Origin of the sequence: Noviherbaspirillum sp. UKPF54, assembly GCF_007874125.1 — a bacterium.
GTDB lineage: Bacteria > Pseudomonadota > Gammaproteobacteria > Burkholderiales > Burkholderiaceae_D > Noviherbaspirillum.
Genome location: NZ_CP040128.1, coordinates 1,706,173 through 1,761,884, shown reverse-complemented (window position 1 = coordinate 1,761,884; position 55,712 = coordinate 1,706,173). Strand labels below are relative to the sequence as shown.

The window sequence follows — 55,712 nt, the reverse complement described above, 5'->3', positions numbered from 1 at the left end:
AGGCGTCTGGCCGGCGAGTTCTGTTGATTGCTAGCATTCTCGGCGCGGCATTGCCGCCCATTGGAAGGGAAAACGGGGCAGGCTGTATTGCGCGAAAGCTGAAAACAAGCCAAAAGTTGGCAACGAGACGGGAGTCTGTGTGGCGCGGCTTATTTTTGTTTCTTGTCGGAAGAAAAAGCCTCGGCCAGAGGATCGCCGAGCGCCAGAAGCGCATGCAGTCCTTTCATCTGTTCGGCTGAAATCTTCCTGTTCTTCGATCTTGCTTCGACAAAGAATTCCAATGCGCCGGTGAGGTCGCTGATGCGAATGCGTGCGGCGCCGAGGGCGTGCAGCAGGCGATTGTTTTCGGCCAGCAGCTCCGCGGCGGTGCGCGGTGCGGTGCCGGCGGCTTGCGTGGCCGCGTCTCGCGCGCGCTTTTTGTCTCGGTAGCGCTTGGCCCGTTGCGCCGCAGTCAGGGCGTTCGGCAGGCGAGGGCGGCCTCGGCGCTTCGGTTCGGCCGGGGGCGAGGTTCGGTTTGCGGACATGGGCAGGCAGTCTCCGGTTCTGCCTCTTATTTTACGTGACGCGTCACAAGAATCGGCCGCAAATTCAGTTGCTGTTGAGACAACTCGACACTTTTTTATAAAACTCTTGTATCTTATAGAAGAGTTGCGGGCTCGCAATAGTATAATGCGGGCGTGCCTGTTCCATTTGCCGGCATCATGGATGCAGTGGAATGGCGAATTTTCACCTCTTTCCTAAACCAACCGAGAGCACACACATGCTGGAAGCATACCGTCAACATGTCGCCGAACGCGCCGCGCTTGGCATTCCCCCGCTGCCCTTGTCCGCAAAACAGACTGAAGAGCTGGTGGCATTGCTGAAGAATCCTCCCGCAGGCGAGGAAAAATTCCTGGTCGACCTCATTACCAATCGCGTTCCGGCCGGTGTGGACGATGCGGCAAAGGTCAAGGCGGCCTTCCTGGCGAAAGTCGCCAAGGGCGAAGAAACATGCGCGCTGATTTCGCGCGAGACGGCGACCCAGTTGCTGGGCACGATGCTGGGCGGTTTCAACATCAAGCCGCTGATCGAATTGCTGGGTGATGCAGTCGTTGGCGGCGTCGCTGCCAATGGCCTGAAGAAGACCCTGCTGATGTTCGACTATTTCCACGACGTCAAGGAACTGGCCGACAAGGGCAATGCGAACGCCAAGGCCGTGCTGCAATCGTGGGCCGATGCCGAGTGGTTCACTTCCCGTCCGGAAGTACCGCAAAGCATGACCCTGACCGTGTTCAAGGTCTCCGGCGAAACCAATACCGACGATCTGTCGCCGGCTCCTGACGCAACCACCCGCCCGGATATCCCGATGCACGCGCTGGCGATGCTGAAAAATGCACGCCCGGGCATCAACCCGGACGAGCCGGGCAAGGTTGGCCCGATCAAGCAGATCGAAGCGCTGAAGGCCAAGGGCAACCTGGTCGCCTACGTCGGCGACGTGGTCGGCACCGGTTCCTCCCGCAAGTCCGCGACCAACTCCGTGCTGTGGTTCACCGGCGAAGACATCCCGTTCATTCCGAACAAGCGTTTCGGCGGCGTCTGCCTCGGCTCCAAGATCGCTCCGATTTTCTACAACACGATGGAAGATGCCGGCGCGCTGCCGATCGAACTCGACGTGTCCAAGATGGACATGGGCGACGTGATCGAACTGCGTCCGTATGAAGGCAAGGCGCTGAAGAACGGAGAAGTGATCGCCGAATTCAAGGTCAAATCCGACGTGATCTTTGACGAAGTGCGCGCCGGCGGCCGTATTCCGCTGATCATCGGCCGCGGCCTGACCGCCAAGGCGCGCGAGTCGCTCGGGCTGGCTCCGTCCACGCTGTTCCGCCTGCCGCAAAACCCGGCCGATTCCGGCAAGGGCTTCTCGCTGGCGCAGAAGATGGTCGGTCGCGCCTGCGGCCTGCCGGAAGGCCAGGGCATTCGCCCGGGCACCTACTGCGAGCCGAAGATGACCACCGTGGGTTCGCAAGACACCACCGGCCCGATGACCCGCGACGAGCTGAAGGACCTGGCTTGCCTGGGCTTCTCCGCCGATCTGGTGATGCAGTCGTTCTGCCACACCGCGGCCTACCCGAAGCTGGTCGACGTCAAGATGCATCGCGAACTGCCGACCTTCATCTCGAACCGCGGCGGCGTGGCCCTGCGCCCGGGCGACGGCGTGATCCACTCCTGGCTCAACCGTCTGCTGTTGCCGGACACCGTCGGTACCGGCGGCGACTCGCACACCCGTTTCCCGATCGGCATTTCGTTCCCGGCAGGCTCCGGCCTGGTCGCGTTTGCGGCTGCCACCGGCGTCATGCCGCTGGATATGCCGGAATCGGTGCTGGTGCGCTTCAAGGGTGAAATGCAGCCGGGCGTCACGCTGCGCGACCTGGTCAACGCGATCCCGCTGTACGCGATCCGCCAGGGCATGCTGACCGTCGAGAAGAAGGGCAAGAAGAACATCTTCTCCGGCCGCATCCTCGAAATCGAAGGCTTGCCGCAGCTGAAGGTCGAACAGGCATTCGAGCTGTCCGACGCTTCCGCCGAGCGCTCCGCCGCCGGCTGCACGGTCCACCTCGACAAGGAACCGATCATCGAGTACATGAACTCGAACATCACCCTGATGAAGTGGATGATCGCCAACGGCTATCAGGACAAGCGTACGCTGGAGCGCCGCATCAAGGCGATGGAAGCCTGGATCGCCAAGCCGGAACTGCTCAAGGGCGATGCCGACGCGGAATACGCTGCCGTCATCGAGATCGACCTGGCGGACATCAAGGAACCGATCGTGGCTTGCCCGAACGACCCGGACGACGTGAAGACGCTGTCCGAAGTCGCCGGCGACAAGATCGACGAAGTGTTCGTCGGTTCCTGCATGACCAACATCGGCCACTTCCGCGCAGCGTCCAAGCTGTTGGAAGGCAAGAGCGATATCCCGGTCCGCCTGTGGATCGCTCCGCCGACCAAGATGGACCAGCAGGTGCTGACCGCCGAAGGCCACTACGGCAACCTCGGCCGCACCGGCGCGCGCATGGAAATGCCGGGTTGCTCGCTGTGCATGGGTAACCAGGCGCAGGTGCGCAAGGGCTCCACCGCGATGTCGACCTCGACCCGCAACTTCCCGAACCGCCTGGGTCTGGATACGCGCGTCTACCTCGGCTCGGCTGAACTCGCGGCTGTCTGCGCGATGCTCGGCAAGATCCCGACCAAGGAAGAGTACATGGCGAATATCGGCGTGATCGACAAGAACGCGTCCGATATCTACCGCTACATGAACTTCGACCAGATCGCGGAATTCCGCGAAGTGGCGGATACCGTCCAGCTCTGATGCCTGTCATCCTGCGCATGGCGACATGCGCAGGCGAAGATGGAACGACAACAAGGCCCGCGATGCGGGCCTTGTTTTTTTCCGCGCTAGCGCCGGGGTGACAGGATCAGCGACGTGCCGGCGAGGTCGATCGCCTTGATCGAAATGCTTCCGAAGCTGGCGCCGGGTGCCGCGCCCTTCACGCGGATATTCTCGAAGCTGACTTCACCGATCGTATTGGGCAGGATTTGCGTGATCGATCCGTCTGCGTTGGCAAAGGTGGTCGCGCGCGCCGGATCGTAGCTGACGTCGCGGAGGGTCGTTTCGACGTCGAGGAAGTTCAGGCCCTTGTTCAGGGAAGCGGTAAGCTTGCCGATCACCTTGCTGGTATCCGCTTGCGCGCCGTCGATGGCGTGATGTAGCGATTCGTCCGGCAAGCCGCGCGCCGATACCTTACCCAGTTCCGCCTCTCCCATTGGTCGCAATCCGTCCGTCATTGCCGCGGCATGCAGCGGGACCAGCATGGCTGCTGCAACGAGGGCGGCGAGTTGGTGATGGCAATGCTTGAGCCGGGCTGCCATGGTGTGCTCCAAAAATTATTGTTCGATGGAGCGCAGTCTATCTATTGCCTGTGGCAGGAAAAACAGGGATACGAACGTTGGTCTATTGCGGAAATGGAAATAATCAGGGAGGCAGCAGGTCATGGTCGCGCGCACCGATGCGTAGTTCGGTGACTTGCTCATACGCAGCTAGGCTCGGCAGCCTGATTTTCGGAGTTGCGCTACGCTTTCAAGCGAACCTTGCATTATTCGCCATGTCCTAATTTTCCGTGGCCAGGGGGCCAATGCAGACAAGGAGAATCAGATGTTCGGAAGAATCCTTACAGTGGCAGCGCTCGCCGTCGGTGGCGCCGTTCTATCCAAGCAAATGAAGAAATCCGGGAATCGCGCAGGGATGTCCACAGTGGAAGAATCGATCGAAGTCGATGTGCCGATCAGCACCGCATATAACCAGTGGACACAGTTTGAAGATTTTCCTCAGTTCATGAGCTCGGTGCACGAGGTCAGGCAGCTGGACGATACACGGCTACATTGGAAGGCAACAGTTGCTGGCAAGGAAAAGCAGTGGGATGCGGAAATTACGCATCAGATTCCGGACAAGAAAATTGCATGGAGCAGCACTACCGGCGTACCGAACGCCGGGTCGGTGACGTTCGACAGGATTTCGGATTCGCGCACTCGCATCAATCTGAAGATGAGCTATGCGCCGGAAACGTTTACCGAACAGGTGGGTGACACGCTCGGGGCGGTGAAGCTCCAGGCAAAACAGAATCTCAGCCGCTTCAAGGAAATGCTGGAGAGCCGGGGCAGGGAAGCCGGCGCCTGGAGAGGCACGGTGCAGCCACACCATTGATCCATTGATGTACCCGTGAGCATGGAGAAAAGGCAGGCATGTTCATCTGCCTGCCCGGTAGGCCCCGCGAACGGGGGCGCCGCATCTGCCGATCAGCGACGGCCGAATCGCCCGTAGCGGTCCAGCCTTTCCTGCTCGTTGCGCTGCGCCCTGGTGAGCCGCCGGATGGGAACGCCCGGTGCGCGATTAGCCATGAGGCGCCATGCATCCGCCGAAGAAGAGGGTTGACGGAGGGTGTCAATCGCTGCGGTTTTTTCGGACATGGATAATTCCTTATGAGATCGAAGCCACGTTTACCTTATGCGCCAGCCGGCGCATGAGTGACAGCAATAGTCACACAAGAAGCTTAGGCCTCCCTTAAGCCGCGAAAATTGGTGCTAAGGCACCAGCGGCTGGCCATCTTCCTTCTTTGTCTTGACTTCCCTGACGGCTTGCTCGAGCATCGTCGCGCGTGCATCCGCGCCGGGCGGATTTTCCGGGGCGGTACTGCCGTTCGCGGCGTCCAGCCGGTCCAGGAAAGCCGGGAATCCGTCGATGTCGTAGCCGGCACGCGCGAGCAGGTAGAGCGCCAGACGGTCGGTGCTGTCACCCGAGGCAGAATGACCCTGGGTTGCCGGCGGCGCATCGCCAGACGCCGCAGCTGACCCGATCGTATGCAAGCGGTCGATCAGTTCCGCCATGGCGGGGCGCGCATCCGAGATGACTTCGTTGCGTGCGATCTCGGTGGCTAGCGCATAGGCCAGTTCCTGGTCGGAGCGGGCGAAGCCAAGCATGCCGCGCGTGAGCATCACCCGGCGTCCATCGGAAAAACTGCCGACGTCGTCCGAATTGCCGAGATCCAGCGCCATGGCGCACGCCGGAGTCAGGGGAATATCGAAGGCCATCCGTTCGCCAGCGCGGCTGATCCCCAGATGCAGGCTGTCGCGGCCCTGGGTTTCCTCGCCAATCAGTGCGGCGGCCATGTGTTCTGCTCCCGGTCCCTGCGGCGCCGGTTCGATTTCCACGGCGACCAGAACGTCGCCCTTGCGCAATCCAGCCTGCTCGGCGCCGCTGCCGGGCAATACATCCATTACGCGCAATTCGTCCCCCAGCCCGAGCGAGGCCTGGGCGGCCTCAATGAAGCCGCTCGAAAACGAATACCTGTTTTTGGCGGTGAACCCGAGGATAGGCCTGGCATGCTGCGGGCATAGCTCCGTGTTGTTGATAAGCAATGGCGCCGCCACGCGGTAGAGGCGGCTTTGTTGTTCCACCCACGCGCGCAACGCCGCCCCCCTCTCTTCCGGGGCGGGAGGCACGGGAGCTTGCGTCGTCGGCGGAGGCGCAGGAACCGGTGCGGCAGGGGCCGGAGCGGGCGGCTCGGCGACCCGGGGGAGCGTTGGGGCAGGGGCGGGCGCCGGCGGCGGAACGCTCCTCTGCGGCGGCAGCGCGCACGATGCCAGGACGAGCAGCGGCGCAGCGACCAGCAGACGAATGGCTGGGGGCATATCGCCGAAGTTGCGCGCGCTCCGGATGGGGCGGGTATGTGCGGGACAGGCTTTGCGGAAATGTGCATGTAGCATGCCTCCGGCGACGATGCCGGGATCTTCAAACAAAGTGTTTTCAAGTCTGGAAAAACAGTGCAGAATTCGTTCGCAGTAAAAAAAAATCCATCTCAAAAGAGGGTGGGAGACAAAAGCAAGGCCGTGCCCGAAAGGCACGGCCTTTCCTGTTTCAGGCCGGCCGGCGACGGCTCCGCGCCCATCATGCACCGCCCGGCTTAGGCCAGCCTTAAAAGGCGAGGGCGCGGGGCGGTCCGCCGGTGTTGCCGCCCGCCGCCATGCGCGCCTACAATCGTGAAATCCCTGCACGATCGTTATGCGATCGATTCCCCGCATCGTCAAGTAATCCGATGAAAATACTCCTGGTAGAAGACGACCCCATGATCGGCGAGAACATCCAGATCGCGCTGGACGGCGAAGGCGTGGCCATCGATTGGGTGAAGGATGGCGTGGCCGCCGAGGCGGCGCTCGCCGCCGACGGCTATGACGCGGTGCTGCTCGACCTCGGGATACCGGGCAAGGACGGCACCGAGGTGTTGCGCGGCCTGCGTGCGCGTGGCGACAACACGCCGGTGCTGGTCATCACCGCGCGCGACACGCTGGCCCAGCGCGTGCAGGGCCTGAATATCGGCGCCGACGATTACCTGGTCAAGCCGTTCGACTTGGAAGAACTGATTGCCCGCATGCATGCTCTAGTGCGCCGCGCGCGGGGCTCGGTGCAGCAGGTTTATCGAAAGAACGATATCGTGATCAACCCCATGACGCGACAGGTGCTGGTGGCAGAGCGGCAGGTGGTTCTGTCGTCGCGCGAATGGATGATCCTCGATGCGCTGATTGCGCGGCCGGGAGCGATCCTGTCGCGCGCCCAGCTGGAGGAACGCCTGTATGGCTGGTCCGGCGAAGTCGAAAGCAACGCGATAGAGGTATACGTGCATGGCTTGCGCAAGAAGCTCGGCGCCCAGTTCGTGGTCACCGTGCGCGGGCTGGGCTACATGGTCGAGAAAGTCTGATGCAGTCGCTGCGCATCCGCCTCATCCTGCTGCTGGGCGTGGCCATCGTCGCCGCCGCCGGCCTGCAGTACGCGACCTCGTTTCGCGCCATGCTGCGCGCCTCCAACACGCTGTTCGACTACCACATGGAGCAGATGGCGCTGGCGCTGCAGGACAGCGGCTTCCAGCAGACCGACTGGTACAAGGGACCGTCCGAGATCGACGATTTCAGCTTCGTGGTCCAGATCTGGACCGACGACGGCGTGCGCGTCTACCAGTCCCGCAACTACAAGGCGCTGCCCGAGCAGGGCGCGCTCGGCTATTCGAACGTCACGCTGGACAACGGCGACTGGCGCGTCTACGCGGTGCAACGCGAAACGCGGGTGATCCAGATCGCGCAAAAGATGGATGCGCGGCGCAACCGCGCCATCGAGATGGCGCTGCATTCGCTGTGGCCGGTGCTGGCCGTGTCGCTGCTGCTGTTCGGGGCAGCATGGTGGGTGGTGACCTCGGCCCTGGCGCCGCTCAACCGCATCGGCCACGACCTGGCGCACCGCAACACCGACTCGCTGGCCCCGGTGTCCGACAAGGGTGTGCCGAAGGAAGTGTCGCTGCTGGTGGCCGAACTCAATTCCCTGCTGGACCGCATGTCGCGCGCCTTGCAGTCGCAGCAGCGTTTCGTGGCTGACGCCGCGCACGAGCTGCGCTCGCCCATCACTGCGCTCAAGCTGCAGGTGCAGACGCTGGCGCGCGCCAGGAACGATGCCGCGCGCGAGCAGGCGGTGCAGCGCCTGCTGGGCGGCGTGGACCGCTCTTCGCGCCTGGTCGAACAGCTGCTGGCGCTGGCCCGGCAAGACCCGCTGGCCGACGCCGGCGGCCCGGTGCTGCTGTCGCTCAATGCCTGCGTCGAGCTGGCGGCCAGCGACGTGACGCCGCTGGCGCAGTCGCGGCAGATCCAGCTGCAATACGGCGAATTCGCCGATGTCGATGTGTACGGCGACGCCGACAGCCTGCGGGTGATGGTGCGCAATGTACTCGATAACGCCGTGCGCTATACGCCCGAACATGGCCAGATCCGGATCGACGTTGCCGCGGGGAAGGAGCATGCGACACTCACGATCCAGGACTCGGGCCCCGGCATTCCCGAGGAAAACCGGCTCCGTATCTTCGACCGCTTTTATCGCGTGCCAGGCACGGAGCCGAGCGGCAGCGGACTCGGCATGGCGATCGTGAAGGCGATCGTCGAACGGCACGATGCCGACATCGTGCTCGACCGTTCTGCGCTTGGCGGACTGCTGGTGAAAGTCGTTTTCCCGCTGCCGCGCGAAACCGTGGCGGAAGCCATTCCTGCGGGAGAGACGGCATAAGACGGCACAAGACGGAGTAATGAGTCCGCCGGCTGCGAACCTGAGTCGCGCTTCCTCGCCATCACTTTTTTCCGTTATTTAAGATTCGCCTAAGTATCGTCATGCAAGATGTTAATCATTCCCGGTCGATCCGGGAAACCAGCAGCGTTAGCAGCGTTGTGCGATCGAAAGGGTAATTACCGGCCCTATTTATCCCCCCCGTAATCGGGGGGACTTTTTTTGTCGCGGCCACGCGATTGACACCTGTCGCGAAGCGACATTCCGGTGCAAACAGAGAAGCGTCGAATTCGTAAATGATATTGCCCGCGGGCTCCGGCTGCCGGCCAAGGCCGACACGCCGCCGCCCAGCGCATGCGCGCCGCAGGCACGTCCGCACGTCACGGTCTCATCGGGGATGTGCGGCGCGGGCCGAGCATCGGCTTGCCGCGTCCGGCGCAAGGACTGAAAGATGATGGGGAAGTTATGAATCGGGAAAATATCCCCGATGAAGTCAGGCAGTTCGTGTTGGAGAAGATTCCATCCGTGTCGTTTCTGGAAGCCTTGCTGCAGCTGCGCGCGGCCGAGGCGGAAGAGTGGGGCCGGGAGCAACTGGCAAAGAAGATTTACGTGGACGAGAAAGCGGCGGCCGCCTTGCTTGATGCGCTTTGCGCGGCCGGCTTCGCGGAACGAATGGCCGGCATGCCGACTTACCGTTACCAGCCGCAATCGAACGAGTTGAGGCAAAAAATAGACAAGCTGGCGGCCACGTACTCGCGGCAACTGGTCGGAATAAGCCGCCTGATCCACGCCAACAGCGGCTCGCGTTCCTGAACGACCGCGGAATTCGCAGCTGCGGCAAGGGTCGGAGCGCTAGGGTGTTTCGGCCCATGCGTCGCGGTGCCAGCCTCGCGTACAGCCGTTAAGACCCAATCGAGAAACTCCCGACGCCGCGACTGGACCGAAAGCCGGTTCCGCCGACCATCCATGCACAGCAACAGGAGAACGAATGTCCAACTTCATGATCGAGTCGGCAGGGCTCGTCTGGCCGCTGGCCCTTGCCCTGGCCTGGGTCCTGGGCGAGCTTGCTTTCAAATGGATCGGCTTGCCGCGCGTCGCCACCTACAGCTTGACCGGCTTCGTTCTGTCGTACGCGCAGGCCGGGATTCTTCCGCGGCCCAGCGAGAGCAACATACTGCTGCTGGCCAACATCGCCTTCGGCCTGATCCTGTTCGAGTTCGGCTACCGGATCAACCTGCGCTGGCTGCGCACCAACCGCTGGATCGGCGCGACCGGCCTGCTCGAATCCGTCGCGACCTTCGCGGCCGTCTATGCGGTCGCCACCATGCTCGGCATGCCGGCGGTCAGCGCCATGCTGCTGGCGTCGCTGGCCATCGCCACCTCGCCGGCCGAGCTGATGCGCGTGGTGAACGACGAGCACGGGGCCGGCCAGGTAACGGAGCGCTCGCTGCACCTGGCTGCCCTGAACTGCGTCATCGCCGTATTCGCGTTCAACATCATCGTCGGCCTGTGGACATTCCAAAGCTCGGGCAGCCTGTGGGGCGCGATCTCGAACAGCGCCCTGGTGCTGGTCGTGTCGGCGGCACTGGGCGGGACGCTCGGCATCGCCGTTCCGGGCCTGTTGCGCAAGCTCGGCGCGCTGGAGCGGCACGCGACAGTGGCTTTCGCGGTCGCCGTGATCCTGCTGGTCGCGCTGGCGCAGGCGCTGAAGGTGTCGCCGGTGGTGGCGGCTCTGATCTTCGGCATCATGGCGCGCCACCGGCGCGTGACGCTGAGCCCGGCGCAGCGCAATTTCGGCGTGCTGGGCGATTTGCTGATGGTGCTGCTGTTCGTATTCGTCGGCGCCGCGCTGGCGTGGCCGCGCGTGCTGTCGGGCCTGAACATCGCGCTGGCGCTGTTCGTGGTTCGCCTCGCCGCCAAGATCGTCGGCTCGCTCGTGTTCGCGCGCATCAGCGGTACTTCCTGGCGCAAGGGCTTGCTGACCGGCGTGGCGCTGGCGCCGATGTCGGTATTGGCCGTTTCCCTCCTGGTGCAGACGCGCTATATCGGGATCGACCTGGTCGACCAGCTCGCGCCGCTGGCGGCGGCGACGCTGCTGTCGGCAGTCGCCGGCCCGATTCTTACGCAGCGCGCGCTGCTAGCCGCCGGAGAAGCGCGCGACCTCTCGGAGCAATGACATGCCGCTGGAACCCTTCAAGACATCCGAACCGCTGACGCTGGGCGTCGAACTGGAACTGCAGCTGGTCAGCCTGTCCGATTTCGACCTCGTCGAGGCCAGCCCGGACATGCTGGAACTGCTCAACCGCTCCCGCTTTCCCGGCACCGTGACGCCCGAGATCACGCAAAGCATGATAGAAATCGCGACCGACGTGCAGACGCGCTACCCGGCGCTGCTCGAACAGCTGCAGCGCATCCGCGACGCGCTGGTGGCGGCCGGAGACCGCCTCAACGTCGGCGTTTGCGGCGGCGGCACTCATCCTTTCCAGCAGTGGTCTAGCCGCAAGATCTTTTCCAAGCCGCGATTCAAGGAGGTGTCGGCGCTGTACGGCTACCTCGCCAAGCAGTTCACGATTTTCGGCCAGCACGTGCACGTGGGCTGCGCTTCCGGCGACGACGCGCTGTTCCTGCTGCATTCGCTCAACCGCTACGTGCCGCACTTTATTGCGCTGTCGGCGTCGTCGCCGTTCGTGCAGGGGCGCGACACGCTGTTCAACTCGGCGCGGCTCAATTCGGTGTACGCCTTCCCGCTCTCCGGCCGGGCGCCCTTCCTGCTGAGCTGGGAGGAATTCGCCACCAGCTATTTTTCGCGCATGGAGCATACCGGCGTGGTCAAGAGCATGAAGGACTTCTACTGGGACATCCGGCCCAAGCCCGAGTACGGCACGATCGAGCTGAGGGTGTGCGACACGCCGCTCGCCGTGGAGCGCGCGGCGGCGCTGGCCTGCTACCTGCAGGCGCTGTGCCGCCTCCTGCTCGAGCGCGGCGAGGAACCGCCGGCGGAGGACGATTACCTGGTATACAACTACAACCGCTTCCAGGCTTGCCGCTTCGGGCTGGACGGCGTCGTCGTGCATCCTAAAAATCACGAAAGCCTGGTGCTGCGCGACGACATCCTGGCCACGTTGAGCCGGGTCGAGCCGCACGCCGAGGCGCTCGGCTGCCTGCCTGCGCTGGATCACCTGCGCCAGGCCGCGCATGCCGGCAGCGACGCCTTCTTCCTGCGACAGGAACATGCCGGCACCGGCAGCGCGGAAGGCATGGTCGACATGGCGCTCCGCCGGTTCCGCGAGGGATAGAAGGCTGGCGATAAATCAGCGCGCCGGACTCGATTCGCCCAGGTGATCGAAGCGCTTGCTGTAGAACACGTCGAGCCCGCCGATGGTGCCGCCGCGCAGCACCACCGACCAGTGGCGCGACAGGTCGTAGGTCAGCTTCAGCACGCCGGCCGCGCCCGCCAGGCTTTGCTCATAACCGATGTACAGACGGTTCGAGATTTCCTTGCCGAGGCTGACCACCTGCTGCGCGCCCAGGCCGAATTCGCTGCTGCCGATGGCCAGCTGGTCGAGCCCGAAGCCCTTGGCGATGCGCGTGCCGCCGAACTTGTTGAGCAGTCCGAGCGCGGCCGACTTGGCCGCCGCCTGCGCCTGTCCCGGGCCGGCGTCGCTGCTGGTGCCGCCGCCGCGCCCGAACACCAGCCAGTTCAGTTTTTCCTGTTCGGGCACGTCGGGTTCGGACACCAGCTGCACGCGCGGCTGGCGCACCGTGCCGGTCGCATGCACGCCGGCTGCCACGTCCTGGTTGCCGCGCCGCATGGCGAGGATGTCGATGTTGGGATTTCCGAAGGAACCCTGGAAGTTGATGACGCCGCGCTCGATTTCCAGCTCTGCGCCGAATGCTTCATAGGTTCCGCTGACGATGCGCACCGTACCGTCGGCCCCCGGCGCTTCCCCGGGCGCGCTCGTCACTGTCAGCTCGCCCGCCAGCAGCAGGTCGGCTCCCGATCCCCGGAAGCGGAAATCCTCGCCCAGGTCCAGTTGCACGCGCACCCGCGGCGTGAGCGGGCCGGCCGGCTTGTCGGCCTGTACCTCGACACGTTGCGGCGCGCGCGCGGCCGCATCCCGGCGCGTGCCGCGCACGATCGTCACGTCATCGCCCAGCGCCGGCGCGCCTTGCTCGGGCAGGCTGAAGCGCGCCTGGTCGACCGTGAATTTACCCGTGACCTGCGTCTGGTCGCCGGCCTTGCCGGCGTCGGCGCGGCCGGAGATGGTCATCTGGCGCGACGGATTGGCCAGCAGCTGCAGCTTGTCGGCGACGAGGGTCGCCGTCAGGTCCCGGCTGTGCTCCAGCGGGACGCGCCCGGTCGCGCGCAGTGTGCCTTCGCCGCCGTGGAACACGAGCTGGCGGATGTCGGCGACGTTGTCTTCGACGTGGATGTAGGCGCTGCCGTCGTCGAGGCGGATGCCCTGGTCGTAGACCGATAGCGAGAGATTGGTCGCGGTGGCGTCGCCGGCGGCCACCGGCGCGGCCAGCGTGCCGGCAAGCGTCATTTCGGCGGCAATGCTGCCGTCGAGGGCGACGCGGGGACCGGCCAGCGCGGCCAGCGTTTGCAGGCGCGGAATCGATGCCGTGATCTTACCGGACAGCGCCGAGTCCGGTACTGGCGCCAGTCGCCCGTCGACCGGCGCAAGTGTCACCTGGGCCGCGCCGCTTGCGCTGCCGACGCGGCGCGCGGCAGCCTGCGCTGAAACCGCCAGTTGGCTGCCCTGGAAGTCGCCGCGCAGGCGCAATGCAGTCAGTCCCATCGCGGTTTCGCGCAGCTCGCCCGGGATGCGTATGTCGCCGCCGCGCCGGTCGAGCTGCAGGAAGCCGCTGGCGCTGCCGGCCAGGGAAAAATCCCAGCTGCCGTCGAGCACCAGGTCTGTCTTGAACGGCGGGCTGGCGCCGGTCAGCTCGCGCCGCAGCTCCAGCAGGTGACTGAGGTCGAGCGCGCTGATCGTGCCGGCGGACCGGATCGCCTGCGCATCCGCCTGCACCGACTGCAGCTCGATGCGCGCCTGCTCCAGCGTCAGGAGGGTGGGTCCGAGCGCGAGCCGTCCCGGCGCCACGCCAAGCGCCAGCGGGCGCTCCAGCACAAGACGCGGGAACCCGCGATTTTCCAGCGTGTCCAGCGTGCCGTCCCACGCATAGCCGCCGTCCTGCTGCTGCAAGCTGCCGTGCGCGGCCAGCGTCAGCGCCAGCGGCCGGCCGCGCAGCTGCCCGCTGCCCTGAAGCGACAGGGCGTGGCGTTCGGCGCCGCCGTCGAGTGTGGCGTGCAGCGACGACAGGCTGATGCCGGGCGCCTGCGCGTCGCGCGCGTCGAGCTCCAGCATCATGCGCGCGTCCGGCTCGCGCCAGGGCATGCCGCTCGCACGAAGCTGTCCGCTGGCTTCGGCCAGCCGGTACTGCCGGAATGCCAGCCCGCTGGCCTGGTAGCGGGCGTCGATTTCCGGACGCTCGATGCTGCCGCCGAGCTGGCCCTCGGCTTGCAGCTGCCCGGACAAGCCGTATCCGAGACGCGCCAAGTTCGGCGCGTCGAGTTCAAACTTCAGACGCTCGCCTGGCGATCCGAAACTGCCCGCCAGGCGCAGCCGGTTGCCCGCCACCGACAGCCGTGCGTCTTGCGCCGCGAGCCGCTTGCCGCGCACGCGCAACTGGCCGCCGCCCGTCATCGGCAGGCCGGCATAGCTGCTGTCATGGATGTCGAATGCAAGATGCGCCTGCAGTTCCGGCTTGAGCGCGCCTTGCGCGTCGAAGCGCATGTTGATGCGCGCCGAGGGAACCTTGGGGGAGGCGAGAAAGCGCTTCGGATCGAAGTCGGACAGCGTGCCGCGCGCGCTGAAATCGCCTCGTCCGCCGCGCTCCAGCGTGCCGGCGAGCCGCAGTTGCGCCGGCCCCGCCCGCAGCAACGCGCTGTCGAGCAGGATCTGCCGGGGGTCGATGTGCGCCGTGCCGGCAATGGCTAGCGGGGAGCCGGCCAGGTCCAGCGTGATGTGCTGGGTATCGCCGGCCAGGTCGACCGTGAGCGGGCCGTTCAGCCGGGTGCGCCGCAGCGCGCCGTGCAGCGCGTGCAGGTCGAGCGCGTCCGCCCGCAGCGCGAAGCGGCCGGTCCTGGCGCGTAGTTCGCCGCCGCCTTGCAGGGTGCCGCCGCCGGCCAGCTCCGCCTGCACCTGGCGCAATTGCTGCAAGCCGGCGCCGAGGCGCACCTGCCCGCTCGCCGAAACGACCGGCAGCAAGTTCCGGTCGAGCGGTCCCGCTTGCGCATTGCGCAGCGATACCGGACCGGCCAGCACCAGCGGCGTGCCCGGGCTTTCGCCGGCACCGCCTTGCGGCACGAGATTGGCGTCCAGCTCCAGGTCGGCGCGCGGCGCCCCGGCGCTGAACATGCGCGGATCGAGATGACGCAGCGCGACCTGAGCCCGCCGTAACGGATTGTCGGAAAAGACGTCCGCTTCGATTTGCGCCTTGCCGTCGAGGCGGGCGGCGTTGCCGCCGGGTGCGCCGTCTCCGGTCGCATCCAGCCGAGTCTGCAATTCCCGCAGCGAGCCGGACAGCTGCGCGGCGAGGCGGTAACGCTTGTCGCGCCATGCGCCGTCCAGGGCGGCGCTGCCGCCGATCGCGAACGGCCGGATGCCGTTCAGGTCCAGACTTGCGCTGGCGCTGCCGTAGGGCGTGCCGGCGTGCTCCAGCGTCAGCGCGTGCCGCGTTCCGTCTGTGTGGCCGCGCATTGCGATGTCGGTGAGCGTGATGACGCCACTGTCGCGCCGGATGACGAGTTTTTGCAGCGTCGCGTCGCGCAGCTCGATCGCCAGCGGCAGGGTCAGCCGGTCCGGCACGGATGGCGGCTGTTTCGGCGCGGGATACTGCGTGAAGTCGAGTTCGCCGATCTGCAGGCGTTCGATCGTCCATTTCAGCGGCGTCCGCGACCATGCCCAGCGCACCGCCAGCCGGTCGATTTTCACCAGGCGCGCCTGGTCGCGGTAGACCACGTCGCGCAGGCGCAATCCTTCGGCCAGCGTGCCGCCGGCGACTTCGCCCGACAGCCGCCCGGGAAGCGCGCGCTGCGCCGCCTGCCACAGCACGCGCGCGCCGGGCTCGGTCTTGAGCGCGGCAAGCAGCAGCGCGCCGGCCAGCACGAGCAGCGCCAGCAGCAAAAGGATAACGCGGACCAGCCAGCGTCGCGCTCGGCCCGGCGTCTTGCGGTCGCCGCGGTCGGGGGAAGAGGGCGCCTCGCTCATCAGAACACGATGCCGAGCGACAGGTGCGGCCGGATATTGCCGCCCTGAAAACCGTACGCCAGGTCGGCGTTGATCGGTCCGATCGGGCTGCGATAGCGCGCGCCGACGCCGACCGCATGGAAGAAGTTCTTGCCGCTCCAGCTGTCGGACGCCGCGCCGACATCGTAGAACACGGCCGCGCCCCATTTTTCCGAGAACCAGCGCTGGTATTCGGCGCCGCCGGTGACCAGGTAGCGGGTCGGATAGACGGTGCCGTTGCGCTCGTTGCCGATGCTCTGGTAGCGGTAGCCGCGCACCGAGTCGGTGCCGCCGGCGCGAAACAACAGCGACGCGGGGATCGCCGCGTTGCCGCCCTTGGTGACGACCGCGCCCAGCTCGCCGCGCAGGATCACCACGTCGCGCCGGCCGATCGGGTTGTACTGGCGCAGCTGGCTGTACGCGCGGAAGAAGGTCTGGTCGGTCAGCAGCCCCTGGAACGCGGCGCCGAGTTCCAGCGAGGCGATGTAGCCGCGCCGCGGGAAGCGCGGATTGTCGATCTGGCGGCGCGTCAATGCCGCTCCGGCCACCAGCGCGCGCTGGGTGCCGGGCTCGACCACGGTGTCGGGTGGTGGCGTGGCGCCGTTCAGCTGCTGCAGCTGGTCGCTGTAATACTCCAGGGTATAGGCGAAGTCGCGCTTTTCGGTATTGCGCGCGCGGCGCAGCCCGATGCGGCGGCTGCGCAGGTCGATGCCTTCCAGTGTCGTGCGGTCGATCGAGGCGTGCGCGCTGTCGACCCAGCCGCCGGAACCGGGCGGCATGGCCAGCTCGACGGCACCGAGCTGGCGGCGCTGCTCCAGCCGCAGCTGGGTGTCGAGCACCCAGGCGCGGCCGAACAGGTTGAGGTGGGAGTAGCGTCCTTCGACGTGGGCGCCGGTATCGGTGGAATAGCCGACGCCGGCGCGCAGGCGCTGGGCCGGGAATTCCGTCACCTGCACGCGTACCGGAGCCTGCTGCGCGCGCGCCGGGTCCTTGTCGACGTCGATCACCACATTGCTGAAATACGGCGTGCGCTGGATTTCGCGCTGCAGTTCGAGCAGCCGTTCGGCGCTGTATTCCTCGCCCTCGGCCAAGGGATTGACGTTGCGGATGATGCTTTCCGGGTAGCGCCTGGTGCCGCTGATCTGCAACGGCCCGAGGGTGAACAGGGGGCCGCTGTCGTAGCGCACGGACAGGTCGGCTTGCTGGAGGTCGGGATAGATGCGCGCGCCGGATTCGGCGATGCGCGCGGCCGGATAGCGGCGCCGCTGCAGGATTTGCAGGCCGGCCTGCTTGGCAGCGTCCCAGTCTTCCTGGCGGAACGGCTCGCCCGGCGCGAGCTGCCAGTTGCGGCGCACCCGCGCCGCCTGTGCCGGGCTGCGTGCGGATGCCGCGCCGGCGACTTGCACGTCCACGTTGGCGACGCTGGTGCGCGCGCCGGATTCGACTTTCAGGCGCACCACGGGGCGCGCGCCGCCGCGGTCGACGCTGACCGTGGTGCGCGGCAGGAAGTAGCCTTCGGTCGAGGTCAGCTTCGCGACCTGCGCTTCGACCGTTTCCAGCATGAAGTTGAGCTGGTCTTCGTTGAGATCGTCGCGCTCCTGGTAGCGCAGGAGGTCAAGGTGACGCTTGAGCAAGTCTTTCAGGGAAGAGGGCGCATCCAGTTCCACCCGATAAGCGGCGCCAGCGGCATTGCCGGCGTACAGCAACAGGCAGGCCAGCCACGGCAGGACCGAGACCGATCGCCATGGACGCATCGTGTCAGCCAGCCTTCTTGTCGGCGCCGATCAGCAGCCTGTTGTCGCTCAGGTAGGTGTAGGCCGGCACTTCCAGGTTGCGCGGCGCGGGCACGTTCTTGAACACGCGCCCGGCAAGATCGAACTTGGAACCATGGCAGGGGCAGTAGAAGCCGCCCGGCCAATCGGCGCCCAGGTCGGGCGCGCCGGGCTCCGGCCGAAACACCGGCACGCAGCCGAGGTGGGTGCAGATGCCGATGGCGACGAAGAAGGGCGGGCGGATGGCGCGCGCCGGATTGGTAGCGTAGGGCGGCTGCTGCTGAATCTTCGATGCCGGGTCGGCCAGCAGGGCGTCATGCTTGCCCAGGGCGGCGAGCATGGCGTCGGTGCGGTGCAGGATCCACACCGGCTTGCCGCGCCATTCGACGGTGCTGATCTTGCCCGGTTCGACGCCGGTGAGATCGACCTCGACCGGCGCGCCGGCCGCCTTCGCCGCTTCGCTCGGGGCCATGCTAGAAAGAAAGGGCACCGCAGTGGCGACCACGCCCGCACCGCCGACGATCGTGGTGGTGGTGAGCAGGAACTTTCTCCGGTTCAGCTTTTCGTCCGCATAGTCCATGACGCGCTCCAGAATGACGATACAAGTGATAGCAGGGATCATGCCCGGCGTGGAGGATGGCAACGCTGGCAAGGCTCCGGCACGCTTCATGCTCGTGGGCGGCAATGCCCTGGTCGGCATCGTGTTCCACCCGCGGGAGATCGGACTGCCATGAAGGCGCTCGGAACCCTGTTCATCGCTGCGCTGCTGGTGATCGTTGCGGCGCTGGTATTCATTTATTCCGGCTGGTATGACGTGTCCGCCAACTCTGCGCATGGGGCAGTGGCGCGCCGGCTGTTGGGCACGGTGATGAGAAATTCGGTGCGGGCACACGCAAGGCATATCGTGCCGCCGGAACTGTCTTCGCAGATGGCGCGCGCCGGCGCAGGGCATTTCAAGGAGCACTGCGCGGAATGCCATGGCGCGCCCGGCGTCGAGCGCGGCGATATCGGACGAGGACTGACCCCGCGCCCGCCCAAGCTGGCCGACACCGCGCAGAACTGGTCGGCGGGGGAGCTCTACTGGATTGTCCGCAATGGCATCAAGATGACCGGGATGCCGGCATGGGACGCGTCGCACAGCGACGAGGAAATATGGCAGACAGTGGCGTTCGTCAGGCTGCTGCCGCGCATGTCGCCGGCCGAGTACCAGCAGATGGTCACGCAGGCCGGGCCGCACGGGCACGCGCATGCGGAAGAAGGCGGCCACGGGCATGATGAACACGAGCATTGAGCGCGTGTATCGTACGGCAAAACCTGTCCCTTCCCGGTGTTTTTCTTACCCGCTCGCCAGTGATTTTCGTTGCGCCGGAGGGCGAATTCGAGCCCGATTGATCCATGTCATTCGAAAAAGCGACTGCCCGTTTATACGATACGAACATCCCCGTCGCACATGACGGTTTACGCCTCAGTCGTCAAGCCTACATAAGGAGATGATCATGACCAAGCGCCTATGGATTGTTACCGCTGCACTTCTGTTTTCAGCGGCATCGGCTTCCGCTCAATCGTATGGAATGGGGCCCGGGATGATGGGCGGTTATGGCATGGGGCCTGAAATGATGGGCGGGCCCGGCATGATGAACGGCTATGGCATGGGGCCGGGAATGATGGGTGGCTATGGCATGCCGCACGGGATGATGGGCGGCTACGGGATGGGCGGCATGGAATATGCGGTGCCGGACCTGACGAGCGATCAGCGCAGCAAGATCGCCGCTGCCCAAAAGGAATTCCGGCAGAAGCAGTGGCAGTCGATGGAAAAAATGCAGGAACTGCATTTTCAGGCGGAAGACATCTACCGGGAGGGCAAGTTCGACGAACAGGCTGCGCGCAAGAATTACGACGCCATGGCGGCAGCGCGCAAGCAGATGTTCGAAAACATGCTTGAGCAAAGAAAGCGCATCGACGCAATTTTGACGCCGCAGCAGCGAGAGCAATTGCAACGCCGGCCGGGGCCCGGCCGCTGACCGCGTTCCCGGCGGCTAGTCCGTACAGGGCGGCGGCGCAAGCCTGTCCTGCCCTGGAGTAACGGGAGAACTTTACAAAGACTTTGTAAATTCAATTTGGGCGAATGTAACCAGCAGGAATGCTGGTTACTCGACCATTTCCTTCCGGTTTGCCCGCATCCCCTGAATCGCGTTCGTGCCAACCTCGGTCACTGCCAACGCGATACTTCCCAGCCATCTTCCGCTGCCGGGCATCTCTCTTGCACGCACCTTCCTGTCCGACGCGGCATCGGCGGCGTCCTGTTCGTGCCGCTGGTACTGCCGGACAAGGGTAACCTGGAGAGCATCATGATGTACAACGTGAAAGCCCTGCACGGAATGAAGGTTGTCGCGACCGATGGCGATATCGGCACCGTCGAGGATGTTTATTTCGACGATGAAAGGTGGGCCATCCGCTATTTCGCGGTGGATGCCGGCGGGCTGGCCGGCGAGCGCAAGGTGCTGCTGTCGCCGGCTTCGCTGCGCCACCTTTACTGGCAGGAACGGGCCATGAACGTCGAGCTGACGCGCAAGCAGGTGGAAGACAGCCCGGACATCGATACCGCCCGGCCGGTATCGCGCCAGCACGAGGTCGAGTTCTACGATTACTACGGCTATCCGTATTATTGGGCCGGCCCCTATCTGTGGGGCTACGCCAGCCTGCCGGCGGCCGAAGCGCAGCCGCTGGAGCAGCCCGATCCCGAGGTCCGGCGCGAACGACTGGAGCAGGAGCACCAGAAGGACGATCCGCACCTGCGCAGCAGCCGCGAGGTGATCGGCTACGGCATCCAGGCCACCGACCGCAAGCTGGGCCATGTCGAGGACCTGCTGTTCGACGACGAGGACTGGTCGATCCGCATGCTGGTGGTCGATCCCCGCAACTGGTGGCCGGGGCCGTCGGTGCTGGTGTCGCCGCAGCGCATCGACCATATCGACTGGCTGGATCGCAGCGTGGCGGTAAACCTCACGCGCGACGAGATCGAGCATTGCCCGAAATACGACGAGGCCGACCTGAGCGCGGACGTGCGAACCCGGCCGCCGCCGGGCGCGGATGGCGTACCGGGCGGCGCCGACTCACGCAGTGGCCGGCGGTGAACGCCCCGCGAAGCCTGACATGCCGGGGAACGGCACCAGCCGCAGGCCTGCCCGCCGCGTGCGCATGGCAGGAGCGAGCCGTTGATTTTTTAGGAAGGAAGCCATGGCGCAAGCCTTCAGTCGACGCAGCGTCCTTGCGCTCAAGCTGCTTTTTATCGCAGCCTTCCTGCTCATCGTCGCGGCCATCGCCGCCGCGCGCTGGTACAGCGGGCCGGACGTGAAGGTGGGCCAGCCGGTGACGCAGCCGATCCCGTTCAGCCACAAGCACCATGCCGGCGACGATGGCATCGATTGCCGCTACTGCCATGCGTCGGTCGAGAAGTCCGCTTTCGCCGGCCTGCCCAGCACCCGGATCTGCCTGACCTGCCACTCGCAACTGTACCGCGACTCGCCGCTGCTGGCACCGCTGCATGCCAGCGCGCGCGACAACACGCCGATCCGCTGGAACCGCGTGCACGACCTGCCGGACTTCGTGTACTTCGATCACAGCATCCACGTCAACAAGGGCGTGGCCTGCGTCGAATGCCACGGCCGCATCGACCAGATGCCATTGACCTGGCGCGAAGCCTCGCTCGAGATGCAGTGGTGCCTGCAATGCCACCGCAACGCGCAGCAGCACATCCGGCCGCTGTCGGAAGTGTTTTCGATGGCCGACAGGCAGCCGCTGTCGCCGCAGGAAACGGCGCGGCTGGCCCGGCAGTACCGCCTGCAGGACACGCGCCGCCTGACAGACTGCTCCACCTGCCACCGATAGCCGCCCGCGCCCATGCCAGACCTGACCCGCCGCCCGCACATTCCCATCGTTCCCGACGCGGAACGCCGCACCTTCCTGAAGCTGATGGCGGCGTCCATGGCGCTGGCCGGCGCCGGATGCAGCGGGCCGCCGCAGGAAACAATCCTGCCCTACGTCGACATGCCGGAAAACATGGTGCCCGGCAAGCCGCTGTATTACGCGACCGCCTTCATGCACCGGGGATATGCGCAGGGCGTGCTAGTGGAAAACAACATGGGGCGGCCGACCAAGATCGAGGGCAATCCGCGCCATCCCGCCAGCCTGGGCGCCACCAGCGTGTTCGCCCAGGCATCGGTGCTGCAGCTGTGGGACCCGGACCGCTCGCAGGCGGTGCGCCAGGGCGGCGCGCTGTCGACCTGGGACGCATTCAGGGCCGCCTTGTCGCGGCAGCGTCTAGCGTGGGAGGCCAACGGCGGCGCCGGACTGCGCATCCTTACCGGTACGGTGACTTCGCCGACACTCGCCGCCCAGATGGCAGCGCTGCTGGAGCGCTATCCGAACGCGCGCTGGCACAGCCATGATCCGGTGCACGACGACGCCGGCGCCGAAGCGGCGAACCTTGCCTTCGGGCGCGCCACCGACATGCTGTACCGTTTCGACCGCGCCGCCGCCGTGCTCGCCGTCGATGCCGATGTGTTCGGCGACTGGCCCGGTCACCTGCGTTATGCACGCGATTTCATGCAGGGGCGGCGCGCCGGCGCGCCGCAGTTCGACAAGCGGCTGTATGCGCTGGAGGCCAGTCCCGGGCTGCTCGGCGCGGTAGCCGACAACCGGCTGGCCTTGCCGCCGCACGACATCGAGCGGACCCTGTGGCGCATCGCCGCGCGCCTGGGCATGCCGGGCCTGCCGCCGGAAATTCCTCCCGCGCCTGACGAGCGCGCCGGAAAATGGGAAACGGTGCTGGCCGCGCTGCTGGCGGCGCAGCGCGGCCGCTGCCTGATCGTCGCCGGCGGCGCCGTTTCTCCGCGCAGCCGGGCGCTGGCGCACCTGATGAACGCCCATCTCGGCAACCTCGGCAAGACCGTAATCCCGATCGCGCCCGTGCAGGCTGGGCCGCTCGACCATGCGCAGTCGATCGCGGCGCTGGCCGACGACATGCGCGCGGGCGCGGTCACAGCACTCGTCATCCTCGGCGCCAACCCGGTGTACGACGCCCCGGCCGACCTCGGCTTCGAGCAGGCGCTGCGCAAGGTGCCGTTCAGCGCGCATCTCGGGCTGTACCGCGACGAAACCGCGCATGCCTCGACCTGGCACCTGCCGGCCGCGCACGGCTACGAGGCGTGGAGCGACGGACGTGCGTTCGACGGCAGCGCCGCGATCGCCCAGCCGGTGATCGCGCCATTGTATGGCGGGCGCTCGGCGCATGAGTTGCTGAGCATGCTGGCGGAAGGCAACGAGCGTGCCGGGCATGCGCTGGTGCGCAATTACTGGCGCGGCAGAATCGGCGCGGGGGATTTCGACCACCTCTGGCAGGACGCGCTGCGCCAGGGCGTGGTTGGCGGCAGTGCCAGCGCGCCGCTGGCGCTGCGCCCGGCGCGCTCTGTGCCACCGCCGGACTTTGAAGGGCCGGCGCTGCGGGCCTTGTTCGTTTCCGATACTTCGGTCGGCGCCGGCGAATATGCCAACAATGCCTGGCTGCAGGAACTGCCGAGGCCGTTCAGCACACTCACCTGGGACAATGCCGCCATCGTCGGCGAACGTACCGCGCAGGCCTTGGGCGTGCAAAGCGGCGACATGCTGCGCCTGTCGCTCGCGGACCATCCGCTGGTGGCACTCGAAGCACCCGCCTGGGTATGGCGCGGGCAGGCCGAGGGCGTCGTCACGCTGCCCCTAGGCTACGGGCGGCGCTCGGCCGGACATGTGGGCAACGGCGTCGGCTTCGATGCCTACCGCCTGCGCACGCTGCATGGGCCGCATGCGTTGAAGGCGCAACGGAGCGGGCGGCACGTCGCGTTCGCCACGACCCAGAACCACCAGCAGATGGAAGGGCGCGACATCGCGCGCATGGCGACGCTGGCGGAATTCCGCCGCAATCCGCATTTCGCCACCGACGAGAAGCGCGAACGCACGCCGCAGGAATCGCTCTATCCGCCGTGGGAGTACAAGGACTACAAGTGGGGCATGGCGATCGACCTGAACGCCTGCATCGGCTGCCGCTCCTGCACCATCGCCTGCCAGGCGGAGAACAACATCCCGGTGGTCGGCCGGGAACAGGTCATGCGCGGGCGCGAGATGCACTGGATCCGGGTCGACCGCTACGACACCGGCACCAGCGCGCACCCGCGCAGCGTGTTCCAGCCGGTGCCGTGCATGCATTGCGAGAACGCGCCATGCGAACTGGTCTGCCCGGTGGAAGCTGCGGTGCACGACAGCGAGGGTCTCAACCTGCAGGTCTACAACCGCTGCGTCGGCACGCGCTTCTGCTCCAACAATTGCCCGTACAAGGTGCGCCGCTTCAATTTCCTGCATTACACCGGCACGACGCTCGACCGGGCGCCGCCGGCGTACAACCCGGAAGTGACCGTGCGCCGCAGCGGCGTGATGGAGAAGTGCACCTACTGCGTGCAGCGCATCACGCGCGCGCGCATCGAGGCGGAAAAGCTTGGGCGCCGCCTGCAGGACGGGGAAGTGGTCACCGCCTGCCAGGCGGTATGCCCGACGGAGGCGATCGTGTTCGGCGACCTGAACGACCCGGAAAGCAGGGTGAACCGGGCCAAGGCGTCCGCATTGGACTACAGCCTGCTGGCGGAACTGAATACGCGCCCGCGCACCACGTATGCGGCGCTGGTGCTGAATCCGGATGACGAACTGACATGAACGAAGCGACACAGCAGCCTCCCGTCTCGAAAGACATCGGCGTGCTGCGCGCCGGATGGGGATACGCGAGCGTGTCCGACAAGATCGCCAACCTGGTGCTGCAGCGCCCGGTGCGCTGGCCGTGGCTGACCGCGTTCCTGTTCACGTTCGCCGGCACGCTGGTGTTTTTCGGCGCGACCGCCTGGCTGTTCTCGCAGGGCGTCGGCATCTGGGGCGTGGACATCCCGGTGGCCTGGGGCTTCGCAATCGGCAATTTCGTCTGGTGGATCGGCATCGGCCATGCCGGCACCTTCATCTCGGCCTTCCTGCTGCTGCTGCGGCAGAAGTGGCGCACCTCGATCAACCGCTTCGCCGAGGCGATGACGCTGTTCGCGGCGGGCATCGCGGGCATTTTCCCGATCCTGCACCTGGGCCGCCCGTGGTTCTTCTACTGGCTCATCCCTTACCCGGATGTGATGAACGTGTGGCCGCAATGGCGCAGCCCGCTGGTATGGGACATCTTCGCCATCAGCACCTACCTGATCGTGTCGCTGCTGTTCTGGTATGTCGGCCTGATCCCGGATCTTGGCACGCTGCGCGACCGCGCCTGCGCGCGCGGCCGGCGCTTCGCGACCTTCGCCTACGGCCTGCTGGCGCTGGGATGGCGCGGCGAGGCGCGGCACTGGGCGCGCTACGAAAGCGCCTACCTGCTGCTGGCGGGGCTGGCCACGCCGCTGGTGATCTCGGTGCACTCGGTGGTGTCGCTCGACTTCGCCATCGGCAACACGCCCGGCTACCACTCGACCATCTTCCCGCCGTACTTCGTGGCCGGCGCGCTGTTTTCCGGCTTCGCGATGGTGCTCACGCTGGCCATCCCGCTGCGCCATTTCTTCGGCCTGCACGATTTCATCACGCAGCGGCACCTGGCGAACGCGGCCAAGATCATGCTGGTGACCAGCCTGATCGTCGCCTATGGCTATGCCGCCGAAATCTTCACGTCCTTCTACAGCGCCGACGAGTATGAGCAATACATGACGGTCAACCGCTGGGTCGGCCCCTACGCGCCGGTGTACTGGGCCATGATGTTCTGCAATGTGGCCGTGCCCCAGCTGCTGTGGCTGCGGCGCGTGCGGCACAACGTGGTGATCCTGTTCGCGCTCAGCATCGTGGTCAATCTCGGCATGTGGATGGAGCGTTTCCTGATCGTCGTGACCAGCCTGCACCGCGATTTCATGCCGTCGGCCTGGGGCATGTTCTATCCGACCGTGTGGGACTGGACCCATCTGCTGGGATCGATCGCCTTCTTCGTGTTCCTGTTCCTGCTGTTCATCCGCTTTTTGCCCGCGATTTCGATTGCCGAGATGCGCGAGCTGGTGCACGAAAGCGCGGAGAAGAAATCGTGAGCTACGGTCTGATCGCCGAATTCCGCACCGGCGAAGCCTTGCTGGAGGCGGTGCGGCGCGCGCGCGAGGACGGCTACCGCGAAATGGAGGCGTATGCCCCGTATCCGATCGAAGGCATCGCCGAGGCGGTCGGCTTCACGCGCGACCGGGTGCCGCTGATGACGCTGCTGGGCGGCTTCGCCGGCGGGCTGGGCGGCTATTTCCTGCAATGGTATTCGGCGGTGATCGACTTTCCGATCAATGTCGGCGGACGCCCGCTGCACAGCTGGCCGTCGTTCATCGTGCCCACCTTCGAACTGACCATCCTGGGGGCGGCGCTGGCGGCGGTGTTCGGGATGCTGGCGGCCAACGGCCTGCCGCGCCTGCGCCATCCGGTGTTCGATGCGCCGGATTTCGGGCAGGCCACGCGCAACCGCTTCTTCCTGTGCCTGCCGGCGCGCGATCCGCGCTTCGACGCGACGCGCAGCAGGGCGTTCCTGCAGGGACTGGACCCGCTGTCGGTGGCGGAGGTGCCGCAATGAGACGCGCGCATTTTCTCGTGTGCGCCTGCGGCCTGATCGGATTCCTCGCAGGATGTGAAAAGGCCAAGCAGGACATGTACGACCAGCCGCGCTACAAGCCGTTTGCGCGCAGCGACCTGTTCCCCGACGGCAGCTCGTCGCGCACGCCGCCGCCCGCCAGCGTGCCGTATTCGGGCGGGCCGTTCGCCGGCACCTCGAGCGGGCGCATCGGCGCCGGCGACGTCAGCGAAGAGATCGCCGCGTCGGAGGCGCGGTCCAATCCGTATCCGGTCACCATGCAGCTGCTGCGGCGCGGGCAGGAGCGTTTCGGCATCTACTGCGCGCCCTGCCACAGCCCGGCGGGCGACGGCGACGGACTGGTGGCGCGGCGCGGCTTCCCGCATCCGCCGTCCTATCACAGCGAGAGGCTGCGGCAGGCGCCGGACCGGCATTTCTTCGACGTGATCAGCAACGGCTACGGCATCATGTACCCGTACGCGGACCGGGTCGCGCCGGCCGACCGCTGGGCGATCGTGGCCTATATCCGGGCGCTGCAGCTGAGCCAGAATGCGAACGCCAATAGCCTGCCGCCGGAGTCGCGGCAGCGGCTGGCTGACATCTCCCGGTCATCCGCAGGGACAAGAGGGGAAGGAGGCGCGCAATGAGCAGCCGCCCCGCCAAAGTCATCGTGTTCGCGCTGCTGGCCCTGGCCTGCATCGCCGCGTGGCGTATCGCCGGCACCGCTTTCCTGGCGGCGTATCTAGCTGCCTGGTGGTTCTGCTGCGGGCTGGTGATGGGCGGGCTGGCCAACGTCTGGGTGCACAACCTGACCGGAGGCCAGTGGGGCGAGGCGATCCGCGCATCCTCGCTCGGGCTGGCGCGCGCGATGGGGCCGCTGGCGCTGCTGTTCCTTCCGCTTTTGCTCGGCATGCGCGACCTGTTCCCGTGGGCGCCCGACGCCGGGCTCGGCGCGGCACGCTGGGCCGGAGAATTGAAGGCCGGCAGCGCCGGCTTCAAGAGCATGTGGCTCACGCCGTGGTTCTTCGTCGCGCGCAGCCTGTGCTATCTCGGCATCTGGACGCTGCTGGCGGCCCTGAGCCGCCGTCCGGCGCTGCGGCGCGCGGCGCGCTTTTCCGCAGCCGCGCTGATCGTGTACGGAGTGAGCGTCGGGCTGGCGGCGGTCGACTGGATCATGTCGCTCATGCCGCTCTGGTATTCCAGTTCGTTCGGCCTGCTGGCCGGCACCGGGCAGATGCTGGGCGGGATGGCGCTGGCGGTGCTGCTGGCGGCTCACCGGGGCGAACAGCCGCCGATGGTCTTCCGCGATCTCGGCAACCTGTTGCTGATGTACGTGATGACCTGGGCCTACCTCGCCTTCACCCAGTTCCTGATCATCTGGTCGGAAAACCTGCCGCACGAAATCGCCTGGTATGTTGCGCGGCGCGACGGCGGGTGGCTGGCGGTCGCCTGGCTGCTGGCGCTGTTCCATTTCTTCGCGCCGCTGCTGATCCTGCTGTCGCGCAACGCCAAGCAGGCGCCGCGCATGCTCGGCTGGGTGGCCGGCGGGCTGCTCGCATTCCATCTGCTCGACGTATGGTGGATGACGCTGCCGTCGCTGGCGGTCGGATGGATGCAATGGCTGTGGACGGTGCCGCTGGCCAGCGCCGCGCTGGCGGCGGCGTGGGTGGCGCTCGGCATCACCCCGGCGCAGGAGGAGGGCGGCCATGGCTGACGCGGCAGCACACGAGCCGGCCGGCCTCAACGCGCGCGGCGTGCTGTGGGGCGGCGTCGCGATCGTGACGGGAATCCTGCTGGCGGCGACGGCGGCCTACTTCCTGTGGCGGCTGTGGAGCGGCCCAGGCAGCGGCCCCAGCGCAAGCCGCCCGCCGCAGATAGCGCAGCCGGTGCTGCAAGCCGCGCCGCAGGACGAGCGCGCCGCCTATTTCGCCGAAAAGCGGAAGCTGCTCGACTCCTGGGAATGGATCGACCGCGAACGCGGCGTCGCCCGCATCCCGGTGCAGGAAGCGATGCGGATCATGACGGCTCACGGCAACAATGCGGGCACGGACAAGGCACAGGCCCCGCCCGGAAAGGAGCGGCGATGACGCGCCTGCTGCTGATTCTCTGCCTTTTGTCGGCCGCGCCCGGGCACGCGTTGGCGCAGCCGCTCGCCTATCCTGCGTCGCCGCAGGCGCAGTTCCGGCAGCGCCTCGACGCACAACTGCCGCTGGCGGCCGCGTTCACCGACGACGACGGGCGGCGCGTATCGCTCGGCGCCTTCTTCGGCGCGCGTCCGGTGGTGCTGGTGCTCGGCTACTACCATTGCCCGAACCTGTGCAGCACGCTGCTGGACGGCGTACTTGAAACCCTGGCCGGCGCAGGGTTGCCGCCGCGCGCCTACCGCGTGCTGGGCGTGAGCATCGATCCGACGGAAAACGCGGCCATCGCCGCCCGCAAGAAGGCGTCCTATGCGCCGCTGGTCGCACATGGCGGCGGCGAGCTGCACCTGCTGACCGGAAGCGCGCCGCAGATCGCGGACCTGGCGCGCAGCGCAGGATTCGAATACGGCTACGATGAGGCGGCGCGCCAGTACGCGCATGCGGCCGGCTTCATCGTGGCCACGCCGGACGGGCGCATATCGCATTACTTCATGGGCGTGCGTTTCGATCCGCGCGACGTGCGGCTGGCGCTGGTGGACGCCTCGGCGGGCCGCATCGGCTCGCCGGTCGACCGCCTGCTGCTGCTGTGCTCGCACTACGCTCCGGCCACCGGACGCTATAGTGCGGCGGCCATGGCGCTGGTGCGCGCGGTGTGCCTGGCGGTGCTGGCGGGCCTCGTCCTGTGGATGTGGCGCCCGGCCGGGCGGAGGAAGGCATGAACGGGGGCTTTTACCTGCTGCCGCCGAGCGCGTCGGATGCGGCCGCCCGCTATGACATCCTGATGCTGGCGGAATTCCTGCTGACCGGCTTCGTCGCGCTCGCGGTGGCTTTCCTGATCGTCTATTTTTCGGTGCGCTACCGCCGCGATTCAGGCGCGGACCGCAGCGCCGCCCCCGTGCGCGGGCGCCGGCTGGAGATCGCCTGGACCGTGATTCCGCTGCTGCTGTTCCTGTGCGCCTTCGCCTGGGCCGCCTACGATTACGCGCAGCTGCACCGCGAGCGGCCCGATGCTACGCCGGTGTTCGTGGTGGCCAAGCAGTGGATGTGGAAGCTGGAGCATACCAACGGGCGGCGCGAGATCGACGAGCTGCACCTGCCGCTGGGCCAGCCGGTGCGGCTGGTGATGACGTCGCAGGACGTGATCCACAGCTTCTACGTGCCGGCCTTCCGCATCAAGCAGGACGTGGTGCCGGGCCGTTACACCACGATTTCCTTCACCCCGACCGAGGCCGGTGAGTTCCACCTGTTCTGCGCCGAATACTGCGGCACCGAGCATGCCGCCATGCGCGGGCGCGTGGTGGTGATGCGTCCGGACCAGTTCGCCGCCTGGCTGCAGCAGGGCAATGCGTCCGAAGGCATGGCCGCGCGCGGATTCGAACTGTACCGGCGGTACGGCTGCAGCGGCTGCCACGAGGCGCAGTCGTCGGTGCATGCGCCCGACCTGCACGGCCTGCTGGGGCGCACCGTGCACCTGCAGGACGGCCGCACGCTGGTGGCGGACGAAGCCTATGTGCGCGATTCGGTGCTGTTGCCGAAGAAGGATGTCGTCGCCGGCTACGAGCCGATCATGCCGTCGTTCGCCGGGCAGATCGGGGAGGAAGACTTGCTGGCGATTATCGAATACCTGCGTTCCACGGGAGGCGGCGATGCACGCACGGGTCACTGAACAGGCGGGCGGCGATTATCTGAGCGACGGCTATTCGCTGAGATCGTGGCTGACCACGCGCGACCACAAGCGCATCGCCTGGCTCTACCTGGTGTCGATCACGGCCTTCTTCTTCGTCGGCGGCGCCGCCGCCACCCTGATCCGGATCGAACTGGCCACGCCGCAGGGCGACCTGGTGTCGTCCGACACCTACAACCGCCTGTTCACGGCGCACGGCGTGATCATGGTGTGGCTGTTCCTGATCCCGTCGATCCCTTCCGCGCTGGGCAACTTCCTGATGCCGATGATGATAGGCGCGCGCGACCTGGCCTTCCCGCGCCTGAATCTGGCGAGCTGGTACTTCTACCTGTGCGGCGGCATCTTCACACTGGCGGCGCTCATCGCCGGCGGGGTCGACACCGGCTGGACCTTCTACACGCCGTTCTCGACCATGTTCTCCAACAGCCATGTGATCCTCGCGATCACCGGCGTGTTCATCGTCGGCTTTTCCTCGATCCTGACCGGGCTGAACTTCATCGTCACCGTGCACACCATGCGCGCGCCGGGCATGACCTGGTTCCGCCTGCCGCTGTTCGTGTGGGCTAATTACGCGACGTCCGTCATCCTGGTGCTGGCCACGCCGGTGCTGGCGATGACGCTGCTGCTGCTGGCGGCCGAGCGCCTGCTGCACGTGGGCATCTTCGATCCGGCGCTGGGCGGCGACCCGCTCCTGTTCCAGCACCTGTTCTGGTTCTATTCGCACCCGGCGGTGTACATCATGGTACTGCCGGCCATGGGCGTGGCCAGCGAGATCATCCCTTGCTTCGCGCGCAAGCACGTGTTCGGCTACCGTTTCATGGCCTACGCCATCCTCGGCATCGCAACCATCGGCTTCCTGGTCTGGGGCCACCACATGTTCGTGTCGGGCCAGTCGGTCTACGCCAGCATGGTGTTTTCGATCCTGTCCTTCCTGGTCGCGATCCCGTCCGCGATCAAGGTGTTCAACTGGACCGCGACCCTGTACAAGGGACGCATCACGTTTTCCGCGCCGATGCTGTACGCGCTCGGCTTCGTCGGCCTGTTCACCATCGGCGGGCTGACCGGGCTGGTGCTGGCGTCGCTGGCGCTCGACGTGCACCTGACCGATACCTATTTCGTGATCGCGCACTTCCACTACATCATGGTCGGCGGTTCGGTGATGGCGTATTTCGGCGGCCTGCATTTCTGGTGGCCGAAGATGACCGGGCGCATGTACCCGGAAATGTGGGGCAGGGCGGCGGCCGTGCTGATCTTCTTCGGCTTCAACCTGACCTTCTTCCCGCAATACCTGCTCGGCTACGGCGGCATGCCGCGCCGCTACCACAGCTATCCGCCGGAATTCCAGGTGTTGAACATTCTGTCCTCGGCCGGCGCGGCGATTCTCGCCGCCGGCTATCTGCTGCCGCTGGGCTACCTGCTGTGGTCGCTGTTCTACGGCAAGCGGGCCGGGCCGAACCCCTGGCATGCCACCGGGCTGGAATGGCAGACAGCGTCGCCGCCGCCCAGGCGCAATTTCGAGGCGACCCCGACCGTCACGCGGGAAGCCTACATGTACGATCCGGTCACCGGCAGGGAGTCGCCGCAATGAATATCGCCGAACAGTTCGACGACGCCCCCCAGCAGGAGCAGGCCGCCACCTTCGGCATGTGGATTTTCCTGGCGACCGAACTGATGTTCTTCGGCCCGCTGCTGTTCGGCTATTCCTATGCGCGCTCCCACTTCCCGGAAGGCGTCGCCGCAGCCAGCCGGCATACCGAAGTCATGCTCGGCACGCTCAATACCGCCGTCCTCTTGACCAGCAGCCTGCTGATGGCTATCGCGGTGCAGGCGTGCAAGGCCGATGCGGTGCGGCTGGCACGCGGCATGCTCCTGCTGGTGGCGGCGCTCGGCTTCGTGTTCCTGGCGATCAAGGGAGCCGAGTACCGGCACGAATGGCGGGAGCACCTGTTCCCGGGGGCAGGCTTCGCGTTTGCGGACGCGCGACACGCCCCGGCAGCGGAGATTTTCTATTTCCTGTATTTCGCGCTGACCGGCCTGCATGCGCTGCACCTGACGATAGGGATCGTCATGGTGCTGGCGTTCGCCGCCGGACTGTTGCGCGGAGGGCGCAGCTTCGCCAGCGCCGAGCGCGTGGAGGTGGCCGGGCTGTACTGGCATTTCGTCGACGTGATCTGGATCTTCCTGTATCCGATCCTGTACCTGGTGGGGAGAAGCGGATGAGCGATTCTTCGCTGCGCGAGACGATCCGGAATAGCCTGCTGGTGTGGGCCGCGCTGATCGTCCTGCTGCTGATCACCTTTGGCAGCGCCTACCTGAAACTGGGGGCGTGGAACAGCGTGCTCAATCTCGCCATCGCGGCCGTCAAGGCGGCGCTGGTCGCGGTCTTTTTCATGCACCTGCGCGGCGCGCCGGCCCTGCTGCGCATTGCGGCGTCCGCGGCGATTCTGACGCTGGCGCTGCTGTTCGGGCTGTCGCAGGCCGACTATGCGACGCGCACGCTGCACGGGGCGCCCTGGCAATCGCCGCCGGTGCGCCAGACAGGAGGATAGGACATGCATGGCCAGGTCGTCGTCATCACCGGGTCGTCGGCCGGCATCGGCCGCGCCACCGCCGTCGAATTCGCCCGCCACGGCTGGCGCGTCGCCCTGCTGGCGCGCGGCGCGGACGGCCTGGAAGGCGCGCGCGAGGAGGTGGAACTGGCCGGCGGCGAGGCCATGATCGTGCCGACCGACGTGGCCGACCAGGCGCAGGTGGAGGCGGCGGCCGCAGCGGTGGAGCGCGCGTGGGGCACGATCGACGTCTGGGTCAACAATGCGATGGCGACCATTTTTTGCCCGGTGACCGGCATCACCCCGGAAGACTTCCGGCGCGCCACCGAAGTCACCTACCTTGGCGCGGTGTGGGGCACGATGGCCGCCCTGAAGCGCATGAAGCCGCGCGACCGCGGCGCGATCGTGCAGGTCGGGTCGGCACTGGCATACCGTTCGATCCCGCTGCAGGCGCCGTACTGCGGCGCCAAGAGCGCGCTGCGCGGCTTCACCGACTCACTGCGTTCGGAGCTGATCCACGACAAGAGCAAGGTCTACCTGACCATGGTGCACCTGTCGGCTTTCAACACGCCGCAATTCGATTGGGGCCGCACCTGCATGCCGGACCAGCCCAAGCCGTTGGGCAAGATCTTCCAGCCCGAAGTGGCTGCGCGCGGCATCTACTGGGCGGCCGTGCACCGGCGGCGGGAACTGTGGGTGGGCTGGCCGGCGGCGCAGGCCATCCTCGGCACCAAATTTATTCCCGGCTTCCTTGACCATATGCTCGCGCACAAGGCGTACGAAGGGCAGGAGGGAAAGAAACATGTGTCGCCGGAGCGGCGCGACAACCTGTACCGGCCGGTCCCGGGCGACCACGGCGCGCATGGCCGCTTCGACGGCAAGGCGCTCGACCGGAGCGCGCAACTGTGGCTCGATACGCATCGCTGGGCCGTGGCGGCGGCCACGCTGGTCTTGCTCGTCTTGCTGGTGCTGGCGGGCGTGCTGCTTGGCCCTTGAACCATGCAGGCATGCAAGTACGATGCCGGGGAACCCGCGCAGTATCCGGCGATCCCATCTGCGTGGCAGCCGCGGCGGCGTGGCGCCAGCGACGGACTGGAGGTTACTCATGAGCGAACAACGATTGAAGGGCGAACTGGCGCTCGTCACCGGATCGGATTCAGGCATCGGCCAGGCGACGGCGATTGCATTTGCCCGCGAAGGCGCCGATGTCGTCATTACCTATTTTCATGACCGCCAGGGGGCGGAGCGCACCGCGCGCGAGGTCGAAGCGGCGGGACGCAAGGCGGCCGTCTACCAGCTCGACGTGCGCGAATCCAGCCGCGTCGCGCAACTGTTCCGGGACGTGAAGGGCGCGCAGGGCGTGCCGACCATCCTGGTCAACGACGCCGGCATCGACGCGGCGGGCAAGATGGTCAAGGACATGAGCGACGCCGACTGGGACGACGCGATCCGCACCAACCTGTACGGGCCGTTCTACTGCTGCCGCGAATTCATCCGCGCCATCGAAGGCTCCGGTCGCCACGGCTGCATCATCAACATCACCAGCGTGCACCAGGAAATTCCGCGCGCCGGCGCCTCCGGTTACGACAGCGCCAAGGGCGGGCTGCGCAACCTGACCACCACGCTGGCGCTGGAACTGGCGGAAAAAAATATCAACGTCAACAACATCGCGCCCGGCATGGTGCTCACACCGATGAACCAGAGCGCGGTGGATGACCCCGAGGTGCTCAAAAAGCAGGTGCAGTCTATCCCGATGAAGCGTGCCGCCAGGCCGGAAGAGATTGCCCACGCCGCGGTCTTTCTTGCGTCGGCGCAGGCGAGCTACATCCACGGCACCACGCTCGTGGTGGACGGGGCACTGATGCTGTTCCAGGGACAGGGCGCCTAGCGGCTTGCAAGACCGCGATGACTGAATCCCGTATCGTGGTCTACGGCGCGATTGCCGGCAACCTTGCGATCGCCACGACCAAGTTCATCGTTGCCGGCATCACCGGCAGCGCGGCCATGCTGTCCGAAGCGGTCCATTCCACCGTCGATACCGGCGACGGCGTGCTGCTGCTCATCGGGCTGCACCGCAGCAGGCGGCCGCCAGACCCGGAACACCCGTTCGGCTACGGCAAGGAGCTGTATTTCTGGAGCCTGATCGTCGCCGTCCTCATCTTCGGCGTGGGCGGCGGCATTTCTGCGTACGAAGGCGTGCTGCACATCATGCACCCGGAGCCGCTGTATGACCCGACGTGGAACTACGTCGTGCTTGGCAGCGCCGCCTTGTTCGAGGGCGCCAGCTTTGCGATCGCGGTACGCGCCGTGCTGAAAAACAAGGGCGACCAGCCTTTCCTGAAAGCGCTGCATGTCAGCAAGGACCCGAGCACATTCACCGTGGTCGCCGAGGACAGCGCGGCGCTGATCGGCCTGCTGCTGGCAGCCCTCGGCGTCTGGAGCAGCCACCATTTCGGCATGCCAGAACTGGATGGCGCGGCATCGATCGCGATCGGCCTACTGCTGGCCGGCGTGGCGGTGCTGCTGATCCATGAAAGCCGCAGCCTGCTCGTGGGCGAGGGAGTGGATCTCGACATGGCGCGCGAAATCCGCAGGATGGCGCAGTCGGACCCCGCGGTAGCGTCTGTGGCGCACCCGCTGACCATGTACTTCGGCCCCGACGAGGTATTGCTCACGCTGGATGTCAAGTTCCGCAACGGCGTGTCCGGCGGCGATATCGCCATCGCGGTCAACCGTATCGAGCGCGCCATCCGCGAACGCTTCCGCTCGATCAAGCGCATCTATATCGAGGCCAAGCCGATCGCGGCGGCGGCGCAGGGCTGAATCGGCCCTAGCTCATGCGCCGCAGCAGCCATAACGCGGACTTCTGCATTCCGATCAACAGCGCCGTGATGCCGACCGCGAGAGAGAACAGCGCCAGGTTGCTCGCGTCGCCCGCGCGCAATCCGAAACTGAGTGCGGTCGATACCGCAGGCGGATGCATCGCGTCCAAGGCGATCATGCCGACGATGGCGATCAGCATCGCGATGCCGCCCGACAGGTAGCCTGGCCCCAGCAGCTCGAACGAGAGCAGGCCGAGCGCGGCCGAGCCGAGCTGCGACAGCAGCAGGGTGCGCACCTGGTTGACCGTGTTTTCCGGATCGAGGTAGATGAGGAAGGCGCTCGACGCCAGCGACGCGAACAGCAGGCGCTGCCGGCTCAGCGCCTCGACCAGAGCCAGCACCAGCAGAACGATCATGGTCGGCAGCAGCGCCAGTGCCAGCTCGCCCTTGAGCCCGATGCGGCGCCGCCGCGGCAGCCTGTTCATTGCAGCTTCTCCCCGGTTGCCTGCGGATGGCCGCGCTGCGCGGCCTCGCCGGCGGCTTGCTCATCCTTCATTTCGCGGCTCAGGAAATAGTTGAGCGCGGTCCGGATGACGGCGATGGCGGCCAGCTTGCCGATGCGCTCCCAGGTCGGCGCCACCGAAGTCGAGAGGATATCGGCCGCCAGCTGCAGTTCCAGCGCCAGCGTCAGGTAGCGCGCGAACGACAGGCGGATCGGCGTGAACGGCGCGTCGCAGCTGGCAAGCAGGTGGCGCAGGATACCGGCCAGCGCGACCGCCACGCCGGCCGCGATAACCAGCGCGCCCAGCGTTTCCACCAGCAGCCGCAGCCATTCGACGCCGGCCTGCACCTGCTCTTCGACCAGATGAAACAATACCGATCTCCTTCCGTGGTTCCAGTACGTATCAACTCAGCTTGCTCAGAACGAAAGCGGCCAGAAAGCCGAGCACCGTGATCAGGCCGCTGAAATTGTGGGCGGATTCGAACGCTTCCGGGATCATGGTGTCGGCCAGCATGGTAAGGATGGCGCCGGCCGCGACCGCATTGGTGGCCGCAATCACGTCATCGGAAAAGCGGCTGAACACCGCATAACCGGCCCACGCGGCCACGCCGCACACCACGGCGATTCCGAACCACAGGCCGAAGATATAGCGGACCGAGCGACCGGCCTTCTTCATGCCGGCCGCGCTCGACAGTCCCTCGGGAATATTCGACAGGAAGACCGCCGCCACGGCCACCGTGCTGACGGTGCCGCCGGCGATCATGGAGACGCCGATTACGATCGATTCCGGGATGCCGTCCAGTAACGAGCCGACTGCGATCGCCATGCCGCTGCCGCTCTGCTTCGACTCTGATTGCTGCGACCCGGAGCGCTTGCGATGCTTGGCGCCGAACCGCGCGAGCGCGACATTGGCCAGCGTATAGACAGCCGCGCCGGCGACAAAGCCGATGGCGGTCGAGTCGAAACCGCCGCGCTGGAAAGCTTCTTCCATCAACTCCAGGGACAGCGCTGAGATCAGCACGCCGCTGCCGAACGCCATCACCGCCGCCACCGCGCGCTGCGGCAGATGCATGAAGTAGCCGATGCCCGCGCCGGCTACCAGCGCGGAACCGGCCACCAGCCCCCACAACAAGGCTTGCAGGGAAAGGGACATGGGTCAATGATGTTTTTTCTGTTCTTTCGACAAGGCCTGACTGACGTCGATCGGCGCCTCGAACTCTTCGTCCGGCAGCTGTTCCAGCGAATTGCATACGTTTTCGTCGGCACCCATCTTCTTGGCATTCTCGATCAGCGTGTTCTTCGAGGCTGGGTAGTCGACGCCTTTGAGGAATTTCTGAAGCTGGATTGGGTTTATCTGGGACATGGTTTGCTCCAATGGAAATGCAGGCCGCACCGCGCGGCCTGCGTACCTGGCTGCAAGGGCCGTACCAGTGGAGGGAGCAGGGAACGGGCGCGCGGATGATGCGTTTTGCTTTGGAAATCTATTCCAGCCAATACAAATTACACGGCATGTGTAAATTCTCGCGCGCCACAGGGAGCTCCCGCCTGCCAAACGCGATTTTGGTTATGAAGCAATACCGGTCAGGCGCTGGATGACGCCTCGATCACTGCACGCGACAAAACCGAACTCGCGCAAAGCGAAAGCGTGGGCCAGGCAATGAAAATCAACGTTGACGCCTATCGCGGCGTCGTGCCGCTGAGCGGATTCGTCGACAACCAGAAGCAGGCCAGCGACGCCGTCACGGCAGCCAAGCAGGTGGCTGGCGTGGATAAGGTTATCAACAACCCGGAAGTCAAGCCGAGGGAATCGTCCGGCCGTTGATCCGGAGCGCTGCGCGCGTGGCGCCGGCGGCATCATTTGGCGCAGGTGATCTTGAGCGAATCGATCGACTGCGTGAACTTCAGCCCCTTGCGCAACTGCGGCTCGCGAGTGCCTGGCGTGAGCTTCGCGGTCTGATGGCGGTAGTGCTCGTTCTCGTATACGGCCACCGTGGCCTTGGGCCCGACGATGACGCTTTCCGTCTTGTGCTTCCAGTACACGCCGCCGGCCGGCGTGTGCAATGACGGCAGTTCCACCGGCCCGGCGACGGTCAGGTCGTCCAGGCCCTGATAATCGGGCTGCGGAAACAGCCGTACCCAGCAGCCTTTCGCCAAGGTCGGATCGGTGCGCACTTCGGTCGGCGCGATGATGAACAGTGGCGGAATGATCGGGGCTGTGAGGTTTTCATTCTTGGCCGCTCCCGTTTCCTGCGCCGTCGCAGGGAATATGCAACAGGCCGCGACTGCGATGAAAAGCCGTGGCGCCAGGCCAGGTTTCAGCATGATGCCTCCAATCGGTTGGTGTTCAATATATTCCGCGCCCAGGCAGCCTCAGTCGCCGCCATAGGCGATCGTCGACAGTAGCGCCAGCTCTGCCTGGCGCGAGTCGAGGCGGGTGTGCTGCACGACGACCGGCACGTCGGACTCGATGACGCTGGCATAGTCGGTGCCGGGCGGGATCGGCTCCGGGTCACGCAAGTCGTTGAAGCGCAGGTGCAGCGTGCGGCGCGCCGCCACCGTTACCCGGTACGGCCCGGCCGGCGAGCGGTCCTTGAAGAAAATGGTGATGGCGATCTGCGCCGGCTGGTCGCCCGCATTCAGGATGCAGGCCGTTTCGTGGCTGACCGTTTCCCGGCCGCTGCCGGTGCTTTGCGGCGGGATATAGCCTTCGGCGATTGCCCAGCGCAGTTTTCCGATCGGGTCCAATTGCACCTCCTTGTCTTAACGTTTTCCATCGTGTTGGTGCAGCGCCATGCGCAATACCTGCGCCAGGTGCAGCGGTTCTGCATCGGTCGTCTGCAACAGCTGCTCGCGGCAGCTGAAGCCGTCGGCAATCACCAGCGTTCCATCGCCCGCGTTGCGCACGGCAGGCAGCAGCACGCGCTCGGCGCATTGCATCGAGACGCCGTACTTTTCCTTTTCGAAGCCGAACGAGCCGGCCATGCCGCAGCAGCCGGAGTCGAGCAGCTGGAAGTCGAGTCCCAGCTTTTTCATGACCGCCATTTCGGCGTCCATCTTCAGCACCGCCTTGTGATGGCAGTGTCCGTGCACGATGGCGCGGCGCTCCAGCTTCGGAAACGGAAAGCCGTCGGTTTCGTTTTCCAGGAATTCGCTCAGCAGGAACACCTTTTCCCGCAGGCGTTTGGCTTGCTCGTTGTAGGAAAAGAGGTCCGGCATCTCGTCGCGGAACACCGACACGCAGGCCGGTTCCAGCCCGACGATCGGCGTGCCGGCGCGGATATCGTCGGCCAGCACGTCAAGTACTTGTTGCAAGTACTTTTTCGCGCGGTCGAGCATGCCGAATTCATACAGCGGCCGCCCGCAGCACAGGTGAACCTTCGGAATCGCGACCTCGAAGCCGGCGTGCTCCAGCACCTCGAGTGCGGCGCGGGCGGTTTCAGGATGAAAGTAGTTGTTGAAGGTGTCCGGCCACAGGATGATGCGGCGCCGCCCCTGTTCCTTCCGGCTCCGCCTGGCGAACCAGGAAGAGAAGGATTCCTCGGCCACCCGCGTGATGCGGCGCTGCGGCGCGATGCCGACGATTTTCTTCGCCAGCGCGGCGAACGGCTCGCGCTGCGTGAGGAAGTTGGCAAGGCCGGGCGCGTGCGACGCCAGCTTCGCCCAGCGGTCGATCAGCCCGAATGCATAGGCGCTCGCCGGGCGCAGCCGTCCCGCGTAGTAATGCGACATGAATTCGGCCTTGTAGGTCGCCATGTCGACGTTGACCGGGCACTCGCCCTTGCACCCCTTGCAGGACAGGCACAGGTCGAGCGCTTCGTGTACCGACTTATCCTTCCAGCCGCCGGTGATTACTTCGCCACGTACCATCTCGAACAGCAGGTGGGCCCGTCCGCGGGTGGAATGCATTTCCTCCCTGGTGGCCATGTAGCTCGGGCACATCGTGCCTTCTTTCTTGCGGCACTCGCCGACCCCGACGCAGCGCAGCAGCGTGCGCGAAAAATCGCCGTTGTCGCGCGGGTAGTGGAAATGCACCGGCAGCACCGGCGGGTTGTACTCGGTGCCCAGCCGCAGGTTTTCATCGGCACGGTAGGGCCCGATGACCTTGCCCGGGTTCATTTTCCAGTGCGGGTCCCAGATTCCCTTGAATTCGCGGAAAGCCTGCATCAGCTCGTCGCCGAACATGATCGGCAGCAGCTCCGCCTTGGACTGGCCGTCGCCGTGCTCGCCCGAGATCGAACCGCCCAGGCTCACCACCAGGCGCGCCGCTTCGTGCAGGAAGTCGCGGAAGGTGCGGATGCCATCGGCCGTCTCCAGGTCGAAGTCGATGCGCGTATGCACGCATCCCTGGCCGAAATGGCCGTACAGGTCGCAGCCATAGCCGTACTTCTCGAACAGCGCGCGCAGCTTGCGCAGGTACTGGCCGAGGTTCTCGGGCGGCACCGCCGAATCTTCCCATCCTTCCCAGGTGATCGGCTTGTCGGGCACGTGCGCCGTGGCGCCCAGGCCGGATTCGCGCACCTTCCAGATCATCTTTTCCACCGGAGGATCGTCGAACAGCTTCATCGACGGCGGATTCTCGGCCTGGCGCAGGGCATCCATCAGCCGCCGCGCCTGGGCGTCGGAGTCGTCCTTGCCGGTGCCGCCGAATTCGACCAGCAGCCAGCCGCCGCCTTCCGGCAGCAGTTTCACGTTGTCCGGGTGCAGGTGTACCGCCGTCATGTCGGCGATCAGCCGGTCGTCCATGCCTTCCAGCGCGATCGGCTTGTGCTTCAGGATTTCCGGCACATGGTCGCCGGCCTCGTACACATCCTTGTAGCCCAGCACCAGCAGCGAGCGCGCCGCCGGATTGTCGAGCAGCCGCACCTTGGCTTCCAGGACCACCACGCAGGTCGCTTCCGAGCCGACCAGCGCCCGCGCCACATGGAAGCCATGCTCCGGCAGCAGCGCTTCCAGGTTATAGCCGGACACCCGGCGCGGAATCTGCGGGAAGCGCCCCCGGATCTGGTTGGCGTACCGGTCGCGCAGCTTTTGCAGGTGCGCATAGATGTCGCCGCGCCGGCCCGGTTGGGCGAGGATTTCCCGCAGCTGTTCGTCCGAAGTGGCGCCGACCGTCATGCGCGTGCCGTCGTAGGTCAGCACGTCGAGCTCGATGATGTTGTGCACCGTTTCGCCGCCCATCACGGAATGCGGGCCGCAGGAGTTGTTGCCGATCATGCCGCCCAGCGTGTTGTGGTTGTGGGTGGCGGGATCGGGTGCGAAGGTCAGGCCCTGCCGTTCGGCCGCGTGGCGCAGGTCGTCCAGCACGCAGCCGGGCTGCACGCGCGCGGTCCTGGCCTGCGCGTCGATTTCCAGCACCTGGTTCAGGTACTTGGAAAAGTCGATCACCACCGCGACGTTGCAGCACTGGCCGCACAGGCTGGTGCCGCCGCCGCGCGACAGCACCGGCGCGCCGTAGCGGTAGCACAGGCGCACCGTCTCGATCACGTCCTCGATAGTGCGCGGGATCACCACGCCGATCGGCACCTGCCGGTAGTTCGACGCATCGGCGGCGTACAGCGCGCGGCTGCCGTTATCGAATCTCACTTCGCCGGCGATGCCTTGCCTGAGCTCGGCCTCCAGCCGCTTCATGTCGCCGAACCCCTGGGCCAGCGGCGGCGCATTCGATTTCGTGTCGACTAGACCTCGTAACATCTCGCCTCCTGGCGCCGGAACTCGATGCCCAGACCCGGCCGCGCCATCTCCGGCGCCAGCATGCCATTGTCCGGCACGGCCGCGCCTTCGAACAGCATGTGCTCGATGCGTGCATGGTCGTGGAAATATTCGAGATGGATGCCGGGCCGCGCGGCGCACATCAGCGGCAGGTGCAGGGCCGGAGCGCAGTGGCTCGACAGTGGGATGCCCCAGGCCTCGCACAGCGCGCAAGCGCCGAGAAAGCCGGTGACGCCGCCGCAGCGCGTGGCGTCAGCCTGCAGCACGTCGACCGCCTGCGCCTCCAGCATGCGCCGGAAATAGGGCAGGTCGTAGCCGTACTCGCCGGCCGATATGGCCATGCCGGGCGGGCCGTCGTCGCGCAGCAGGCGCAGGCTGGACAGGTCGTCCGACGACACCGGTTCCTCGAACCAGGTTACGTCGTGCTGCGCGAAGTCGCGGGCGAACGCCAGCGCCTGCTTGCGGGTATAGGCGCCATTGGCGTCGACGAACAGACCGGTATCCACGCCGATCGCTTCGCGCGCGGCGCGCACGCGCGCCACGTCATGCTCCGGTTCGCGCCCGATCTTCATCTTCACGTGGCGTATGCCGCTCTGCGCCCAGCCGCCGAGCTGCTCGCGCAGCCGTTGCTCCGAATAGCTGGTGAAGCCGCCGCTGCCGTAGACAGCGATCGCCTGCCGCGCCGGCCCCAGCAGCGCCGCCAGCGAGACGTTGAGCAGTTTTCCCTTCAAGTCCCACAGCGCGACGTCGACCGCCGAGATGGCCATCGAACAGATGCCGGGGCGGCCGAGATTGCGGATCGCCGTCGCCATGTCTTGCCAGCGCGCGTTGATCGACAGCGCGTCGCGCCCGTGGAGCAGGGGGGCCAGCCTGTCGCGGATCAGGGCGGCGGTGGCGGTGTCGGCATAGGTGTAGCCGATGCCGGAGGCGCCGCCGGCGTTGATGCGCACCAGTACCAGCGTGGTGGAATCCCATTCCAGCGTGCCATCCGACTCCGGGGCGTCGGTGGGAATCCGGTAAGCCGACACGCCGACGTGCACGATCGGTTCGGGCGGGTGCAGCGTGGACATGATTTACTTGCCTTGCTTATTCGGCGGGAACAATCCGTCCCAGGCTTCCTTGAACGATGCGATGACCGTGTCGAGCGCGTCGGGGTCGCGCTGCCACAGCGCCTTCAGGTAATGCCGCGCCTGCTTGGCTTCGATATGCGGAGGCAGCGGCGGCACGTCGGGGTCGGTTACCATCTCGACCACGGTCGGCACCGTCGCCGACAGAGCGCGGTCCCAGGCCGGACCGATATCCTGCGGCCGCTCGACGCGGATGCCGCCCAGCCCGAGCAGGTCGGCGTAGGCCGCGTACGGGAATTTCGGCAGCGACTGCGAAGCCTCGAACTTGGGATCGCCCGCCATCACGCGCTGTTCCCAGGTCACTTGGTTCAGGTCGCTGTTGTTGAGCACCATGATGGTCAGGCGAGGGTCGCCGCCGCTCTTGACCCAGTCGCGCCAGACCTTGGAAATCGTGATCAGGCCATTGATGCCGTTCATCTGCATCGCGCCGTCGCCGACCATCGCGATCACATGCCGGTTCGGATGGGCATACTTGGCGCCGATCGCGTACGGCACCCCCGGCCCCATGGTCGCCAGCCCGCCCGACAGCGAAGCCATCATGCCCCGCCTGATCTTCAGGTCGCGCGCATACCAGTTGGCCGCCGACCCGGAGTCGCAGGTCAGGATGCAGTTGTCCGGCAGGCGCGGCGACAGTTCCCAGAACACGCGCTGCGGATTGATCGGATGGGCCTCGTTCATCGCGCGCGCTTCCAGCACGCGCCACCAGCGGTCGACGTTCTGCTCGACCTGGTCGCGCCAGGTGCGGTCGGCCTTGCGCTGCAGGTTGGGAATGAGCGCGCGCAGGGTTTCGCGGCTGTCGCCGATCAGCCCGACTTCCATCGGATAGCGCAGGTTCAGCATGCGCCCGTCGATGTCGATCTGCACGCCGCGCGCCTGGCCTTCCTTGGGCAGGAACTCGGAGTAGGGGAAGCTCGACCCCACCATCAGCAAGGTGTCGCACTCGTTCATCAAATCCCAGCTCGGCTTGGTGCCAAGCAAGCCGATCGATCCGGTGACGAAGGGCAGGTCGTCCGGCACCGCCGCCTTGCCCAGCAGCGCCTTGGCCACGCCGGCGCCGAGTCGGTCCGCAACTTCAATGATTTCATCGGTGGCGTCGAGCGCGCCGGCGCCGACCAGCATCGCCACTTTCTTGCCTGCATTGAGCACATCGGCTGCCGCCAGCAGGTCGGCCTGCCCGGGCACGATGCGCCGCCCGGTCAGGCCGATGCCGGAATGCACGCTGCCGTGCACGCGCGGCGGCGTTTCCACCGCTTCCATTTCCTGCAAGTCGTTGGGGAAGATGATGCAGGTGACGGTGCGCTGGTCGCGCGCAATGCGCACCGCGCGGTCGACCAGGTGGCGCACCTGCTCCGGCGTGGTCGCCATGTGCACGAATTCATGCGCGACATCCTTGAACAGCGAAATCAGGTCGACTTCCTGCTGGTAATCGCCGCCCAGCGCCATGCGCTTTTGCTGGCCGACGATGGCCACTACCGGCTGGTGGTCCATCTTGGCATCGTACAAGCCGTTGAGCAGGTGAATCGCGCCAGGGCCGGAAGTCGCCAGGCAGACGCCGACGTCGCCGGTGAACTTGGCATGCGCGGTCGCCATGAAGGCGGCCAGTTCCTCGTGCCGCGCCTGCACGAACTCGATCGCGTCGGTACGGCCGAAGGCGCCGATGATGCCGTTGATGCCATCGCCGGGGTAGCCGAACACGCGCTTGACTCCCCATTCGGACAGGCGTTTCAGGAGAAAGTCTCCGACTGTCGCTTCCATGGTGCACCCCGTAAAGAATCACTTCGACAGGGAGGTGCCGCAAACAGCGTGCCAAAATCATTTGGGCAAAGACAAAGTCCCGCCGCCGGGCGCATAGCCGCGAGACCCGCCGCCGACAGGCGCGGCGGCTGAAAAATATACGTGGATAACGGTAAAAACTGCAGCGGCGCGTCGCCAGCTGCGTTGTGCGGCGTTAAGCGGCATTAAGGCGCAGCCGATTCGACATCCTGCTCCTCGGCTTCGCGCAGCTGGCGGTAGCAATCCAGGCAGGCAGCCACCTCGTCGCCATCCAGGCATGCCTCCACTTCGTCTTCCTGGAGCAAGCCTTTCTTGACGAGCAGCCTGATTCTGGCGGTCTTGCCGGCCAGGATCAGCACCCGCGACAGTGCATCGGCGCCGCCCGGTGCGGCTATCGGATCGACCGCAGCGACCACCCGCTGCGGGAATTCCCAGTGGTGTCCCACGACTCTCGCCAGACGCCGCGCGTAATGGGCGAACGAAGCATGAAATGCGAGCGAGCGCAGCTCGCCCGGCGGTCCGGCCTCGGCCTGGTCCAGCACGCGCAGGGCGACCACGATGCCGGCATGCTGCAACAGACCCGCGAGAAAGGCTTCGAACGGATCGACGCGCAAACGTGCCGCGAAGCAACGGCACGCTACGGCGTAGGACGACGACAATTCCCACAGGCGTGGCGCGCCCACGCTCGTACAATGCCCGAGCCCGGCGCTGAACAGGGGCTTGAAGGCGACGCCCGCCACCAGCATGCGCAAGCCATTCTGGCCGATCACGGCGAGCGCTTCCTCGATGTTGTGCACTGGCTTGCCCCGGCGGAAATAGGAACTGTTGACCTGCCTGAGCACCGCCGCGACCAGCACCGCATCCTGGGAGATCTGCTGCGCCAGCTGAGTGTTGGAAACGTTTTGCTCGCGCAAGGTCCTGAGCAGCATGGGAACCACCGCGGGCAGGCGCGGAACGAGCTCGACGGTGGCCGGGCTGTCGCTGTCGGCCACGCGCTTGAGCGCCCTCAGCCGGCGGCTTTCCTCTTCGTTCAGGTCGCGCACCTCTCCTTCGGCCATGCCCATCAGCCACGGGAAGAACAGGGTATCGACGTTGATCGTCCGGTCCGGCGCGGGCGGCGCATCGAGCGCCAGAACCGTCATGGGGGCATCCGGAAGATCCGGGTCCGGCAAGTGCTCCGGCGTACGCCCGAACAGGCGATGCAACAACTTCTTCATGATGTTGATGTGAACTGGCAGCGGATGGCTCGAGTATATCGGCTTTCCCTGCACCGGCGCGGTTGCCGGATTCATGGATTGCCGGGAAAATGAACGGTCGTGTCATTCTTCATAACAACCTGCCAGCGAGACGCCCATGAAAGCCTTTCAGGATTACTACCCGGATAATGTCGCCCATTGCTACGGCTGCGGTTCCCGCAACGACCACGGCCATCGCATCAAGACCTACTGGGAGGGCGAGGAATCCGTCACCCGCTACACGCCCGAACCCTATCACACCGCCATTCCGGGTTATGTGTACGGCGGCCTGCTGGCGTCGCTGATCGATTGCCACAGCACCGGCACCGCAGCGGCGGCCATGTATCGCGCCGAGGGGAGGGAAATGGGTACGCTGCCGCCTTTCCGGTTCGTCACCGGATCGCTGCACGTGAACTACCTGAAACCGACGCCGCTGAGCGGCGAGCTGGAAATCCGGGGAAGGGTGAAGGAAATCAAGGGGCGCAAGGTGGTGGTGGAAACCACCGTATTCGCCGACGGCGTCGCGACCGCCAGCGGGGAGGTCGTGGCGGTGCAGATGCCGGACAGTTTCGGCGCCTGAAAGACACTGCTCGGCGCGCTCATCCTGCGGCGTTCAAGCCCAGACGTCGATACCGCCGCCATGCGCTGCCTTCAGCGCCGCCGAGCGGATTTCATTCACGCGTTGTGCCTGCGTGGTGTCGTCGCGCATGCTTTGCTCGACCGCCTGCTGGCGGGATTGCCGTATCGAATTCCCGGCATCGAGGTTCACCTGGAGCTGCTGCTCGCGATGCGCGCTCAATTGCTGCAGGCTGCTTGCCACTTGGGACACATAAGAAGTCGTGCTGATGCTCATTCATTCTCCCGGTCGCGAATTGGCGCATATTATGGCTTGAAATATTGACTGATATCAAACTTTTGAAACCAGCGGTGTCTATTCATGCAACACGACGGAGTCGCAATTATCCGTGACGCGTCACGCAAATCGATGCATCCGGCCTCCGAAGGGCAAGCCGGACCAGCATTACACTGGCAGTAGCCGGCACCGCATCCGGCGGCGGCGCCAAGCGGCATCCTCCTCCTTTCATTGAAATCGAAACGCATGACCCATTCCATTCCGCTGATAACCACGATTTCCACGGCGCTCGGCCTGGCGCTGATTCTCGGATTTGCCGCCGCCCGGCTGAAGCTTCCCGCCCTGGTCGGCTATCTGCTGGCCGGTGTCATCATCGGCCCCTTCACGCCGGGATTCGTTGCCGATTCCAATATTGCGGGCGAACTCGCCGAGATCGGCGTCATGCTGCTGATGTTCGGCGTCGGCTTGCATTTTTCGCTGCGCGACTTGCTGGAAGTGCGCAAGATCGCCTTGCCGGGCGCGGTACTCCAGATCGCCGTGGCGACCGCCTTGGGTGCGGCGGTCGCCACGGCTTGGGGATGGGGGCTGGGCGGGGCGCTGGTGTTCGGCCTGGCATTGTCGGTGGCAAGCACGGTCGTGCTGCTGCGCGCGCTGGAGGCGCGCGGCATCCTCGATTCCGTCAACGGGCGCATCGCCGTCGGCTGGCTGATCGTGGAAGACCTGGCGATGGTGCTGGTGCTGGTGCTGCTGCCGGGCCTTGCGGGTTGGCTCGGCGGTAATTCGTCCGGCGGCGACCTGTGGGCCTCGCTGGGGCTGACCCTGCTCAAAGTATCGGCCTTCATCGCCTTGATGCTGATCGTCGGACGCCGCGCATTCCCGATGCTGCTGTGGCATGTCGCGCGCACCAATTCGCGCGAATTGTTTACCTTGTGCGTGGTGGCGGCAGCCGTCAGCATCGCCTACGCCGCCGCCAAGCTGTTCGGCGTGTCCTTTGCGCTGGGAGCCTTTTTTGCCGGCATGGTGTTGCGCGAGTCCGAATTCAGCCACCGCGCGGCCGAAGAATCGCTGCCGCTGCGCGAGGCGTTTGCCGTCCTGTTCTTCGTCTCGGTGGGCATGCTGTTCGATCCCACGGTGCTGGTCAGGCAGCCGCTGCAGGTACTGGCTGTCATCGGCATCATCATGTTCGGCAAGTCGATCGCCGCCGCCGCGCTGGTCCTGGCCTTCCGTTATCCGCTGAAGACGGCGCTCGTGGTGTCGGCAAGCCTGGCGCAGATCGGCGAGTTTTCCTTTATTCTGGCTGGCCTGGGCGTGAGCCTGGGCCTGCTGCCGGCAGAAGGGCAAAGCCTGATCCTGGCTGGCGCGCTGATTTCGATCGCTGCCAACCCGCTCATGTTTTCGCTGGTACGGCCGCTCCAAGCTTGGCTGCGCCCGCATTCTTCCGTTTCGCGCCTGCTCGACAGGTCCGGCGACCCGCTGGCCGAATTGCCGATGTCGACCGAAGAGAAATTTCTGTCAGGGCAAGTCGTGCTGGTCGGCTACGGCCGCGTCGGGCGCCGCCTCGCGGCTTGCCTGTCTGAAAACGGCATTCCCTTCGTGGTGGCGGAACAGAACCGCGAGCTGGTGGAACGGCTCAGAAAGCAGGACATTGCCGCCGTTGTCGGCAATGCCGCCGAACCGGCGGTGCTGATCCAGGCGCACATCGCGCGTGCCGGCATGCTGGTGATCGCCATTCCCGACACCTTCAACGTCCGCCAGATGATTGGCGCGGCACGCGCCCTGAATCCGCAGATCGAAATCGTGGTCCGCACGCACAGCGAAGAAGAAGCAAGGATGCTGGAAAGGGAATCGGCAGGCGCCATCTTCCTGGGCGTGAACGAACTGGCGAAAGGGATGGGCGGGCACGTGCTGGCCCGGTTCGGAAAGAATTCGCGGGAAGCCGGCCCCGCGCGGGAGTCGGCGCCGCATTGACCCGGGCGCCATCAGGGCGCCCGGCCTGGTCGGATTATTTCGGTGCGCTCTTCAGCATCGACGGATAACCGGCGTCCGACGTGGCTTTCTTCAGCTCGTCGACGCCGGTCTTGCTGTCGTCGAAGACGACGACCGCCTCGCGCCGCTCGTAGCTTACCTTCGCTTGCGTCACGCCCGGCACCTTGAGCAAGGCCGCCTTGATGGTGATCGGACAAGTGGCGCAATCCATGGTCGGCACATTCAGCGACACGGTGCGGGAGGTTGCCAGCGCAAACTGGGGAAGCGACAGCAGGGCCGCGAACAAAGAGGAAAGCAGGAGTTTCGGCATGGGACGGTCAATAGAAAATGGGAGCCAGCAAGGGGAACAGCAACAGCAGGCCGACGAACGCGGCGCAGCCCAGGAACACCAGCCGGGCGACGGGCCGCGTCGTCTCACAGGCGCCGCCATCCGCTACCGAGCATGAACCGGCCGGGCGGAACAGGAGCACCCCGGCCCAGCCCAGCGCAAGCAGCGCCAGCACGGTAAACACCGGCGTCACGGGACGCAGCGAGGTCAGCGTGGTCATCCATGCGCCGGTAATGCCGGCCAGGACGAGCACGAGCGGGAGCACGCAGCAGCTGGAGGCGATGAGCGCCGACACGACGCCCACGGCCATCAGCCGCGCGCTCAGGTTCTTTCGCGATGAAGTTTCACTCGATTTCATGAATTGCAGCTTTTCAGGCATCGGCGCGGGCAGGGTTGTACAGCAGGAAGCATGCCATCCTCGCCATCCTTATCATTCCGTCCTCAGGCGGTCACCGCGCGGGCGCTGATTGCGTACTTGAACGCGTCCGGCTCCAGCGGGTCGAGCGCTTCGCCCGCGATTTCGGCCTGCGGGTACATGAAGAATCCGATCTTGCCGGTCGTCGAGCCGCGCAGGGCGACGTCGTGGGCAAAATTGTATGCCATCCAGTTGCCTTCCCAGCCGCCGAACAGTGCCTTCCTGACGGGCGCGACCACCGGGTGATCCGGGTCCTTGATCCAGGTGCCGGTTTCGAGGCGCATCACCTTGCCGACGTCCGCCGGGTCCATGGCGACCCATCCGTGCTTGCGCAAATAAACTTCCGCGCGGCAATGCTGGGCGCCCTTCAGCGAAGCCGGGTTGCCGCCCAGTTCGCGGTAGCCGAAAGCGCTCGGGGCCAGCCTGATGCCGTAGGCGTCGCGCGCCGGCACGCCGGCTGCGCGGCAGAGTCCCACGAACAGTCCGTTGATGTCGCCGCACTTGCCGCTCAAATTTCCCGATTCCAGCATCGCCTTGATGTCGCCCACGCCGCAGCCGCGCACCTTGGGCTCGCGATAGGTCGAAATGATGATCCAGTCGTAGATGCGCTGGACCTTGTCGAGGTCGGTGCGCGCGCCCGCCACGATTTGCCGCGCGGTGCGGTGCACGATGCCGTCCAGCGGCATCAGGTCGGTCGGCTGCAGCCAGCTGCGCAAGTCGTCCGGCGTTTCGTGGGCGGCTGCCGGCTTTTCCCAGTCGGTCGCACGGTCGCGGGTCTGCACGCGCGACCTCACTTCCAGCACCGCCGGCGCCGTCCCGTCGAATTCGGCGGCAAGATACTTCGCGCCGTAGCGGCCGTCGGTGACAACGCGCATGGACTTGCCGTTGCCGGACCATTCGTCCGACAGCGAACGCTGCCACGCGGTTTCGACCGATGGCAACGGCACCCAGACCTTTGCCGGAACGCCGTTCTTTTGCAGGTCGACGCGGGTGACGACCTCGAAGCTGCGCCAGTCGCCGGGCTGCGGCGCGAACCGTCTTTCCTCCCGTTGTTGCGCGAGCGCGGCCTGCGGAAGGGCTGCGGCAAGCAAGGCGCCCGATGCCGCCTTCAACAATGAGCGGCGGGTGATTGCGTTAGGTTTGCTATTTTGCATTTTTGTTCCTGTCTTAAGCTTTTACTTGCGATGCGCATCAATCCTCTTGGCGGCGGTCCCGGCTGCCGGACACTTGCGCGGGATTCAGTCGCGCGAACGCTCTATTTTCGCTCATCCAGCATTCTGTCGATCGCTTCCTGCAGGCGGCCGTCCTCGCGGTCCAGTTCGCCGACGATGCGCCAGCGCGCCTTGCCATCGGGCGCGATCAGGACCGTGGTCGGCAAAATGCCGGTCGTCCATTTCTTGAAATGCTCTCCGGATTTATCGAGCACGATCGGATACCGGAAGTTCTGGACGGCCGAAAAGCGGTCGACGGCTGCGGCGGATTCCTTGAAATTGACGCCAAGAACAACGACTTTTCCCGTTGCCGATGGGCCCGAGGCCAGGTCATTGAGAAAAGGAATTTCGTCCACGCAGGGCGAGCACCAGCTGGCCCAGAAATTCAGAACGACCACCTTGCCGCGCAAGCTCTCCAGGTCCCATTGGGTTCCGGAGAGATCGGTCATTTTCAGTGCCGGCGACGGCGTTTCCCTGGGCCATGCGCGCAGCGAAGGCGCCTTGGCTGCCAGCGGCTGCCATGCCAGAGCAAGCGTCGCGAGCGTCACGGCAAGGATGACGCGGCGAAAACAATCTGTCCCTGCTGACATGGTACCCTGCGCACTGCTACAAGCTGGAAAAGGTCGCATCATAGCAGAAGCGACGGAAAGCCGTTTGGCGCGGGGCTGGCGGCCTGCCCGCCGGCCGTCATCCGCGGCCGCTTACAGCAGATCGATGCCGAAGTGGCGCAGCACGAGCGCGAAGACGGCGACGCAGGCGATCGTCAAGGCGATGCCGGCGCCGAGCGAACCCCAGAACCCGATCCGTGGCAGCAGGAAGGGAAACACCAGGAACATCGGCAACGTCGGCACCACGTACCAGAACGTGTACCACGCATGGTTTGCGATCTTGTCCACTGGCTGCTGCTCGACATGCAGCCAGATCAGGGTCAGCACGGTGACCATCGGCAGCGCGGCGATCAAGCCGCCCAGCTTGTCGCTGCGCTTGGCCAGCTCCGATACCAGCACGACGACGGCGGCGGTAATCCCGTATTTGGCGATCATCCAGGTCATGGCATCCTCACGACGCTGGTTGGAGAGCGGGGCGGTGCACGATTTCGATCGTCGCATGGACCACTTCCTCGTGCACCGCGATGCGCTCGCGCAGCTTGGTCGAGGTCAGGGAGGCGTCACCGGTGACCACCGTCAGGGCGCAGGAATAATGGCGCTTGCCGACGCGCCAGACATGCAGGTCCGCGATGCGCGTGTTGCCTTCCTGCGTGCCGGACTCCACCGCTTCCCGGATTTCCTCGACCACCGGATGGTCCATTTCCCTGTCCAGCAATATTTTTCCGGTATCGCGGATCAGGTTTTTCGCCCAGGCGGCCACCAGCACCGCGCCGACGATGCCCATGGCCGGATCGAGCCACGCCCAGCCGTACATCCAGCCGCCGAACAGGGCGACGATGGCCAGCACCGACGTGGCGGCGTCGGCGATGACGTGCACGTAGGCCGACTTCAGGTTCAGATCGTGGTGGTGCTCATGGTCATGGTGGCCGTGGTCATGATGATCGTGATCATGGCCGTGCGAATGGTCATGGTGGTGATGGTGCGCTCCGCCCAGAATCAGCGCGCACACGACATTGACGGCAAGCCCCACGATCGCGACCAGGATCGCTTCCTGATAATGGATCGGCTCGGGCGACAGGAGCCGCTCGGCGGAGCCGACGACCATGGTCACGGCGATCGCCAGCAGCAGCACCGCGCTGGTGAAGCCGGCCAGGACTTCGATCTTCCAGGTGCCGAAGGCAAAGCGCGGATCGCGCGCGTAGCGGCGCGCCGCCGCATAGGCGGCGACCGACAGGCCGACGGCCAGCGCGTGCGAACTCATGTGCCAGCCGTCGGCCAGCAGGGCCATCGAGTTGAACCACCAGCCTGCGGCGATCTCGACGACCATCATGGCGGCGGTGATCCACATGACCGCGCGCGTGCCGCGTTCGGCGGACTGGCTGCCTTCGTCGAAGACATGGTCATGCATCCAGGCGGACAGGTCGTCGGGAACGTGGTGACTTGACATGGAAGATCCTTCAAAAGGCGGGGCCGGCGGACGGTCCGTTTATTTCAGATAGGTGCGCAAGACTTCGATCAGTTCGTCGGCGCCTTGCTGGCGCATGGCATCGCTCGCCAGATCGGGGCTGGCCACGTGATCGCGGATATGGCCTTCCATGAGCTCCGCCATGAGGCCGTTCATCGCCCCGCGCGTGGATGCGATCAGTTGCAGTACTTCGGCGCAGCCGCGTTCCTCGTCCAGCGCGCGCTCGATGGCGTCGACTTGCCCGCGCAGGCGGCGCACGCGATTGAGCAGCTTGGTCTTTTCTCGAATGGTGTGTCCCATATGGCGCGAAGCAAAGATAGGGTAGGGGGGTATATTACCACGCATTTCTGGAAAGCCTCGCTGCGGCACGCACGATGACGTGCCCTCGCCGTGCCCGCAATCCCGGAATTTCTTGATTTGAAGCAAATTACTTATTGGAAACTCGGTGCTACACTCCGCGCGCTTTGGTCAGTTGTAACAGACCCGCGTGTACTAGACATCGCGTTTTGCAATTAGCCATCAAAGCCGGAACATCCGCTCGCGGTTTGATGGTTACGACGAATTGCATCTTCCCAATTCCCGCCTTCCCGCGCCAACACCGTTCCGTTCCCGAGGATCATTCTGGAGATATGTATGGACAACAAGAAAAACTCCGCCCCCGTAAAATTGACAAGGCGGCAGTTCTTCAAGATTTCGACGGCGGGCGTTGGCGTGTCCGGCCTGGCCCTGGCCGGCATCGCCCCGACTGCCGCGCATGCCGAGGTGCGCGAATACAAGCTGACACGCGCCCGTGAAATCCGCAATACCTGTACCTATTGCTCGGTGGGCTGCGGCTTGCTGATGTATAGCCTGGGCAGCGGCGCTAAGAACGCCAAGGCCGAGATCATCCATATCGAAGGCGATCCCGATCACCCGGTCAGCCGCGGCGCGCTGTGCCCCAAGGGCGCCGGCTTGCTCGATTTCGTGCACAGCCCGAAGCGCCTGAAGTATCCGGAAGTGCGCGAAGCGGGCAGCAAGGAGTGGAAGCGCATCAGCTGGCATGAAGCGATCGACCGCATCGCCAAGCACATGAAGGCCGACCGCGATGCCAACGTGGTCGAGAAAAATGCCGACGGCGTGCCGGTCAACCGCTGGCTGTCGACGGCGATGCTGACCGCATCGGCCGGCTCCAACGAGACCGGCATCCTCACGCAGAAATTCCTGCGCTCGCTCGGCATCGTCGCCACCGACGCGCAGGCGCGCGTCTGCCACGGGCCGACCGTGTCCGCGCTGGCCGCCACCTTCGGCCGCGGCGCGATGACCAACAGCTGGGTTGACATCAAGAACGCCGACTTCATCCTGGTCATGGGCGGCAATGCCGCCGAGGCGCATCCGGTGGGTTTCCGCTGGGCGATCGAGGCGAAGAAGCAGCGCGGCGCCAAGCTGGTCGTGGTCGATCCGCGCTTCAACCGCACCGCCGCCGTGGCGGATCACTACATGCCGATCCGCGCAGGATCGGACATCGCCTTTTTGGGCGGCGTGATCAACTGGCTGGTCGCCAACGACAAGATCCAGTGGGACTACGTAAAAGCCTATACCAACGTCGGCGCGATCGTGGTCGAAGGCTACAGCTTCGAGGACGGCCTGTTCTCCGGCTACGACGCCGAGAAGGGCAAATACGACCGAGGCACCTGGAATTACGAGCTCGACGAAAAAGGACAGGTCAAGACCGATCCCACGTTGCAGCATCCGCGCTGCGTGTGGAACCTGATGAAGGCGCACTACGCGCGCTACACCCCGGATGTGGTCTCCAGCCTGACCGGCACGCCGAAGGAAGACTTCCTCAAGGTATGCGAGCTGCTGGGTGAAACCGCGGTGGCGGGCAAGGTCGGCACCATCCTCTACGCGCTGGGCTGGACGCAGCACACCGTCGGCGCGCAGAACATCCGCACGATGGCGATGATCCAGCTTTTGCTCGGCAATATCGGCATGCCCGGCGGCGGCGTGAATGCGCTGCGCGGCCACTCCAATATCCAGGGCCTGTCCGACGTCGGCCTTCTGTCGACTTCGTTGCCGGGCTACCTGACGCTGCCCAACGAGAAGCAGCATCCGACCTTTGCCGAGTATCTCGCGAAGAACTCGCCGAAGGCCCTGCGCGACAACCAGCTCAACTACTGGGCGAACACGCCGAAGTTCTTCGTCAGCCTGATGAAGTGGTTCTGGGGCGACAAGGCGACCAAGGACAACAACTGGGGCTACGACTGGCTGCCCAAGTGGGACAAGATGTACGACATCCTGCAAGTCGTGGAGATGATGAACCAGGGCAAGGTGAACGGCTTCATCGTCCAGGGCTTCAACCCGCTCGCGTCCTTCCCGGATGCGAACAAGGTGGCCGAGTCGTTCTCCAAGCTGAAGTACATGGTCGTGATCGATCCGATCGCCACCGAAACCTCGACCTTCTGGCAAAACCAGGGCGAAGCGCACGACGTCGATCCGGCAAAGATCGGCACCGAAGTGTTCCGCCTGCCGTCGACTTGCTTTGCCGAGGAAGACGGCGCCATCGTCAATTCCGCGCGCTGGCTGCAATGGCACTGGAAGGGCGCCGATGCGCCGGGCGAGGCGAAGGGGGACACCGAGATCATCGGCGAGCTGTTCGTCGCGCTGCGCGAGCTGTATCGCAAGGAAGGCGGCAAGGCCGCCGAGCCGATCCTCAACGTCGCATGGAATTACGCCGACCCGACGGCGCCGTCGCCGGAAGAACTGGCGAAGGAAATGAACGGCCGCGCGCTGGCCGACATTCCCGATCCGAAGGATGCGACCAAGTTCCTCGCGAAGAAGGGCGAGCAGCTGCCCGGCTTCGCGACGCTGCAGGATGACGGCTCGACTTCCTGCGCGTGCTGGATTTTCTCCGGCTCGTGGACGCAGGCCGGCAACCAGATGGCGCGCCGCGACAACACCGATGTCGGCCTGGGCAACACGCCGGGCTGG

55 protein-coding genes (1 of these 55 running past the window's edge) are annotated in these 55,712 nt (G+C 65.6%); 30 read left to right on the top strand and 25 right to left on the bottom strand.

The window, feature by feature from the left end:
• Positions 1-149: 149 nt before the first annotated feature.
• Positions 150-524 (bottom strand): hypothetical protein, encoded by a 375-nt coding sequence (locus tag FAY22_RS08195; protein WP_146329754.1) that lies wholly within the window; start codon positions 522-524, stop codon positions 150-152.
• A 236-nt stretch (positions 525-760) separates the two neighbouring features.
• Between FAY22_RS08195 and acnB the strand changes: the two genes are divergently transcribed.
• Entirely contained in the window at positions 761-3,346 is a 2,586-nt protein-coding gene (gene acnB, locus FAY22_RS08190; RefSeq protein ID WP_146329753.1) for a bifunctional aconitate hydratase 2/2-methylisocitrate dehydratase, read from the top strand.
• 86 nt (positions 3,347-3,432) lie between these two features.
• On the opposite strand, the gene FAY22_RS08185 is transcribed toward acnB, so the two are convergent.
• The gene (locus FAY22_RS08185) at positions 3,433-3,906 is read right to left on the bottom strand and encodes a hypothetical protein (RefSeq protein WP_146329752.1); all 474 of its coding nucleotides are present in this window, start codon (positions 3,904-3,906) and stop codon (positions 3,433-3,435) included.
• Positions 3,907-4,189: 283 nt separating this feature from the next.
• Between FAY22_RS08185 and FAY22_RS08180 the strand changes: the two genes are divergently transcribed.
• Positions 4,190-4,738 carry an SRPBCC family protein gene (locus FAY22_RS08180; RefSeq protein ID WP_246860703.1) on the top strand — a complete coding sequence of 183 codons (549 nt, stop codon included), beginning with the start codon at positions 4,190-4,192 and terminating at the stop codon, positions 4,736-4,738.
• Between the two features lie 92 nt (positions 4,739-4,830).
• Here FAY22_RS08180 and FAY22_RS21960 read toward each other — a convergent pair whose 3' ends face one another.
• Together FAY22_RS21960 and FAY22_RS22125 are read right to left on the bottom strand one after the other, a co-directional pair.
• Positions 4,831-5,001, bottom strand: a complete 171-nt coding sequence (locus tag FAY22_RS21960) for a hypothetical protein (protein WP_168204800.1) — start codon at positions 4,999-5,001, stop codon at positions 4,831-4,833.
• A 114-nt stretch (positions 5,002-5,115) separates the two neighbouring features.
• Positions 5,116-6,222 carry a peptidase M48 gene (locus tag FAY22_RS22125; protein ID WP_210411914.1) on the bottom strand — a complete coding sequence of 369 codons (1,107 nt, stop codon included), beginning with the start codon at positions 6,220-6,222 and terminating at the stop codon, positions 5,116-5,118.
• 404 nt (positions 6,223-6,626) lie between these two features.
• Here FAY22_RS22125 and FAY22_RS08170 point away from each other — a divergent pair, with 404 nt between their 5' ends.
• The 5 genes from FAY22_RS08170 (at position 6,627) to FAY22_RS08150 (ending at position 11,925) form a co-directional block, all read left to right on the top strand.
• Positions 6,627-7,286, top strand: a complete 660-nt coding sequence (locus FAY22_RS08170; RefSeq protein ID WP_146329751.1) for a response regulator transcription factor — start codon at positions 6,627-6,629, stop codon at positions 7,284-7,286.
• The gene (locus FAY22_RS08165; RefSeq protein ID WP_146329750.1) at positions 7,286-8,632 is read left to right on the top strand and encodes an ATP-binding protein; all 1,347 of its coding nucleotides are present in this window, start codon (positions 7,286-7,288) and stop codon (positions 8,630-8,632) included. Before FAY22_RS08170 ends, FAY22_RS08165 begins: the two co-directional genes overlap by 1 nt.
• A gap of 462 nt (positions 8,633-9,094) precedes the next feature.
• On the top strand, positions 9,095-9,442 hold the full coding sequence (locus FAY22_RS08160; RefSeq protein ID WP_146329749.1) for a hypothetical protein: 348 nt from the start codon (positions 9,095-9,097) through the stop codon (positions 9,440-9,442).
• A 175-nt stretch (positions 9,443-9,617) separates the two neighbouring features.
• Positions 9,618-10,805, top strand: a complete 1,188-nt coding sequence (locus FAY22_RS08155) for a cation:proton antiporter (protein ID WP_146329748.1) — start codon at positions 9,618-9,620, stop codon at positions 10,803-10,805.
• Between the two features lies 1 nt (position 10,806).
• Positions 10,807-11,925 (top strand): YbdK family carboxylate-amine ligase, encoded by a 1,119-nt coding sequence (locus FAY22_RS08150; RefSeq protein ID WP_146329747.1) that lies wholly within the window; start codon positions 10,807-10,809, stop codon positions 11,923-11,925.
• A gap of 15 nt (positions 11,926-11,940) precedes the next feature.
• Here FAY22_RS08150 and FAY22_RS08145 read toward each other — a convergent pair whose 3' ends face one another.
• Genes FAY22_RS08145 through petA form a run of 3 tightly spaced genes read right to left on the bottom strand, consistent with a single transcriptional unit; the run spans position 11,941 to position 18,273 of the window.
• Positions 11,941-15,903 carry a translocation/assembly module TamB domain-containing protein gene (locus FAY22_RS08145; protein WP_146329746.1) on the bottom strand — a complete coding sequence of 1,321 codons (3,963 nt, stop codon included), beginning with the start codon at positions 15,901-15,903 and terminating at the stop codon, positions 11,941-11,943.
• Entirely contained in the window at positions 15,903-17,675 is a 1,773-nt protein-coding gene (locus FAY22_RS08140) for an autotransporter assembly complex family protein (RefSeq protein WP_146329745.1), read from the bottom strand. The genes FAY22_RS08145 and FAY22_RS08140 overlap by 1 nt, the downstream gene beginning before the upstream one ends.
• A 4-nt stretch (positions 17,676-17,679) precedes the next feature.
• Positions 17,680-18,273: a ubiquinol-cytochrome c reductase iron-sulfur subunit gene (petA, locus tag FAY22_RS08135; protein ID WP_146329744.1), complete on the bottom strand. Its 594-nt coding sequence runs from the start codon at positions 18,271-18,273 to the stop codon at positions 17,680-17,682.
• Here petA and FAY22_RS21955 point away from each other — a divergent pair.
• From FAY22_RS21955 to FAY22_RS08045, 19 genes are all read left to right on the top strand, one after another.
• Positions 18,272-18,427 (top strand): hypothetical protein, encoded by a 156-nt coding sequence (locus FAY22_RS21955; RefSeq protein ID WP_168204799.1) that lies wholly within the window; start codon positions 18,272-18,274, stop codon positions 18,425-18,427. The genes petA and FAY22_RS21955 overlap by 2 nt on opposite strands.
• Positions 18,424-18,984, top strand: a complete 561-nt coding sequence (locus FAY22_RS08130) for a cytochrome c (RefSeq protein WP_146329743.1) — start codon at positions 18,424-18,426, stop codon at positions 18,982-18,984. Before FAY22_RS21955 ends, FAY22_RS08130 begins: the two co-directional genes overlap by 4 nt.
• Before the next feature lie 205 nt (positions 18,985-19,189).
• Positions 19,190-19,714: a Spy/CpxP family protein refolding chaperone gene (locus tag FAY22_RS08125; RefSeq protein ID WP_168204798.1), complete on the top strand. Its 525-nt coding sequence runs from the start codon at positions 19,190-19,192 to the stop codon at positions 19,712-19,714.
• 285 nt (positions 19,715-19,999) lie between these two features.
• Positions 20,000-20,827 carry a PRC-barrel domain-containing protein gene (locus tag FAY22_RS08120; RefSeq protein ID WP_146329741.1) on the top strand — a complete coding sequence of 276 codons (828 nt, stop codon included), beginning with the start codon at positions 20,000-20,002 and terminating at the stop codon, positions 20,825-20,827.
• Between the two features lie 103 nt (positions 20,828-20,930).
• Positions 20,931-21,581: a cytochrome c3 family protein gene (locus tag FAY22_RS08115; RefSeq protein WP_146329740.1), complete on the top strand. Its 651-nt coding sequence runs from the start codon at positions 20,931-20,933 to the stop codon at positions 21,579-21,581.
• 12 nt (positions 21,582-21,593) lie between these two features.
• A complete protein-coding gene (locus FAY22_RS08110; protein ID WP_146329739.1) occupies positions 21,594-24,437 on the top strand; it encodes a 4Fe-4S dicluster domain-containing protein in 2,844 nt (947 codons plus the stop codon).
• A complete protein-coding gene (gene nrfD, locus FAY22_RS08105; RefSeq protein WP_146329738.1) occupies positions 24,434-25,819 on the top strand; it encodes an NrfD/PsrC family molybdoenzyme membrane anchor subunit in 1,386 nt (461 codons plus the stop codon). Before FAY22_RS08110 ends, nrfD begins: the two co-directional genes overlap by 4 nt.
• A complete protein-coding gene (locus tag FAY22_RS08100; protein ID WP_246860702.1) occupies positions 25,816-26,340 on the top strand; it encodes a DUF3341 domain-containing protein in 525 nt (174 codons plus the stop codon). Before nrfD ends, FAY22_RS08100 begins: the two co-directional genes overlap by 4 nt.
• Positions 26,337-26,984, top strand: a complete 648-nt coding sequence (locus FAY22_RS08095) for a cytochrome c (protein ID WP_146329737.1) — start codon at positions 26,337-26,339, stop codon at positions 26,982-26,984. Before FAY22_RS08100 ends, FAY22_RS08095 begins: the two co-directional genes overlap by 4 nt.
• The gene (locus FAY22_RS08090) at positions 26,981-28,051 is read left to right on the top strand and encodes a hypothetical protein (protein ID WP_210411913.1); all 1,071 of its coding nucleotides are present in this window, start codon (positions 26,981-26,983) and stop codon (positions 28,049-28,051) included. The genes FAY22_RS08095 and FAY22_RS08090 overlap by 4 nt, the downstream gene beginning before the upstream one ends.
• Positions 28,044-28,424: a hypothetical protein gene (locus FAY22_RS08085; RefSeq protein ID WP_146329736.1), complete on the top strand. Its 381-nt coding sequence runs from the start codon at positions 28,044-28,046 to the stop codon at positions 28,422-28,424. Before FAY22_RS08090 ends, FAY22_RS08085 begins: the two co-directional genes overlap by 8 nt.
• Positions 28,421-29,197, top strand: a complete 777-nt coding sequence (locus FAY22_RS08080; protein WP_146329735.1) for an SCO family protein — start codon at positions 28,421-28,423, stop codon at positions 29,195-29,197. Before FAY22_RS08085 ends, FAY22_RS08080 begins: the two co-directional genes overlap by 4 nt.
• On the top strand, positions 29,194-30,144 hold the full coding sequence (gene coxB, locus FAY22_RS08075) for a cytochrome c oxidase subunit II (protein ID WP_146329734.1): 951 nt from the start codon (positions 29,194-29,196) through the stop codon (positions 30,142-30,144). The genes FAY22_RS08080 and coxB overlap by 4 nt, the downstream gene beginning before the upstream one ends.
• Positions 30,125-31,750 carry a cytochrome c oxidase subunit I gene (gene ctaD / locus FAY22_RS08070; RefSeq protein WP_146329733.1) on the top strand — a complete coding sequence of 542 codons (1,626 nt, stop codon included), beginning with the start codon at positions 30,125-30,127 and terminating at the stop codon, positions 31,748-31,750. The genes coxB and ctaD overlap by 20 nt, the downstream gene beginning before the upstream one ends.
• Positions 31,747-32,382: a cytochrome c oxidase subunit 3 gene (locus tag FAY22_RS08065; protein ID WP_146329732.1), complete on the top strand. Its 636-nt coding sequence runs from the start codon at positions 31,747-31,749 to the stop codon at positions 32,380-32,382. The genes ctaD and FAY22_RS08065 overlap by 4 nt, the downstream gene beginning before the upstream one ends.
• The gene (locus tag FAY22_RS08060) at positions 32,379-32,711 is read left to right on the top strand and encodes a cytochrome C oxidase subunit IV family protein (RefSeq protein ID WP_168204797.1); all 333 of its coding nucleotides are present in this window, start codon (positions 32,379-32,381) and stop codon (positions 32,709-32,711) included. Before FAY22_RS08065 ends, FAY22_RS08060 begins: the two co-directional genes overlap by 4 nt.
• 3 nt (positions 32,712-32,714) lie before the next feature.
• Positions 32,715-33,707, top strand: coding sequence for an SDR family oxidoreductase (locus tag FAY22_RS08055; RefSeq protein ID WP_146329731.1), 993 nt, complete (start codon positions 32,715-32,717; stop codon positions 33,705-33,707).
• Between the two features lie 109 nt (positions 33,708-33,816).
• A complete protein-coding gene (locus FAY22_RS08050) occupies positions 33,817-34,599 on the top strand; it encodes an SDR family oxidoreductase (protein ID WP_146329730.1) in 783 nt (260 codons plus the stop codon).
• A 17-nt stretch (positions 34,600-34,616) separates the two neighbouring features.
• Positions 34,617-35,534, top strand: coding sequence for a cation diffusion facilitator family transporter (locus FAY22_RS08045; RefSeq protein ID WP_146329729.1), 918 nt, complete (start codon positions 34,617-34,619; stop codon positions 35,532-35,534).
• Between the two features lie 7 nt (positions 35,535-35,541).
• Here the strand turns inward: FAY22_RS08045 and FAY22_RS08040 are convergent, their stop codons facing one another.
• Genes FAY22_RS08040 through FAY22_RS08025 form a run of 4 tightly spaced genes read right to left on the bottom strand, consistent with a single transcriptional unit; the run spans position 35,542 to position 37,398 of the window.
• Entirely contained in the window at positions 35,542-36,018 is a 477-nt protein-coding gene (locus FAY22_RS08040) for an HPP family protein (protein WP_146329728.1), read from the bottom strand.
• Entirely contained in the window at positions 36,015-36,407 is a 393-nt protein-coding gene (locus FAY22_RS08035; RefSeq protein WP_146329727.1) for a DUF1622 domain-containing protein, read from the bottom strand. The genes FAY22_RS08040 and FAY22_RS08035 overlap by 4 nt, the downstream gene beginning before the upstream one ends.
• Positions 36,408-36,438: 31 nt before the next feature.
• Positions 36,439-37,188: a ZIP family metal transporter gene (locus FAY22_RS08030; protein ID WP_146329726.1), complete on the bottom strand. Its 750-nt coding sequence runs from the start codon at positions 37,186-37,188 to the stop codon at positions 36,439-36,441.
• 3 nt (positions 37,189-37,191) lie between these two features.
• Entirely contained in the window at positions 37,192-37,398 is a 207-nt protein-coding gene (locus FAY22_RS08025; protein WP_146329725.1) for a DUF2795 domain-containing protein, read from the bottom strand.
• A gap of 282 nt (positions 37,399-37,680) precedes the next feature.
• Between FAY22_RS08025 and FAY22_RS08020 the strand changes: the two genes are divergently transcribed.
• Positions 37,681-37,857, top strand: a complete 177-nt coding sequence (locus FAY22_RS08020) for a BON domain-containing protein (RefSeq protein WP_246860701.1) — start codon at positions 37,681-37,683, stop codon at positions 37,855-37,857.
• A gap of 32 nt (positions 37,858-37,889) precedes the next feature.
• Here FAY22_RS08020 and FAY22_RS08015 read toward each other — a convergent pair whose 3' ends face one another.
• The 6 genes from FAY22_RS08015 to FAY22_RS07990 all read right to left on the bottom strand — a co-directional run bounded on the left by FAY22_RS08015 (position 37,890) and on the right by FAY22_RS07990 (position 45,936).
• Positions 37,890-38,357 carry a hypothetical protein gene (locus tag FAY22_RS08015; RefSeq protein WP_146329723.1) on the bottom strand — a complete coding sequence of 156 codons (468 nt, stop codon included), beginning with the start codon at positions 38,355-38,357 and terminating at the stop codon, positions 37,890-37,892.
• Between the two features lie 48 nt (positions 38,358-38,405).
• On the bottom strand, positions 38,406-38,786 hold the full coding sequence (locus tag FAY22_RS08010) for a sensory rhodopsin transducer (RefSeq protein WP_246860700.1): 381 nt from the start codon (positions 38,784-38,786) through the stop codon (positions 38,406-38,408).
• Between the two features lie 9 nt (positions 38,787-38,795).
• Positions 38,796-41,726 carry an FAD-binding and (Fe-S)-binding domain-containing protein gene (locus tag FAY22_RS08005; protein ID WP_246860699.1) on the bottom strand — a complete coding sequence of 977 codons (2,931 nt, stop codon included), beginning with the start codon at positions 41,724-41,726 and terminating at the stop codon, positions 38,796-38,798.
• Positions 41,711-42,814: an enolase C-terminal domain-like protein gene (locus FAY22_RS08000; RefSeq protein ID WP_146329721.1), complete on the bottom strand. Its 1,104-nt coding sequence runs from the start codon at positions 42,812-42,814 to the stop codon at positions 41,711-41,713. Before FAY22_RS08000 ends, FAY22_RS08005 begins: the two co-directional genes overlap by 16 nt.
• Before the next feature lie 3 nt (positions 42,815-42,817).
• The gene (locus FAY22_RS07995; protein WP_146329720.1) at positions 42,818-44,626 is read right to left on the bottom strand and encodes a thiamine pyrophosphate-requiring protein; all 1,809 of its coding nucleotides are present in this window, start codon (positions 44,624-44,626) and stop codon (positions 42,818-42,820) included.
• Positions 44,627-44,829: 203 nt separating this feature from the next.
• Positions 44,830-45,936, bottom strand: coding sequence for an HDOD domain-containing protein (locus FAY22_RS07990; RefSeq protein ID WP_146329719.1), 1,107 nt, complete (start codon positions 45,934-45,936; stop codon positions 44,830-44,832).
• Between the two features lie 61 nt (positions 45,937-45,997).
• Here FAY22_RS07990 and FAY22_RS07985 point away from each other — a divergent pair, with 61 nt between their 5' ends.
• Complete coding sequence (locus FAY22_RS07985; protein WP_146329718.1) at positions 45,998-46,459, top strand: PaaI family thioesterase; 462 nt, start codon at positions 45,998-46,000, stop codon at positions 46,457-46,459.
• A 33-nt stretch (positions 46,460-46,492) separates the two neighbouring features.
• Here FAY22_RS07985 and FAY22_RS07980 read toward each other — a convergent pair whose 3' ends face one another.
• Positions 46,493-46,732, bottom strand: a complete 240-nt coding sequence (locus FAY22_RS07980) for a hypothetical protein (protein WP_146329717.1) — start codon at positions 46,730-46,732, stop codon at positions 46,493-46,495.
• Between the two features lie 246 nt (positions 46,733-46,978).
• On the opposite strand from FAY22_RS07980, the gene ybaL reads away from it, so the two are divergent.
• Positions 46,979-48,700, top strand: a complete 1,722-nt coding sequence (gene ybaL, locus FAY22_RS07975) for a YbaL family putative K(+) efflux transporter (protein WP_146329716.1) — start codon at positions 46,979-46,981, stop codon at positions 48,698-48,700.
• Positions 48,701-48,734: 34 nt separating this feature from the next.
• Here ybaL and merP read toward each other — a convergent pair whose 3' ends face one another.
• The 7 genes from merP to FAY22_RS07940 form a co-directional block, all read right to left on the bottom strand.
• Entirely contained in the window at positions 48,735-49,028 is a 294-nt protein-coding gene (gene merP, locus FAY22_RS07970; protein WP_146329715.1) for a mercury resistance system periplasmic binding protein MerP, read from the bottom strand.
• A 7-nt stretch (positions 49,029-49,035) separates the two neighbouring features.
• Positions 49,036-49,425 carry a mercuric transporter MerT family protein gene (locus FAY22_RS07965; RefSeq protein ID WP_146329714.1) on the bottom strand — a complete coding sequence of 130 codons (390 nt, stop codon included), beginning with the start codon at positions 49,423-49,425 and terminating at the stop codon, positions 49,036-49,038.
• 62 nt (positions 49,426-49,487) lie between these two features.
• Positions 49,488-50,615, bottom strand: a complete 1,128-nt coding sequence (locus FAY22_RS07960; RefSeq protein ID WP_146329713.1) for a transglutaminase-like domain-containing protein — start codon at positions 50,613-50,615, stop codon at positions 49,488-49,490.
• A 101-nt stretch (positions 50,616-50,716) separates the two neighbouring features.
• Complete coding sequence (locus FAY22_RS07955; protein WP_168204796.1) at positions 50,717-51,262, bottom strand: TlpA disulfide reductase family protein; 546 nt, start codon at positions 51,260-51,262, stop codon at positions 50,717-50,719.
• A 111-nt stretch (positions 51,263-51,373) separates the two neighbouring features.
• On the bottom strand, positions 51,374-51,724 hold the full coding sequence (locus FAY22_RS07950; RefSeq protein ID WP_146329711.1) for a DUF3147 family protein: 351 nt from the start codon (positions 51,722-51,724) through the stop codon (positions 51,374-51,376).
• 7 nt (positions 51,725-51,731) lie between these two features.
• Complete coding sequence (gene dmeF / locus FAY22_RS07945) at positions 51,732-52,727, bottom strand: CDF family Co(II)/Ni(II) efflux transporter DmeF (protein ID WP_146329710.1); 996 nt, start codon at positions 52,725-52,727, stop codon at positions 51,732-51,734.
• A 39-nt stretch (positions 52,728-52,766) separates the two neighbouring features.
• Positions 52,767-53,045, bottom strand: coding sequence for a metal/formaldehyde-sensitive transcriptional repressor (locus FAY22_RS07940; RefSeq protein WP_146329709.1), 279 nt, complete (start codon positions 53,043-53,045; stop codon positions 52,767-52,769).
• A gap of 333 nt (positions 53,046-53,378) precedes the next feature.
• On the opposite strand from FAY22_RS07940, the gene fdnG reads away from it, so the two are divergent.
• On the top strand, positions 53,379-55,712 hold the 5' portion of the coding sequence (fdnG, locus tag FAY22_RS07935) for a formate dehydrogenase-N subunit alpha (RefSeq protein ID WP_146329708.1). Its footprint extends 750 nt past the window's final position; 2,334 of the gene's 3,084 nt are visible here — the first part of the coding sequence; the start codon lies at positions 53,379-53,381; the stop codon falls past the right edge of the window.

Excerpts from the sequence above, each read along its gene's own strand:
- FAY22_RS08195 (WP_146329754.1), bottom strand. The coding sequence starts at position 524 with ATGTCCGCAAACCGAACCTCGCCCCCGGCCGAACCGAAGCGCCGAGGC.
- acnB (WP_146329753.1), top strand. The coding sequence starts at position 761 with ATGCTGGAAGCATACCGTCAACATGTCGCCGAACGCGCCGCGCTTGGC.
- FAY22_RS08185 (WP_146329752.1), bottom strand. The coding sequence starts at position 3,906 with ATGGCAGCCCGGCTCAAGCATTGCCATCACCAACTCGCCGCCCTCGTT.
- FAY22_RS08180 (WP_246860703.1), top strand. The coding sequence starts at position 4,190 with ATGTTCGGAAGAATCCTTACAGTGGCAGCGCTCGCCGTCGGTGGCGCC.
- FAY22_RS21960 (WP_168204800.1), bottom strand. The coding sequence starts at position 5,001 with ATGTCCGAAAAAACCGCAGCGATTGACACCCTCCGTCAACCCTCTTCT.
- FAY22_RS22125 (WP_210411914.1), bottom strand. The coding sequence starts at position 6,222 with ATGCCCCCAGCCATTCGTCTGCTGGTCGCTGCGCCGCTGCTCGTCCTG.
- FAY22_RS08170 (WP_146329751.1), top strand. The coding sequence starts at position 6,627 with ATGAAAATACTCCTGGTAGAAGACGACCCCATGATCGGCGAGAACATC.
- FAY22_RS08165 (WP_146329750.1), top strand. The coding sequence starts at position 7,286 with ATGCAGTCGCTGCGCATCCGCCTCATCCTGCTGCTGGGCGTGGCCATC.
- FAY22_RS08160 (WP_146329749.1), top strand. The coding sequence starts at position 9,095 with ATGAATCGGGAAAATATCCCCGATGAAGTCAGGCAGTTCGTGTTGGAG.
- FAY22_RS08155 (WP_146329748.1), top strand. The coding sequence starts at position 9,618 with ATGTCCAACTTCATGATCGAGTCGGCAGGGCTCGTCTGGCCGCTGGCC.
- FAY22_RS08150 (WP_146329747.1), top strand. The coding sequence starts at position 10,807 with ATGCCGCTGGAACCCTTCAAGACATCCGAACCGCTGACGCTGGGCGTC.
- FAY22_RS08145 (WP_146329746.1), bottom strand. The coding sequence starts at position 15,903 with ATGAGCGAGGCGCCCTCTTCCCCCGACCGCGGCGACCGCAAGACGCCG.
- FAY22_RS08140 (WP_146329745.1), bottom strand. The coding sequence starts at position 17,675 with ATGCGTCCATGGCGATCGGTCTCGGTCCTGCCGTGGCTGGCCTGCCTG.
- FAY22_RS21955 (WP_168204799.1), top strand. The coding sequence starts at position 18,272 with ATGACGCGCTCCAGAATGACGATACAAGTGATAGCAGGGATCATGCCC.
- petA (WP_146329744.1), bottom strand. The coding sequence starts at position 18,273 with ATGGACTATGCGGACGAAAAGCTGAACCGGAGAAAGTTCCTGCTCACC.
- FAY22_RS08130 (WP_146329743.1), top strand. The coding sequence starts at position 18,424 with ATGAAGGCGCTCGGAACCCTGTTCATCGCTGCGCTGCTGGTGATCGTT.
- FAY22_RS08125 (WP_168204798.1), top strand. The coding sequence starts at position 19,190 with ATGACCAAGCGCCTATGGATTGTTACCGCTGCACTTCTGTTTTCAGCG.
- FAY22_RS08115 (WP_146329740.1), top strand. The coding sequence starts at position 20,931 with ATGGCGCAAGCCTTCAGTCGACGCAGCGTCCTTGCGCTCAAGCTGCTT.
- FAY22_RS08110 (WP_146329739.1), top strand. The coding sequence starts at position 21,594 with ATGCCAGACCTGACCCGCCGCCCGCACATTCCCATCGTTCCCGACGCG.
- nrfD (WP_146329738.1), top strand. The coding sequence starts at position 24,434 with ATGAACGAAGCGACACAGCAGCCTCCCGTCTCGAAAGACATCGGCGTG.
- FAY22_RS08095 (WP_146329737.1), top strand. The coding sequence starts at position 26,337 with ATGAGACGCGCGCATTTTCTCGTGTGCGCCTGCGGCCTGATCGGATTC.
- FAY22_RS08090 (WP_210411913.1), top strand. The coding sequence starts at position 26,981 with ATGAGCAGCCGCCCCGCCAAAGTCATCGTGTTCGCGCTGCTGGCCCTG.
- FAY22_RS08085 (WP_146329736.1), top strand. The coding sequence starts at position 28,044 with ATGGCTGACGCGGCAGCACACGAGCCGGCCGGCCTCAACGCGCGCGGC.
- FAY22_RS08080 (WP_146329735.1), top strand. The coding sequence starts at position 28,421 with ATGACGCGCCTGCTGCTGATTCTCTGCCTTTTGTCGGCCGCGCCCGGG.
- coxB (WP_146329734.1), top strand. The coding sequence starts at position 29,194 with ATGAACGGGGGCTTTTACCTGCTGCCGCCGAGCGCGTCGGATGCGGCC.
- ctaD (WP_146329733.1), top strand. The coding sequence starts at position 30,125 with ATGCACGCACGGGTCACTGAACAGGCGGGCGGCGATTATCTGAGCGAC.
- FAY22_RS08065 (WP_146329732.1), top strand. The coding sequence starts at position 31,747 with ATGAATATCGCCGAACAGTTCGACGACGCCCCCCAGCAGGAGCAGGCC.
- FAY22_RS08060 (WP_168204797.1), top strand. The coding sequence starts at position 32,379 with ATGAGCGATTCTTCGCTGCGCGAGACGATCCGGAATAGCCTGCTGGTG.
- FAY22_RS08055 (WP_146329731.1), top strand. The coding sequence starts at position 32,715 with ATGCATGGCCAGGTCGTCGTCATCACCGGGTCGTCGGCCGGCATCGGC.
- FAY22_RS08050 (WP_146329730.1), top strand. The coding sequence starts at position 33,817 with ATGAGCGAACAACGATTGAAGGGCGAACTGGCGCTCGTCACCGGATCG.
- FAY22_RS08045 (WP_146329729.1), top strand. The coding sequence starts at position 34,617 with ATGACTGAATCCCGTATCGTGGTCTACGGCGCGATTGCCGGCAACCTT.
- FAY22_RS08040 (WP_146329728.1), bottom strand. The coding sequence starts at position 36,018 with ATGAACAGGCTGCCGCGGCGGCGCCGCATCGGGCTCAAGGGCGAGCTG.
- FAY22_RS08030 (WP_146329726.1), bottom strand. The coding sequence starts at position 37,188 with ATGTCCCTTTCCCTGCAAGCCTTGTTGTGGGGGCTGGTGGCCGGTTCC.
- FAY22_RS08025 (WP_146329725.1), bottom strand. The coding sequence starts at position 37,398 with ATGTCCCAGATAAACCCAATCCAGCTTCAGAAATTCCTCAAAGGCGTC.
- FAY22_RS08015 (WP_146329723.1), bottom strand. The coding sequence starts at position 38,357 with ATGCTGAAACCTGGCCTGGCGCCACGGCTTTTCATCGCAGTCGCGGCC.
- FAY22_RS08005 (WP_246860699.1), bottom strand. The coding sequence starts at position 41,726 with ATGTTACGAGGTCTAGTCGACACGAAATCGAATGCGCCGCCGCTGGCC.
- FAY22_RS08000 (WP_146329721.1), bottom strand. The coding sequence starts at position 42,814 with ATGTCCACGCTGCACCCGCCCGAACCGATCGTGCACGTCGGCGTGTCG.
- FAY22_RS07995 (WP_146329720.1), bottom strand. The coding sequence starts at position 44,626 with ATGGAAGCGACAGTCGGAGACTTTCTCCTGAAACGCCTGTCCGAATGG.
- FAY22_RS07990 (WP_146329719.1), bottom strand. The coding sequence starts at position 45,936 with ATGAATCCGGCAACCGCGCCGGTGCAGGGAAAGCCGATATACTCGAGC.
- FAY22_RS07985 (WP_146329718.1), top strand. The coding sequence starts at position 45,998 with ATGAAAGCCTTTCAGGATTACTACCCGGATAATGTCGCCCATTGCTAC.
- FAY22_RS07980 (WP_146329717.1), bottom strand. The coding sequence starts at position 46,732 with ATGAGCATCAGCACGACTTCTTATGTGTCCCAAGTGGCAAGCAGCCTG.
- ybaL (WP_146329716.1), top strand. The coding sequence starts at position 46,979 with ATGACCCATTCCATTCCGCTGATAACCACGATTTCCACGGCGCTCGGC.
- merP (WP_146329715.1), bottom strand. The coding sequence starts at position 49,028 with ATGCCGAAACTCCTGCTTTCCTCTTTGTTCGCGGCCCTGCTGTCGCTT.
- FAY22_RS07965 (WP_146329714.1), bottom strand. The coding sequence starts at position 49,425 with ATGCCTGAAAAGCTGCAATTCATGAAATCGAGTGAAACTTCATCGCGA.
- FAY22_RS07960 (WP_146329713.1), bottom strand. The coding sequence starts at position 50,615 with ATGCAAAATAGCAAACCTAACGCAATCACCCGCCGCTCATTGTTGAAG.
- FAY22_RS07955 (WP_168204796.1), bottom strand. The coding sequence starts at position 51,262 with ATGTCAGCAGGGACAGATTGTTTTCGCCGCGTCATCCTTGCCGTGACG.
- FAY22_RS07950 (WP_146329711.1), bottom strand. The coding sequence starts at position 51,724 with ATGACCTGGATGATCGCCAAATACGGGATTACCGCCGCCGTCGTCGTG.
- dmeF (WP_146329710.1), bottom strand. The coding sequence starts at position 52,727 with ATGTCAAGTCACCACGTTCCCGACGACCTGTCCGCCTGGATGCATGAC.
- FAY22_RS07940 (WP_146329709.1), bottom strand. The coding sequence starts at position 53,045 with ATGGGACACACCATTCGAGAAAAGACCAAGCTGCTCAATCGCGTGCGC.